The 57,671-nt window shown below is 57.7% G+C and carries 48 protein-coding genes, 5 tRNA genes and 2 rRNA genes (2 of these 55 running past the window's edge); 19 read left to right on the top strand and 36 right to left on the bottom strand.

The window, feature by feature from the left end:
- Positions 1–1,022: the final stretch of an ATP-binding protein gene (locus QCD60_RS13520; protein WP_279786124.1), read on the top strand. Its footprint begins 1,339 nt before the window's first position; 1,022 of the gene's 2,361 nt are visible here — the last part of the coding sequence; its start codon lies beyond the left edge, outside the window; its stop codon occupies positions 1,020–1,022.
- 112 nt (positions 1,023–1,134) lie between these two features.
- Positions 1,135–3,318 (top strand): DUF3365 domain-containing protein, encoded by a 2,184-nt coding sequence (locus QCD60_RS13515; RefSeq protein WP_279786122.1) that lies wholly within the window; start codon positions 1,135–1,137, stop codon positions 3,316–3,318.
- 58 nt (positions 3,319–3,376) lie between these two features.
- Here the strand turns inward: QCD60_RS13515 and ptsP are convergent, their stop codons facing one another.
- Positions 3,377–5,674, bottom strand: coding sequence for a phosphoenolpyruvate--protein phosphotransferase (gene ptsP / locus QCD60_RS13510; protein WP_279786120.1), 2,298 nt, complete (start codon positions 5,672–5,674; stop codon positions 3,377–3,379).
- Between the two features lie 65 nt (positions 5,675–5,739).
- Positions 5,740–6,237 carry an RNA pyrophosphohydrolase gene (locus QCD60_RS13505; protein WP_104153409.1) on the bottom strand — a complete coding sequence of 166 codons (498 nt, stop codon included), beginning with the start codon at positions 6,235–6,237 and terminating at the stop codon, positions 5,740–5,742.
- Positions 6,238–6,384: 147 nt separating this feature from the next.
- On the opposite strand from QCD60_RS13505, the gene QCD60_RS13500 reads away from it, so the two are divergent.
- Complete coding sequence (locus QCD60_RS13500; RefSeq protein WP_279786118.1) at positions 6,385–7,044, top strand: HAD-IB family hydrolase; 660 nt, start codon at positions 6,385–6,387, stop codon at positions 7,042–7,044.
- Between the two features lie 202 nt (positions 7,045–7,246).
- On the opposite strand, the gene QCD60_RS13495 is transcribed toward QCD60_RS13500, so the two are convergent.
- Both QCD60_RS13495 and QCD60_RS13490 read right to left on the bottom strand, forming a co-directional pair.
- Positions 7,247–7,519 carry an RNA-binding protein gene (locus tag QCD60_RS13495; RefSeq protein ID WP_279786116.1) on the bottom strand — a complete coding sequence of 91 codons (273 nt, stop codon included), beginning with the start codon at positions 7,517–7,519 and terminating at the stop codon, positions 7,247–7,249.
- A gap of 301 nt (positions 7,520–7,820) precedes the next feature.
- Positions 7,821–8,447, bottom strand: coding sequence for an HD domain-containing protein (locus QCD60_RS13490; RefSeq protein ID WP_279786114.1), 627 nt, complete (start codon positions 8,445–8,447; stop codon positions 7,821–7,823).
- A 101-nt stretch (positions 8,448–8,548) separates the two neighbouring features.
- Between QCD60_RS13490 and pcaQ the strand changes: the two genes are divergently transcribed.
- The 7 genes from pcaQ (at position 8,549) to pcaG (ending at position 13,030) form a co-directional block, all read left to right on the top strand.
- The gene (gene pcaQ / locus QCD60_RS13485; protein ID WP_279786111.1) at positions 8,549–9,472 is read left to right on the top strand and encodes a pca operon transcription factor PcaQ; all 924 of its coding nucleotides are present in this window, start codon (positions 8,549–8,551) and stop codon (positions 9,470–9,472) included.
- Positions 9,473–9,567: 95 nt separating this feature from the next.
- On the top strand, positions 9,568–9,726 hold the full coding sequence (locus QCD60_RS13480; protein WP_104153418.1) for a YqaE/Pmp3 family membrane protein: 159 nt from the start codon (positions 9,568–9,570) through the stop codon (positions 9,724–9,726).
- Positions 9,727–9,742: 16 nt separating this feature from the next.
- On the top strand, positions 9,743–10,138 hold the full coding sequence (locus QCD60_RS13475) for a T6SS amidase immunity protein Tai4 family protein (protein ID WP_279786108.1): 396 nt from the start codon (positions 9,743–9,745) through the stop codon (positions 10,136–10,138).
- Positions 10,139–10,456: 318 nt separating this feature from the next.
- Positions 10,457–11,269, top strand: a complete 813-nt coding sequence (pcaD, locus tag QCD60_RS13470) for a 3-oxoadipate enol-lactonase (RefSeq protein ID WP_279786105.1) — start codon at positions 10,457–10,459, stop codon at positions 11,267–11,269.
- Positions 11,262–11,648, top strand: a complete 387-nt coding sequence (gene pcaC, locus QCD60_RS13465; protein WP_279786103.1) for a 4-carboxymuconolactone decarboxylase — start codon at positions 11,262–11,264, stop codon at positions 11,646–11,648. Before pcaD ends, pcaC begins: the two co-directional genes overlap by 8 nt.
- 54 nt (positions 11,649–11,702) lie before the next feature.
- Positions 11,703–12,419, top strand: a complete 717-nt coding sequence (gene pcaH / locus QCD60_RS13460; RefSeq protein ID WP_279786101.1) for a protocatechuate 3,4-dioxygenase subunit beta — start codon at positions 11,703–11,705, stop codon at positions 12,417–12,419.
- Positions 12,420–12,421: 2 nt separating this feature from the next.
- Positions 12,422–13,030 carry a protocatechuate 3,4-dioxygenase subunit alpha gene (gene pcaG, locus QCD60_RS13455; RefSeq protein WP_279786099.1) on the top strand — a complete coding sequence of 203 codons (609 nt, stop codon included), beginning with the start codon at positions 12,422–12,424 and terminating at the stop codon, positions 13,028–13,030.
- Positions 13,031–13,229: 199 nt separating this feature from the next.
- On the opposite strand, the gene QCD60_RS13450 is transcribed toward pcaG, so the two are convergent.
- Positions 13,230–15,191 (bottom strand): alkaline phosphatase D family protein, encoded by a 1,962-nt coding sequence (locus QCD60_RS13450; protein WP_279786096.1) that lies wholly within the window; start codon positions 15,189–15,191, stop codon positions 13,230–13,232.
- Positions 15,192–15,364: 173 nt separating this feature from the next.
- Between QCD60_RS13450 and QCD60_RS13445 the strand changes: the two genes are divergently transcribed.
- Positions 15,365–18,370, top strand: a complete 3,006-nt coding sequence (locus QCD60_RS13445) for a hypothetical protein (protein WP_279786094.1) — start codon at positions 15,365–15,367, stop codon at positions 18,368–18,370.
- Positions 18,371–18,380: 10 nt separating this feature from the next.
- On the opposite strand, the gene fabI is transcribed toward QCD60_RS13445, so the two are convergent.
- The 13 genes from fabI to QCD60_RS13380 all read right to left on the bottom strand — a co-directional run bounded on the left by fabI (position 18,381) and on the right by QCD60_RS13380 (position 33,674).
- A complete protein-coding gene (gene fabI, locus QCD60_RS13440; protein ID WP_279786092.1) occupies positions 18,381–19,160 on the bottom strand; it encodes an enoyl-ACP reductase FabI in 780 nt (259 codons plus the stop codon).
- A gap of 249 nt (positions 19,161–19,409) precedes the next feature.
- Positions 19,410–20,453, bottom strand: a complete 1,044-nt coding sequence (locus tag QCD60_RS13435; RefSeq protein WP_279786090.1) for a TRAP transporter substrate-binding protein — start codon at positions 20,451–20,453, stop codon at positions 19,410–19,412.
- Positions 20,454–20,617: 164 nt separating this feature from the next.
- Positions 20,618–21,904, bottom strand: a complete 1,287-nt coding sequence (locus tag QCD60_RS13430) for a TRAP transporter large permease (RefSeq protein WP_104153441.1) — start codon at positions 21,902–21,904, stop codon at positions 20,618–20,620.
- The gene (locus QCD60_RS13425) at positions 21,894–22,421 is read right to left on the bottom strand and encodes a TRAP transporter small permease (RefSeq protein WP_279786088.1); all 528 of its coding nucleotides are present in this window, start codon (positions 22,419–22,421) and stop codon (positions 21,894–21,896) included. Before QCD60_RS13425 ends, QCD60_RS13430 begins: the two co-directional genes overlap by 11 nt.
- 135 nt (positions 22,422–22,556) lie before the next feature.
- On the bottom strand, positions 22,557–23,561 hold the full coding sequence (locus QCD60_RS13420) for a TRAP transporter substrate-binding protein (protein WP_279786086.1): 1,005 nt from the start codon (positions 23,559–23,561) through the stop codon (positions 22,557–22,559).
- Between the two features lie 255 nt (positions 23,562–23,816).
- Entirely contained in the window at positions 23,817–25,727 is a 1,911-nt protein-coding gene (locus tag QCD60_RS13415; RefSeq protein ID WP_279786084.1) for a sugar phosphate isomerase/epimerase and 4-hydroxyphenylpyruvate domain-containing protein, read from the bottom strand.
- Between the two features lie 26 nt (positions 25,728–25,753).
- Entirely contained in the window at positions 25,754–27,265 is a 1,512-nt protein-coding gene (locus tag QCD60_RS13410; protein WP_279786082.1) for a tripartite tricarboxylate transporter permease, read from the bottom strand.
- 14 nt (positions 27,266–27,279) lie between these two features.
- Complete coding sequence (locus QCD60_RS13405) at positions 27,280–27,759, bottom strand: tripartite tricarboxylate transporter TctB family protein (protein WP_279786080.1); 480 nt, start codon at positions 27,757–27,759, stop codon at positions 27,280–27,282.
- Positions 27,760–27,816: 57 nt separating this feature from the next.
- On the bottom strand, positions 27,817–28,845 hold the full coding sequence (locus QCD60_RS13400) for a tripartite tricarboxylate transporter substrate binding protein (protein ID WP_279786078.1): 1,029 nt from the start codon (positions 28,843–28,845) through the stop codon (positions 27,817–27,819).
- A 326-nt stretch (positions 28,846–29,171) separates the two neighbouring features.
- Positions 29,172–30,374, bottom strand: coding sequence for a 3-oxoadipyl-CoA thiolase (pcaF, locus tag QCD60_RS13395; protein ID WP_279787922.1), 1,203 nt, complete (start codon positions 30,372–30,374; stop codon positions 29,172–29,174).
- A 2-nt stretch (positions 30,375–30,376) separates the two neighbouring features.
- Positions 30,377–31,156 carry a CoA-transferase subunit beta gene (locus QCD60_RS13390; RefSeq protein WP_279786076.1) on the bottom strand — a complete coding sequence of 260 codons (780 nt, stop codon included), beginning with the start codon at positions 31,154–31,156 and terminating at the stop codon, positions 30,377–30,379.
- 10 nt (positions 31,157–31,166) lie between these two features.
- A complete protein-coding gene (locus QCD60_RS13385) occupies positions 31,167–31,979 on the bottom strand; it encodes a CoA-transferase (RefSeq protein WP_279786074.1) in 813 nt (270 codons plus the stop codon).
- A 363-nt stretch (positions 31,980–32,342) separates the two neighbouring features.
- Positions 32,343–33,674 (bottom strand): adenylosuccinate lyase family protein, encoded by a 1,332-nt coding sequence (locus QCD60_RS13380; RefSeq protein ID WP_279786072.1) that lies wholly within the window; start codon positions 33,672–33,674, stop codon positions 32,343–32,345.
- A 152-nt stretch (positions 33,675–33,826) separates the two neighbouring features.
- On the opposite strand from QCD60_RS13380, the gene QCD60_RS13375 reads away from it, so the two are divergent.
- Positions 33,827–34,636: an IclR family transcriptional regulator C-terminal domain-containing protein gene (locus tag QCD60_RS13375; RefSeq protein WP_279786069.1), complete on the top strand. Its 810-nt coding sequence runs from the start codon at positions 33,827–33,829 to the stop codon at positions 34,634–34,636.
- Between the two features lie 92 nt (positions 34,637–34,728).
- Here QCD60_RS13375 and QCD60_RS13370 read toward each other — a convergent pair whose 3' ends face one another.
- Entirely contained in the window at positions 34,729–35,673 is a 945-nt protein-coding gene (locus QCD60_RS13370; protein ID WP_279786067.1) for a helix-turn-helix domain-containing protein, read from the bottom strand.
- Between the two features lie 180 nt (positions 35,674–35,853).
- Here QCD60_RS13370 and pobA point away from each other — a divergent pair, with 180 nt between their 5' ends.
- Positions 35,854–37,059, top strand: a complete 1,206-nt coding sequence (gene pobA / locus QCD60_RS13365) for a 4-hydroxybenzoate 3-monooxygenase (RefSeq protein ID WP_279786064.1) — start codon at positions 35,854–35,856, stop codon at positions 37,057–37,059.
- 143 nt (positions 37,060–37,202) lie between these two features.
- On the opposite strand, the gene QCD60_RS13360 is transcribed toward pobA, so the two are convergent.
- From QCD60_RS13360 to QCD60_RS13350, 3 genes are read right to left on the bottom strand one after another with little or no spacing between them, the layout of a single operon-like run.
- A complete protein-coding gene (locus tag QCD60_RS13360; RefSeq protein ID WP_279786062.1) occupies positions 37,203–38,054 on the bottom strand; it encodes an ABC transporter ATP-binding protein in 852 nt (283 codons plus the stop codon).
- A 13-nt stretch (positions 38,055–38,067) separates the two neighbouring features.
- A complete protein-coding gene (locus QCD60_RS13355) occupies positions 38,068–39,051 on the bottom strand; it encodes an ABC transporter permease (protein ID WP_279786060.1) in 984 nt (327 codons plus the stop codon).
- Between the two features lie 49 nt (positions 39,052–39,100).
- Positions 39,101–40,477, bottom strand: coding sequence for a CmpA/NrtA family ABC transporter substrate-binding protein (locus QCD60_RS13350; protein ID WP_104153485.1), 1,377 nt, complete (start codon positions 40,475–40,477; stop codon positions 39,101–39,103).
- A gap of 370 nt (positions 40,478–40,847) precedes the next feature.
- Between QCD60_RS13350 and QCD60_RS13345 the strand changes: the two genes are divergently transcribed.
- Positions 40,848–41,795: a LysR family transcriptional regulator gene (locus QCD60_RS13345; protein WP_279786057.1), complete on the top strand. Its 948-nt coding sequence runs from the start codon at positions 40,848–40,850 to the stop codon at positions 41,793–41,795.
- 120 nt (positions 41,796–41,915) lie between these two features.
- Positions 41,916–42,539, top strand: a complete 624-nt coding sequence (locus tag QCD60_RS13340) for a LysE family translocator (RefSeq protein WP_347950205.1) — start codon at positions 41,916–41,918, stop codon at positions 42,537–42,539.
- Positions 42,540–42,671: 132 nt separating this feature from the next.
- Here QCD60_RS13340 and speA read toward each other — a convergent pair whose 3' ends face one another.
- The 10 genes from speA to QCD60_RS13290 all read right to left on the bottom strand — a co-directional run bounded on the left by speA (position 42,672) and on the right by QCD60_RS13290 (position 50,263).
- Positions 42,672–44,585, bottom strand: coding sequence for a biosynthetic arginine decarboxylase (gene speA, locus QCD60_RS13335; protein WP_279786054.1), 1,914 nt, complete (start codon positions 44,583–44,585; stop codon positions 42,672–42,674).
- A 145-nt stretch (positions 44,586–44,730) separates the two neighbouring features.
- Positions 44,731–45,591 carry a polyamine aminopropyltransferase gene (gene speE, locus QCD60_RS13330; protein ID WP_279786052.1) on the bottom strand — a complete coding sequence of 287 codons (861 nt, stop codon included), beginning with the start codon at positions 45,589–45,591 and terminating at the stop codon, positions 44,731–44,733.
- A gap of 442 nt (positions 45,592–46,033) precedes the next feature.
- Positions 46,034–46,120: transfer RNA gene (locus tag QCD60_RS13325), tRNA-Leu, on the bottom strand.
- Between the two features lie 40 nt (positions 46,121–46,160).
- Positions 46,161–46,247 (bottom strand) — tRNA-Leu (locus QCD60_RS13320).
- A 93-nt stretch (positions 46,248–46,340) separates the two neighbouring features.
- A tRNA-Phe gene (locus tag QCD60_RS13315) sits at positions 46,341–46,416 on the bottom strand.
- A 14-nt stretch (positions 46,417–46,430) separates the two neighbouring features.
- Positions 46,431–46,515 (bottom strand) — tRNA-Leu (locus QCD60_RS13310).
- Between the two features lie 2 nt (positions 46,516–46,517).
- Positions 46,518–46,593, bottom strand: a tRNA-Phe gene (locus QCD60_RS13305).
- A 128-nt stretch (positions 46,594–46,721) separates the two neighbouring features.
- Positions 46,722–46,997 (bottom strand): oxidative damage protection protein, encoded by a 276-nt coding sequence (locus QCD60_RS13300; protein WP_104153499.1) that lies wholly within the window; start codon positions 46,995–46,997, stop codon positions 46,722–46,724.
- A 24-nt stretch (positions 46,998–47,021) separates the two neighbouring features.
- The gene (gene mutY / locus QCD60_RS13295) at positions 47,022–48,071 is read right to left on the bottom strand and encodes an A/G-specific adenine glycosylase (RefSeq protein WP_279786050.1); all 1,050 of its coding nucleotides are present in this window, start codon (positions 48,069–48,071) and stop codon (positions 47,022–47,024) included.
- Positions 48,068–50,263 (bottom strand): AsmA family protein, encoded by a 2,196-nt coding sequence (locus QCD60_RS13290; protein WP_279786048.1) that lies wholly within the window; start codon positions 50,261–50,263, stop codon positions 48,068–48,070. Before QCD60_RS13290 ends, mutY begins: the two co-directional genes overlap by 4 nt.
- Before the next feature lie 206 nt (positions 50,264–50,469).
- On the opposite strand from QCD60_RS13290, the gene hisB reads away from it, so the two are divergent.
- The 3 genes from hisB to hisA all read left to right on the top strand — a co-directional run bounded on the left by hisB (position 50,470) and on the right by hisA (position 52,521).
- Positions 50,470–51,063, top strand: coding sequence for an imidazoleglycerol-phosphate dehydratase HisB (gene hisB / locus QCD60_RS13285; protein WP_104153507.1), 594 nt, complete (start codon positions 50,470–50,472; stop codon positions 51,061–51,063).
- 9 nt (positions 51,064–51,072) lie between these two features.
- Entirely contained in the window at positions 51,073–51,723 is a 651-nt protein-coding gene (gene hisH, locus QCD60_RS13280) for an imidazole glycerol phosphate synthase subunit HisH (protein WP_279786044.1), read from the top strand.
- 63 nt (positions 51,724–51,786) lie between these two features.
- Entirely contained in the window at positions 51,787–52,521 is a 735-nt protein-coding gene (hisA, locus tag QCD60_RS13275; protein WP_279786042.1) for a 1-(5-phosphoribosyl)-5-[(5-phosphoribosylamino)methylideneamino]imidazole-4-carboxamide isomerase, read from the top strand.
- 44 nt (positions 52,522–52,565) lie between these two features.
- Here hisA and pyrE read toward each other — a convergent pair whose 3' ends face one another.
- Positions 52,566–53,207: an orotate phosphoribosyltransferase gene (pyrE, locus tag QCD60_RS13270; protein ID WP_279786040.1), complete on the bottom strand. Its 642-nt coding sequence runs from the start codon at positions 53,205–53,207 to the stop codon at positions 52,566–52,568.
- A 442-nt stretch (positions 53,208–53,649) separates the two neighbouring features.
- On the opposite strand from pyrE, the gene QCD60_RS13265 reads away from it, so the two are divergent.
- Complete coding sequence (locus QCD60_RS13265; protein ID WP_104153518.1) at positions 53,650–54,423, top strand: exodeoxyribonuclease III; 774 nt, start codon at positions 53,650–53,652, stop codon at positions 54,421–54,423.
- An 89-nt stretch (positions 54,424–54,512) separates the two neighbouring features.
- On the opposite strand, the gene cysE is transcribed toward QCD60_RS13265, so the two are convergent.
- From cysE to QCD60_RS13250, 3 genes are all read right to left on the bottom strand, one after another.
- Positions 54,513–55,313, bottom strand: a complete 801-nt coding sequence (gene cysE, locus QCD60_RS13260) for a serine O-acetyltransferase (RefSeq protein WP_104153521.1) — start codon at positions 55,311–55,313, stop codon at positions 54,513–54,515.
- Positions 55,314–55,525: 212 nt separating this feature from the next.
- Positions 55,526–55,641, bottom strand: a 5S ribosomal RNA gene (rrf, locus tag QCD60_RS13255).
- A 178-nt stretch (positions 55,642–55,819) separates the two neighbouring features.
- A 23S ribosomal RNA gene (locus QCD60_RS13250) occupies positions 55,820–57,671 on the bottom strand (it continues 1,026 nt past the right edge of the window).

The raw sequence follows: 57,671 nt of genomic DNA, 5'->3' as shown, positions 1-57,671 counted from the left end.
AAACAGCTACCGGTTTGATTCAAATGGGCAAGGCACTGGGGCAATACACCCAGGCGCTGGAAGAAGCCAAGACCAATCTGGAAAGCCTCAATCAGGAGCTGGAGGCACGGGTGACCTCGCGGACGCAGGAGCTGCAGGATCTCAATCACCAGCTCAATCAGGAAAATACTGCCAAGGCGCAACTGATTGATGAGCTGAAGCAGACACAGGCGCAGCTGGTACAGTCAGAAAAAATGGCCTCCATTGGTCAGCTGGCGGCCGGTGTGGCCCATGAGATCAACAATCCGATGGCTTACATCTCTGCCAATATCGAAGCCATGGGAGATTACGTCGGCGACCTGCTCAGCCTCAATCAGGCCTATGAACGTGCACTGATGCCGACCAGCGACCCGGCCCGTCAGTCACTTGACGAACTCAAGATCCAGCTGGACTACGACTTCCTTATCAATGACCTGCAGGCTCTGGTGGAAGAGTCGCGCGAAGGCACACGACGGGTGAAGAAGATCATTGAAGATCTGCGTGAGTTCTCACACGGCGGCGACACTGACTGGGCCTGGGCCGACCTGCACAAAGGTCTGGAAAGCACCCTCAACATCGCCCACAACGAACTCAAGTACAAAGCCGAAGTCATCCGCGAGTACGGCAATCTGCCTGCCGTGGAGTGCATTCCTTCACAGATCAATCAGGTGCTGCTCAACCTGCTGGTCAATGCCGCCCAGGCCATCGAACAGTTTGGCAAGGTCACCGTGCGTACCGGCCAGAAAGATGATCAGGTCTACATTCAGGTGGAAGACACCGGTAGCGGCATCGATGAGAAGCATATGGGCCAGATCTTCAACCCCTTCTTCACCACCAAGCCGGTTGGCAAGGGCACGGGCTTGGGTCTGGCCATGAGTTACAATATTATGGAAAAACATCACGGGCGCATCGATGTGACCAGTGTCAAGGGCAAGGGAACCTGCTTTACGCTGTGGCTACCTATCAAGCAGCCGGTCAGTCTGGAGGTCGATCACCGCTCCTGATCGACAGTCGCTTGCCTCATCGAGCCCCATACTCATTTTTCGGGCAGCCCCTGATCTACAGTGAACTTTCACGACAGATCAGGGGCTGCCCCTTGCTATCGGGAACCAAGCAGTGACAACCAAGGAGTCAGGGGCACCGTCTGCCAGCCACTTTTCCAGTACCTGGTTCTCGGCCTTTATTGTGGTCCTGATCGTCGCCAGCCTGTCGATCAGCTGGTGGAGTTACGAACAGAACCGCAATCATCTGGAGCAGGAGGCCATTCAGCAGGCCGATGAATACCTGCAACTGATGATGCAGATTCGTGCGTTCTACTCGCGGGAGATTGTTCCCAAAGCGAAAGATGCCGGAATGCGGGTCGGCCATGACTATGCCTTCCACAATGACATGCTGCCGCTGCCCACCTCCTTCACCATGGACTTTGCCCGCAACCTTATGGCCGAAAATACCGGCCTGCGGATTCGTCTGTTCAGCGAGCTGCCTTTCCCGTGGAACAAGTCCGGCGGCCCTCAGGATACCTTCGAGAATGATGCGTTAAGGGCACTGCACTCCAACTCCTTTGAACCGTTCTATCAGTTTGACGACAAGAACGATCAGCTGACCCTGCGCTACGCCCGTGCCGACATTCTCTCCCCCAGCTGCGTGGCCTGCCATAACTCCTATCCCGGCACGCCCAAGCGCGACTGGAAAGCCGGCGATGTGCGCGGTGTGATGAGCGTGACCCGCAATATCAGCACCGGCACAGGGCCCAGCTTCTTCTGGTCACTGACCTTCGTGCAGACCCTGTTCAGCGTGCTGGCGCTGGGGCTGTTGTGGTACAGCATGTCACGGTTACATAAATCCCTGCGCCATGCGGAAGCACTGAACGACAAGACCCTCGACGTCAACAAGCGCCTGCAGAGCGAGATTCAGCAACGCAGCGAAGCCGAACAGGAACTGCGCCTGACCGCCGCCAAGAATCAGGCCATCGTCTACAGCGTGGCCGACAGCCTGATGCTGGTTGACCAGCAATGGCGCATCCAGCAAAGCAACCCGGCTGGCTGCCAACTGTTGCGCAGCAACTGGGAGCAGCTGCGGCAGCAACCGCTGACCCAGTACTTCAATGCCCTCAACACGCCGCCTGACCACTGGCTGCCCACCGGCAACGTTCCCAAGGAACTGCAGGGATTACGCCCTGATGGTTCCAGCTTCCCGGTCATGCTGCAGATCAACAAGGTGGCCAACTCGCAGCCCGCGCTCTACGTGGTGGTCATCCGTGATATCAGTGAACAGAAGACACTGGAAATGACGCTGGCGGAAGCCCGCGATCAGGCACTGGCCTCATCACAGATCAAATCCGAATTCCTGCGCAAGATGGAACAGCTCAATAGCGAGCTGGAGCTGCGCGTCAATGAACGGACCCAGGCGCTGCAGGATGCCAACCTGCAGCTGCAAAGCACTGCCGCGGCGCTGGAAGAAGAACGACGCAGCCAGCAGCAGCTGATTCAGCACTGGCAGCAGGCCCAGGCACAGCTGCTGCAACAGGAAAAACTGGTGGCGCTGGGGCAGGTCACCTCCGGCGTAATCAGCGAAATTCACGCACCGCTGGCCTTTGCCCTGTATCAATTGCAGCAGCTGCAAAGCAATGGTCAGCAGACCATGCAGAAGCTGGACAACATCTATCAGCGTATCAGCGTCGAGCAGCCTGATTCACCGCTACTGCCGGAACTCAGTCAGGTCTGTAATACCGAGATGAATATGCTGGATCAGCATCTGACTACGACGCTGGCAGGTCTCAATCAGGTAGAAAAAACCGTCAAGGAGCTGCAGCATCTGGCCGAAGCAGAACAGGGGGGGCATATCCCCATGGAGATCAATGGCCTGATCACCAGTGTGCTGGAAGTGCTGCGCACCGAGATCAGTGAGCGCATTCTGATTCAGCAGGATTTTGCCGAATTGCCGCCGTATCAGGGCAACGTTCTGCAGCTGAGCCAGCTGATGATCCATCTGCTGATTCAGGCGGAAGAGTCGCTGCAGGGCAACGGCCGGCTGCGCATACGCACACGCCAGGAGGAAGAAGATATCCAGATCGAGCTGGAAGATGCCGAAGGCGATGCAACCCACCAGTGGCAGAGCATGACTGCCGATAGCGGCAGCAATCCGATCCGCAGTCTGATGATCAATGAGCTGGTGCAGCAACTGCAGGCACAGCTGGTCTTTGGCGTATTTGGCCCGCAACAGAAGGGGTTCAGCCTGCGTCTGCGTCTGCCGCTGCAATCCCGCCCGCCCCAGAACGAAACCTCAGCCCCTGAGCAATAAACACGGAAGGCCGCATTAGCGGCCTTCAGAATCACATCAGTCTGTCACAGGATGAGGTTTAGCCCGCCTCAATGTTCCGGCGGTTACCCAGCCGGCCGACGCCAGCATCATACAACAGGGTATAGATAGCCTCCTCCACCGCTTTGGGATCGAGCAGCTGCATGACGTTATCTAGCATGGCGCAGGCTTCGGCATACTTCACCGCGCGGATTGCCGCCTTGACCTTGGGCAGATGGATCGGGCTCATGGACAGCACATCGTAGCCCATGGCCATCAATAGCACGGCACCGCCAGGGTCGCCTGCCATTTCGCCACAGATACTGACCTGCACGCCTTCCTTATGCCCATCCTCAACCACAGAGCGCAGCGCCTGCAGCACCGCCGGATGATAGCAATGGTAAAGTCCGGCAACCCGCGGATTATTGCGATCCACCGCCAGCAGATACTGCGTCAGGTCGTTACTGCCCACCGACAGAAAGTCGACATGACGGGCAATATCCCGCGCCTGATATACCGCGGCAGGCACTTCGATCATCACGCCGAGAGCAGGGCGCGCAATCGGCAGGCCTTCATCACGCAGCTCGTTGAGCGCATCGTTGATCAGGCGTTTGGCTTCGATGACTTCACCGACATAGGACACCATCGGCAGCATGATACGCAGGTTGTCGAGGCCGATACTGGCTTTCAGCATGGCGCGCACCTGCACCTTGAAAATCTCGGGATGATCCAGCGTCACCCGGATACCACGCCAGCCAAGGAAGGGGTTATCTTCCTCAATGGGGAAGTACGGAAGCGCCTTGTCCCCGCCGATATCCAGCGTACGCATCGTCACGGAGCGCGGCGCAAAGGACTCCAGCTGCACCCGGTAACTCTGTACCTGTTCGGCTTCAGTGGGGAAAGATTCGCGAATCATGAAAGGCACTTCGGTACGGTACAGACCGATACCTTCAGCACCCCGCTCCAGCGAGCGGTTAACATCTGCGCCCATGGCAGTATTCACCCACAGGGGAATGCTGCGCCCATCAAGCGTCTCCGCCGGCAGATCGCGGATCGCCTCCAGTCCCACTACCAATTGCCGCTCCTCAGCGATAATCAGCTCGTAGTAATGACGAAGGTCTCTGGATGCATTGACGAAGACCCGCCCCATGTAGCCATCCAGTACCAGATCCTGCCCCTCCAGCTGGGTCATCGGCAGATCGACGGCCCCCATCAGGGTGGGAATCCCCATGGAGCGCGCCAGAATGGCCGCATGGGAGTTGGATGAACCTAATACGGATACCAGCCCCACCAGCGATTCCGGTGGCACTTCCCCCAGCATGGCAGGGGTCACTTCTTCGGCGATCAGAATCGTGTGCGGCGGAAACTGTTTGGGCTCAGCACTGGCTTCTTCCTGCAGGTAGGACAACACCCGGCGGCCGAGGTCACGAATGTCCGTGGCCCGCTCACGCAAGTAAGGGTCATCCATCAGGGAAAACTGGCGAATATGTTCCATCGCCACGGCGCAAAGTGCGCCCTGCGCCCACTGCCCTTCTTCAATCAGGCTGATGACTTCACCGGGCAGGGCATTGTCATCGAGCATACGCAGATAGACGTCGAACAGCGCAGCTTCATCTTTGCGCAGGCGTTTCGACAGCGTCCGGCCTACCGCCCGGATATCACGCCGGACCTGCTTCAGGGCCGCCTGAAAGCGTTCGATTTCCAGTGCAATCCTGTCTTCACTGATCGTCTTCTGCGGCACCGTAGTGAGATCGGCCGGAGGCGCCATCACCACACCCACCCCGATAGCCACACCGGGAGAAGCGGCAATACCGTCGTACTTGCTTTCCGAACCGACGGTTTCCGTCTGATTGGTAGAGGAGTAGATACCAACGGTGGCTTCAGCGTGGGCAATGATGCCCGCCAGCTGGGCCGACATGGTTACCAGAAAGGCTTCATCGCCTTCATCGAACTTGCGTTGCTCACGCTGCTGGACGATCAGCACACCGAGTACCCGGCGCTGATGAATGATGGGTACACCGAGGAAGGACTTGAAGCGTTCTTCACCGGTTTCTTCGAAATAGCGGAATTGGGGATGCTGGGCGGCGTCATCCAGGTTGAGGGGCTCTGCCCGCTGGCCAACCAGACCCACCAGACCTTCATGCAGAGGGATGCTGACCTGTCCGACTGACTTCTGATGCAAGCCCTCGGTGGCCATCAGTACGAAGGCCTGCAGATCCTTGTCAAACAGGTAAACGGAGCAGACATGCGTGCTCATGGCACTGCGGATACGTTTCACAATAAGCACCAGAGCGTCGTCCAGCGTCTCGGCGCTGTCCACCTCCTGCACTATCTTGCGTAACGTCTCCAGTTTAGGCATGATGCCGCTCCCTCAAAGTTGGCCCGGCCAGCAGTGCTGCGAGCCATCTGTTTACCCTTATGTAACTACCCCATGTCGCGTCCATAGCAAAGACGCATATGGCGTGTGGATAACTCCCGCATGGCGCGGCGATAGACCTCACGCTTGAACGATACAACCTGGCCCAGCGGATACCAGTAACTTACCCAGCGCCAGTGGTCAAATTCCGGCGACGGACCCGCATCAATACACACCCGCTCGTCTTCAGCCAGCAGACGCAGCAAAAACCATTTCTGTTTCTGACCGATGCAGACAGGCTGGCTGTGGTAACGTACCATGCGCTTGGGCAAACGGTAACGTAACCAGCCACGGGTACAGGCAAGAATCTCGACGTGTTCCGGGTTTAACCCCACCTCTTCCTTGAGTTCACGAAATAGCGCCTGCTCAGGGGTTTCGCATTCTTTGATACCACCTTGAGGAAACTGCCACGCATCTTGTCCGATGCGCCTTGCCCAGAGTACCTGCCCTTGTCCATTCGCCAGGATGATGCCCACATTGGGCCGGAATCCGTCTTCGTCGATCACGGAATCACCCTGTCATAACTTTGAATTAGCCTTATTCTTCCACAACTGCCCAGATTCACCAAGGGCTGGTGCAAATACAAAACTTTTTGGAAACAGCAGCTTAGCCCCGCCTTGTAACGGGGTATGCAAAAACCGGGAGAAACGACCTTGAGACTGGCCATTTTTGACCTTGACCATACCCTGATTGGCGGTGACAGCGATCAGGTCTGGGCCGATTTTCTGGCAGAATCCGGCCTGGTGGACGGCGATGCCTACAAGGCCCAGGTCAGTGCTTTCTATCAGGATTACATGGCCGGCACGCTGGACATCCATGCCCACCTCAGCCACTCACTGGCACCATTGAGCCGCTTCAGCATGGCAGAGCTGGATTCACTGCATCGTGACTACTTTGCCCAGAAAGTGCTGCCACTGCTGCAACCCAAGGCCCATCAGTTATTGCAATGGCACCGTCAGCAGAATCACTACCTGCTGATCATCACCGCAACCAACCGCTTTATCACCGCCCCCATTGCTGAATATCTGGGCGTGGACGATCTGATCGCCTGTGAAGCCGAAATTATCGACAACCGTTATACCGGTCGTCCCATCGGCGTCCCCAGCTATCGCGAAGGCAAGGTGACGCGGCTGCAGGAGTGGCTCAGGCAACACCCCGAACTCAGTCTTGAAGGCAGCTACTTCTACAGTGACTCCCACAATGATCTGCCCTTGCTGGAGCTGGCTTCACAGCCCGTCGCCGTCGATCCGGACGACGTACTGAAACAGGTCGCCACCGAGCGCGGCTGGGACATCATCAGCCTGCGTGGCTGAGACGCTGTTGACACTCACCGGTCCGCTCCCAGCAGGCGAAGAGACCGCACTGACCAGCGGTGCACGACAGATCATCAATGCCGTCAGCACCCGCTAATGCCACAGACTCTCTGCTGCCTGGCATCTTCAGTGCACAGGCAACGCAAACAACAACGGGAAGCACTGCTTCCCGTTGTTGTTTACCTGTCTCACTACCGATTGATCAGTAGCGTGGACGACGCTGTGGACGATCACCACGTGGCTGCGCCTGATTGACCTTGATGTTACGGCCTTTCAACGGCTTTTCATTCAGTGCTTTGATCGCCTTGTCAGCTTCGGAGTTACTGGGCATTTCAACAAAGCCAAAGCCTTTAGACTCACCAGTAAACTTATCAGTTACCAGAGAAATGCTCTCGACCGTACCGAAAGCAGAAAATGCGTCGCGCAAATCGGCTTCAGTGACAGTGTAAGGAAGATTGCCGACATAGAGATTCATTGAGTATTACTCTTAGTGGATGCATGCGTTGTTCGCGAAGTCATCAATCAGGTTACCAAGCGCACAAATAACCTGTTCAAAGCTGCCAGAGGCAGAGGGGAAGGAAGGCTGACAGCCTGAAATGCCACAAACAAGGCAGCATCTGCCCGGCAATATCCACTGAGGAGCCAGGTACAAGACCGTTATTACTGCAACGAACCTGAAGAGTGACTAAAAAGTGTGCAATCCGGCCGACACAGTATGCCTCTTTCCCCGCAATTGCACCCTTTATTTGCCAGCGGCATAGGTCTGGTGCCTTTGTTTATACAATCTCCTGTTGTAACTGCGACAGATAGCACCACATAAACTGCGTTCGCTCTGCTGCTTCTGCGCGCCCGGCCGCCGTAATGAAAGACTGCTCCAGTCTGAGCAGCTTGGTATAGAAATGATCCAGACCAAAGTAAAGATCATCGGGCTCACGTTCAGTACAAAATGGGTCATCCAGGCTGTACAGCGTCCGCTGCAGCTGGCCACCCACGATAAATGTTCTGGCGATGCCGATAGCCCCCAGAGCATCCAGACGATCCGCGTCCTGCACTACTGCCGCTTCCAGCGTACGCGGCGTGATGGCCGCGCTGAAACTGTGAGCACAGATGGCGTGATGAATCGCCTCCAGCCAGCGGGCGGGGTAATCAATCTGCTCCAACAGCACTACCGCCTGATCAGCACTCAGGCGTGAACCCTGACTGCGCAGCGGTGAATCCTTGGCCACATTGACGCAGTCATGCAGCCAGGCGGCAGGCAATACGATCGCCAGCTCGGCCCCTTCCGTACTGGCCAGCCGGCGCGCATTGGCTACCACCCGTTCAATATGAGCCAGATCATGGGCCGCATCTTCGACCATGACCTGACGTAACAGCGGCAAAAACAGCTCACGGTCATTCATCATTATTCCTCTCAAACCCGCCGGCTCAAACTCAGCCTGCTACTTGTTCTGTCACCGACTGGCTCCTACACTCGCCCCCAAAGTCTTCCTGACCGGAGTCATCGATGTCAGCCCTGGATAACCGTATCAAGTTTCGCCATCTGCAGTGCTTCCTCGAAGTGGCACGTCAGGGCAGTGTCGGTAAAGCCGCGCAGGTGCTGGCCCTGACCCAGCCTGCCGTCTCCAAGAAGCTGGCAGAACTGGAAGACATGCTGGGTGTGCAGTTATTCGAGCGCAGTAAGAAAGGTGTCAGCCTGACCGCTTTCGGTGAAGTCTTCCTGCGTCATGCCGGCGCCAGTGTGGCGGCCCTGCGTGAAGGCGTCGACAGCATCCTGCAGGCCCGCCGTGGTGACACGCTGCTGCGCATCGGCGCCCTGCCCACGGTATCGGCGCGCATCATGCCCGACACGGTACGCAAGTTCAAAGCCAGCGGGGCTGATGCTACCGTCAGCGTCCAGACCGGTCCCAATGCCCTGCTGCTTGAGCAACTGCGCCTGGGTGAGCTGGATGTGGTCGTTGGCCGGCTGGCCGCCCCCGAGCAGATGACCGGCCTCAGCTTCAGTCATCTGTATTCCGAACGGGTGGCCCTGGTGACCCGCCCCGGCCATCCGCTGCAACAGGACCATATCACCCGTCTGGACCGTATCCAGGACTTCACCGTGCTACTGCCCTCGGATGACTCCATCATCCGCAGTACGGTAGACAAACTGCTGATCACCCATGGCATCGGCCATTTACCGGATCGCATTGAAACCATTTCCACCGAGTTTGGCCGCGACTATGTGCGCCACTCCGATGCTATCTGGATCATTTCCCACGGCGTGGTGGCCAAGGATATTGAAGAGGGCATCCTGATCGAACTGGATATGGATACCCGTGACACCATGGGGCCGGTGGGTATCACGACCCGTACCGACCTGCAGGCCAGTGCCTCGCTGGAAATGCTGATCGACTGTATCCGTCAGGTTGCAGAAGGTATCCAGGCCTGAACAGCCTGTTTCGATCCCGTCACTATGACTTGCCTGCGCACCTCATGGCAACCAAACACAGAGATACCCCCCTTCGCCGCTACAGGAGCTTTGTCATGGATCTGATTCGCATCATCTTCGCCATTCTGCTGCCACCGCTGGGTGTTTTTCTGCAAGTCGGTTTTGGCGGCGCGTTCTGGCTCAACATTCTGCTGACGCTGCTGGGCTATATCCCCGGTATCGTGCATGCTGTGTGGATCATTGCACGACGCTAATCTACGAGTGGAGCCCATGGGACGAACATCTGCCAGCCTTGCCCTCAGCCTGTCACTTTCCGCCTTCGCCCTGTCGGGCCTGTGGCTTTCGCAAGCTCAGGCCGACACCGGCACTCAGTACTCAGCGCAGGACAAGTTACGCAACTGGGCTTTGAGCCATTGTCTGGCCAAGGCCTACGGTACGGAAACCGCTGCCGGCCGCGATGCCTCCATCACCGCCAGCATTGCGCTGGAGCACAGCAAGGCCAGCGCGGAATCCATGCAGAAGCTCGACGCCATGGTGGACAAGTACCTGCGTCGCAGCTACAGCGGCCCGGTACAGGGCCAGTTCAAAACCAAAAAGTGTCTTGACCTGTACACCAGCGCCGAGCTGAAGACCCTGAGCAAAAATATCGTTGCCAGAGATCGCTGAACGGTACTGCCGGTGAGCCGCCTCCTGCGGCCCACCCCGCCTCTCCCTTTCTTTCCCTGTCGTACTCCCCCTGCAACCAGAGCCCTGCACCTGACGCCTGCGGCAACACTGCGTCTTGCCCCCTGATGGCTGCTCACTATTGCAGCAACTCAAACGTATTCATTCCGTTTTCGATATATAAAACAGCCAAAACCTCATTTTACATGCAGAAAATGGAGAGTATTTTTAAACCATTCGCTGATATAAGGATAAAGACAAACACCCACGGCGAAGCCTTCGTGCTTACGCCTGTCTTTATCCTGACAGGAGATCTGATTGATGAACGTGTTGAATATCGACGGTTGCCGCATCCACTACAGCCTGGAATCCACCAGCCAGGATGCCAGTGGCCCGATCATGGTATTTGCCAACTCCCTGGGAACTGACTTCCGCGTCTGGAATCCGCTGTTGCCTTACCTGAGCGCCGCCATCCCCGGTATTCGTTTCCTGCGCTACGACAAGCGCGGCCACGGCCTGTCTACGTCCACGCCAGCGCCCTACAGCATGCAGCGTCATATCGACGACCTCGTCATGCTGCTCGACAGCCTGCAACTGAAGCAGGTGCTGCTGTGCGGACTATCCGTCGGCGGCGTGATCGCTCAGGGTGTCGCCGCCCAGCGGTCTGATCTGGTCAAAGCGCTGGTACTGTGTGATACCGCGCACAAGATCGGCACCGAAGACGGCTGGAACACCCGCATCAGTCTGGTCAGGGAACAGGGCCTTGCCAGCATCGCCGACAACATCATGAAGGTGTGGTTCGCCCGGGATTACCACGCTAACCATCAGGATGAACTGCAGCTGTGGAAAAACATGCTGATCAACTCACCGGTCGAAGGTTACGTCGGCACCTGCGCGGCGCTGCGTGACAATGATCTGACCGCATCAACCAGTCAGCTGACCCTGCCTACCCTGTGCGTGGTCGGCGAGGAAGACGGTTCGACACCGCCTGCGCTGGTGGAATCCATGGCGCAACTGATCAAGGGATCCCGCTTTGTCACCCTGCCTGATGCCGCTCACATTCCCTGTGCGGAACAGCCTGAAGCGCTGGCAGGCCATATCGCCACCTTCTTCAAGGAGAACGGCCTTGTCTGATGAACGTTATGAAAGCGGCATGCAAGTGCGCCGCTCGGTATTGGGTGACAAGCACGTTGATCGTGCCAGCGCCAATATCACCGACTTTGATAAAGACTTTCAGCGCTTTATCACTGAAGCCGCTTGGGGCAGCGTCTGGAGCCGCGATGGCCTGAGCAAACGTGATCGCAGCCTGATCACCATCGCCCTGATGGCCGCTCTCGGCCATCACGATGAACTGGCGATGCACATCCGCGCCACCATGAACACCGGTGCCACCGTGGAAGAAGTGAAGGAAGTGTTACTGCAGGTCGGCCTGTACGCCGGCGTACCTGCCGCCAACACCGCGATCAAGATCGCCAAAGAGGCCTATGCCAGCCTGGCGAACAATCCTGTATAGGCAGCGAAGCGTTATTACTGCCTGACGACAAGAACAAGCATTCAGGAGATTCCTATGAGCGCCCGTGATTACAAGGCCGCCTACGGCCAGCGCGACTGGAGCAGCCATCCCGGCTACATCGATGAAGGTTACAAGTCCACCCGTCTGCGCGGCGTGGATCAGGCTCTGGTAGAAGTGAGCACCACACTGGCCGAAGATACCGGCCCGGTATTCGGTGCCGAACACGTTGGCCCGCTGGACAGCGATCTGACCAGGAACGGTCAGGTCAATGGCGAGCCGCTGGGCGAACGCATCATCGTTACCGGTCGCGTACTGGACGAACATGGCAATCCGGTCCCCAACACCCTGATCGAAGTCTGGCAGGCCAATGCTGCCGGTCGCTATGTCCACAAGCGTGATCAGCACGATGCACCGCTGGACCCCAACTTCCAGGGTTCAGGCCGCTGTGTCACCGACAGCGAAGGGCGTTACAAGTTCTACACCATCAAGCCCGGTGCTTATCCCTGGGGCAACCACCCCAATGCCTGGCGTCCGAACCATATTCACTTTTCACTGTTCGGGCCGACCATTCGCACCCGTCTGGTCACCCAGATGTATTTCCCCGGCGACCCCCTGCTCGACCTCGACCCGATTTACAAGGGCATTCCCGAGGCCGCACGCAGCCGTCTGGTAAGCACCTTCTCCATTGATGTCACCGAGGAAAACTTCGCTCTGGGTTACATCTTCGATATCGTCCTGCGTGGCCCCAACGCCACCCCGCTGGAGGGCTGATCATGGCTGACAAGAAGCTCAAGGAAACCCCAAGCCAGACCGTTGGCCCGTACTTCGCCTACGGCCTGACTCCGCGTCAGTACGGCTACCCTCTGCCCCCCATTACCTCCGGCAAGCTGGCCAGCGACAAGACGCAGGGCGCTGCCATTGAAATCGTGGGGCAGGTGTTTGACGGGGCCGGTAATACTGTTGATGACGCCATGATCGAAATCTGGCAGGCCAACAGCAGTGGTCGCTTCGCCCACCCGGCCGATCAGCGTGAAGAACGTGCCCTGGACCCAGAATTCAAGGGTTTCGGCCGCATGGGCACCGGCACCCTGCCCGGTAACCACTTCCAGTTTGAGACCATCAAACCCGGCAGCATCGAAGAAGGCCACGCGCCTTTTATCAACGTCATCGTACTGATGCGCGGCCTGCTGATTCACTCCTACACCCGTCTGTATTTCGAGGATGAAGCGGCGGCCAACGCCCAGGACCCGATCCTCAGTCAGGTGCCGGAAGGTCGTCGCCATACACTGGTGGCCAAACGTGTCGACAGCCCCTATGGCGTGCGTTATCGCTTTGATATCCGTATGCAGGGCGACAACGCCACGGTGTTCTTCGATTACTGAGTGACATCTGAAGGTCAGCCGCACAGCCTGCTGCTGGCCGCTACCGAGTTGTGCAACGTTACCCTTACGATGCCAACCGCTGCTCCTGCCCTGGCGCCTGTCTGACAGGCCCTGTCGTGTCTGGACGGGCAGGTGCAGCCCCTTTCAAGGACCTTTGCGGGTCCTTTTTTCTTTACGGCTCAGCACCAAACGACGCTGATCAGGCCCAGTGCTCCTCTTCCCCTTCGTGCACTTCAAAGGCCAGTTTGCGTCCGTCCACCATCAGCTGTACCACTTCCAGCGGCTCACCGGCCGGGTCCAGCCGCACATACCCCATCCCCGCCCCATTGATCAGCCGCTCCCCGCGTGAAGCCTGCTGTGGCCGACGGGGATGAACCCGCATCCGCCGCCGTTTGGTCAGCCAGTTCAGCGGCGACCAGGGGGCATACAGCCAGCGATTAAGTCGGTCGAAGCTATCCAGCAGACGGTGAGGGAACTCATTCTTCAGACCGCTGCTGGTGATTTGCCAGATTGTCGGCCCCTGCCGGCGAAAACGCAGATGAATGTCGTAGACAAAGGAGTAATGCACATCACCGGACAGGATGACGAAATGCTGCGGGGTGCGCGGATGACGGAAGATATTCAGCATCACGTTCGCCGCTCCCGGATGGGCCATCCAGTTCTCGGCGTCCACCATCAGCGGTTTGCCGAACCAGGTGAACAACCGCTGTATCGCCTCGATCAGCTTGACCCCGAATACCGGTGCCGGAGACACCAGCACGACCGCCTGACGGTCCATCAGCGTCTGTTGCAGCTCCACCAGCGCCTCCCAGTCCATCAGCCCTGACGGCCGGGCCAGACTGCGCTCGGAGCGCCAGCGCTGGGTGCGGGTATCCAGCACCACCAGTGCCGGTTCGGTGGCCAGCGCGTAGTGCCAGTAACGACTGCCGAGCACATGTGTGATCAGTTCATCATGACGTTGCGCGGCCTCACCCTGCTGCGCATGCAGCAGCCACTGCTGTAATTCCGGCATCACGGCGGCAAAACGTTCAGGCTGGTTACCCCAGCCCTGACACAGCAGATAACCCAGCAGGGCATTGCCAATGATGCGGCGGGAAAAGGCATTGCCATAAGCGGCTTCTTCCCACTCGGCATTCAGATTCCAGTCATCGGTGACATCGTGATCATCAAAGATCATATAGGTTGGCAGGTGAGCAAGGACTCGCCTCACTGCGGTCAGCCCACCAGCAAAGGCCTCGATATGCTCCCGCTCCCGCTCAAAGCACTGCCGGGCCTCAGTCGCCAGCCGCGCCGGGCACGTCAGCTGCACATGACGCCACAGCAGCGGTGACCAGACCAGACAGTACATGGCCACCACTTCAGCAAAGGTAATCAGGTGGTTGTGTGCCGAGTCGGAGGTAAAGATCGGTTTGCGCACACCGCGAAAGAAACGCCGTCTGACCTCTTCTGCCAGATCCGTGTCCGGCAGCAGGTGCTGACGGTCGTAGTAACAATGCTCGCTGTCCAGCAGTTCGGCGCTGGTGCTGACCCTGGCCCCCTGCAACTGTTCCGGCCACAGCCCCAGCAGCGCCATCACCTGATGAATGGCGACCAGCATCGGGCCAGCCACATCATCGGCATAAATCTGATCACCGGAGAGCATCATCAGGCTGGGCCAGTGATCACTCTGCTGACGATGTTCGGCCAGCCACTGGTCGGCCCGCACCAGACCATCGCCAGCGGGGAAGTGCGGTTTACGGCAGGAGCCATGCAACAGCTGGGTCAGCTGCTGACGCACCACAATGCGCGGCAGCGCTTCATTGTCATAACACAGCTCGGGCGCCCACTGGCCGATCCCCAGCCAGCCCACCCCAGGCTGATCAGGGTGCTGATACTGCAGGTCATAGCTGACCGGCTGATCATCAGGCAGTGGCTGCGCCAGTTGGAAATCCAGCAGGTGAATCCAGCAGCGCTGCCCCACCTGCAGGGCCTGAGAGGTTCCGGCCGGGCGCTGCCCGGCCTGCTCCGTGCCGCCACCGACGCTGAGTTTCAGCTGCCACTGCAGTGGGCGGGTGCTTACCAGCCAGAACACCAGCCGGCCCGCTTCAGCGCGCCGCAACAGCGGACCGGCAACAATGTCAGGCAAGCCGGAAGAGGCGCTGGCGAGGTCAGGGTGATCCATAACGGCATCCATACTGCTGTCCAAATTCGTCCATAGTGATGACATCACCGCGCCCTTGCCAGTCAGCAGCTGCTTCAGTCTGCTGCATGGAATGACATCACTGTCAGCGCGCTCTGCAACCAATCGCGCTGAAAAGCGACTCAGGTAGCATGCTTGAAGTCTCAGGAGGCGCCATGACACGGGTCACTCATGCCGGACTGCCGCAGACATCGCTGCCGGCGGCAGTGGACCAGCCATCCACCTTGCAGCGTTCGCAGTCGTTACCGGCATCCAGTGCGGAAACCACCGCTCAGCAGGCACGGCTGACCGACCGGCTGGCATCGCTGCAACGCAGCAGCCGCAGTGGCGTGCAGCAGGAGCTGCAGCACCTGCTGGCGCAATCCTGGCTGTATCAGCGTACCCAGCAGCAATCGACCCACGGGATCTCCTTTACCGATCTGCGCCGCCAGCAGCTGGCCAGTATGCGGGGCGGTGAACAGATCGCCAGCCAGTATGGTCTGCACTTCGCCAGGGAAGGAGAGCCACCGCGTACCGCCGACCTGCGCCAGAGCAGCAAGATAGCATTGCGCCACCCGCTGGATACCGACTATGTCAGGATCAAACCTTCCACCGCCCAGCTCGACCGCTGCCTGGCGCTGTATCATGCCGCAGGCGGTCAGGAGGATGACAACGTTCTCTTTATAAACAGCCGCCATGCGGCCAAGCAGATCCTCAAGCAGCTGTGCCGGGATGGTAAGACACCTGAGCATTTCACCACTACGGCAGCCTATCTGGACCAGCACCTCAAGCCCTTGCAGCCGGGGCTGTTTGCCCTGTATCTGGCAGACGGTCTGGCCATTGAGGATGGTAAGAGCTACTGCGAGCATTTTGGTGGTGCGCCCTCCCTGTACGCTACCAGCGGCCCGGAGACGGGGGCCGTCGCTCACGACCCCGCCGTTGATAATCTCAGTTTGCTGCAGCGGCTCCGGGGTGCCGATGCTGTCACGGCAAAGCTGCGTGCGATCCCGGACGGCCATGCCATGTCAGCGCTGGCCAACACCGCAGCCGACCTGATCGACTCGCTGGTGACGACGCTGCAGGAGAAAGGGCTGGACCAGCAGCACCGCCATAATCCAGTGCTGGCCAGCGGTCTGCAGGCGTTGCATGCGGTGGCTGACAGCATGCCCGCGGTCAGCCGCAACAGTGCCCAGTTTATCAATGCCTACAACATCCTGATGGAGGAGCTGCAGGTGTGCCTGAGCGCCAGCCGCCCTTATGAGCTGCATGATTTCCATCAGGCAGCTGCCAGCACCGCCGGCCATCAGTTATTGCCACCTTCGCTGCGTCAGGACAGCGAAGTGCGACTGTTCAGCTCGGGTATGGCGGCGCTGTCGACCGGCCTCAATCTGTGCCGCAAGCTGGTGGGCACCAGTAAGGTGGAAGATCTGCTGAAACCGTCAGGGGAGAAAATCCCCGACTACTATGAAACCACTACTCTCCGCGACTACCCGCAGCAGGCATCACTGCTGAGCCGTGCCAGAAGCAGTCTGAAAGCCGGACTGCATATGCCCAGAATGAGCGGCAGGGCCTTCAGTGCTGCACTGCACAACAGCGTGCCCAGCCAGACAGGCCATCGTGCCGAGGTCACGGTTGAATCGCTGGTCGGCGCCATCAACAGCAAACTGGCCGCGGCCTCGCGCTTTAGTAAGCCCATGGTGGTGATGCTGGACACCACACTGGAGCAACGCGGCGAAGTCGACCGCCTGCTCCATCAACTGGCCAGCCCCTTGCAACAGGGCAAGCTGCGGCTGGTCCTGTGTAAGAGCCTGCAAAAATACGCCAACCTCGGCTGCGGCAAGGCCATGGGCGGTACGGTGGCACTGGTATCGGTCAATGATCAGGCCGCCCAGCGGGCCAGGCAGAGCCTGCAGCTGGCCGAGCGCGATGTGAACTGGATGGCAGGCAACGAAGCCCAGCTGCTGACCCATATGCTCCGGCAGCGCGAGCATGAATTTGATCTGGTCGATCACGCCAGACAGAATCTGGATTTTGTCAGCCGCACCTGTTTCCACGGTCTCGCGGGTCACGCCCGGTTCGATGCTCATGATCCGGCACTGCCTTATGCCGTCATGCTGCATGACCAGCAGAACTACCACACCCTGCAGCTTACGGATCAGCACGGCACGGTCAAAATCGACATTGGGATGGCGGCCTATATTGATAACAACTACGTCAATCCGCGTGCCGGCTTTGGTTACGCCGACACCACCCTCTCTTCAGCCCCCCTGAACGGGCTCGGCGCCGACCGCCTGTTTATCGGTCAGGAAAGCCACGCCGAACTGACGGAAGCCTTCTATCTGGCGGGCAGGATGATGCAACAACCCCACTGCCAGTGGGGCTGGCCGCAAGCACGGCAGCTGATCGACGCGCTGGTCCGCGAGGGCCTGCGTCAGCACCCGATGGACGACCAGCGACCGACAACGCTGGCACAGACGCTGAACCATATCGGCCGGCAGGAGCTGCCTGCCAGTACCGCCGCCGCGACCGATATACAGGCACAACGCCAGCAGCAGGAGACAGATCAGCGGACAGGCTTCACCCTTAACAAGATCGTCTCGGTGATCAATCTGCTGGGTAACTTCACCCGCAAACTGGGCGGACCGGAAGGCTGGCAGCAGGGGCCGGACCGCCAGCTGCTGGATGAACTGCTGCCGCCGCTGATTCAGTCGGGGTTACCGGGAGTCTCCAGCCTCGGACGGAGCAATGTTATGGCGCTGCATACCTTTCTGTGCCGGGCCGACATGAGCAGTGATGACCCGGCCCAGCAGCAGGCCGGCCTGAAGCGGTTGCTGGATGCCAGCGGTCGGTTGCCCGGTCTGCCGCAGCAGGTTGATGGTCTGCTGACCATTCCCGAGCAGGTATTTACCGCGGCCGACAAGGCCACCAAAGAGCACGTGATCAACACCCTGCTGCTGCCTGCCGATATGCCGACACGCCTCAGTGTGATCGGTAATCTGCTGGCGCGGGGCAAGCAGCAGCTGGCTGAGCATTGCCTCACTGCTGCCGAACAGAGCCTCGACCGTGGCGCACTGAAGCCGGAGACCTTCAGCCAGATCAGCACCCCGGGGCAGATCACCACCCTTGGCCAGCAGGAGCGACTGGACTACTTACGCCAGCTGGCAGCCAGACGTCAGCCATAGGTTCACGACCTCAGGACATGATATTCAGCCCGGCATCGACAAACAGCGTGCTGCCGGTCAGGTGGGCGCCCAGATCACTGACCAGAAATGCAGCCAGATGACCCACATCTTCGGGCGTACCGAGCCGCTGCAGGGGGGAGCAGTGACGGCCTTTGTCCAGCAGCTGATCGAACTGCTCGATGCCGGAGGCGGCGCGGGTCGGCATCGGACCGGGAGACAGGGCATGGACACGAATGCCACTGCTGCCCAGCTCTGCAGCCAGATAGCGGCTGGCACTTTCCAGCGCGGCTTTGACCGGCCCCATCAGGTTGTAGTGCGCCACCACCTTGTCGGCGCCGTAATAGCTCATGGTCAGCAAGGTGCCGCCACCGGCCTGTTGCATCAGTGGCTCGGCCAGTCGGGCGGCGCGGACAAAGGAATGGCAGGACACATCCATGGCCTGAGCAAAGCCCTCGGCAGTGGAATCCAGCAGACGCCCATGGAGTTCATCCAGCGGCGACCAGGCAATGGAGTGCACCACAAAGTCGAGCTTGCCCCAGTGTTCGGCCATGGCGGCAAACACCGCCTCCAGCTGCCCCGGCTGACGCACATCGCAGGGCAGCAGCAGCTCCGCCTGCAGCTGCTGCGCCAGTGGTTCAACATGGGACCGGGCCTTGTCATTCAGATAGGTGACGCACAGCGCCGCACCGGCCTGCTGCAATGCCTGCGCACAGCCAAAGGCGATGCTCTGTTCGTTGGCGATGCCTAGTACCAGCCCGACCTTACCTTTCAAATCCACTGCCAATGCCATCCTGCCACTCCTGTGTCATGCGGGCGCAGCAGCACACTGCGCCCAGCCGCCAGCCACCCCGGGCACTCAACGCGGGTCAAGTACGACAGGCTGCTGGCCTGGTTCAATTCGGTTTGTGCAATGCAGTATAGAAGTATCCGAGGAAGGGCTGCCAGTGACGACGGACAACATCGCCACATTCATTAACGCGGTCAGCGAAAAGCAAAACGGCTCATCCAGTGAGCCGTTTTACTCACACAACACCCGCTATCAGATAGCGCATTCACCCTGCAGGCGTTTGGCTTCGTCGTAGACTTCGGTGGCGTTCTTGCCACTGGCATTGAGTTCATCCAGATAACCCTCGGTCGCCTTTTTCAGCGGCGCAGCCCAGGGGCCACTGGCCAGCGGATCCTTCACTTCGAGAATCGAGCCCCTGGCTTCGGCACGGCCTTCGGCATCCTGCGCGGCAAACACCGTTCCGGCCTTCATCGCCCACTTCATGCCGGAGTTGTCATCAATCACCTTCTTCAGGTTGTCCGGCAGACGGTCATAGGTTTTCTTGTTCATGGTGGTGACAAACACCAGCGAGTAAAACGGTACTTCGGTGTGCTCGTTGGACAGCTCGGAGACACGGAAGGTCTTCAGCCCTTCCCAGTTGATGGCCACCCCATCCAGCAGACCGCGCTGCATGGAGGAATAAATTTCCGGCGCGGGCAGACCGACAGGCTGTGCACCCATCTCGCTCAGCAGCTTGCCCACCACTGCGGTGGGACGACGGATACGCAGGCCCTGCAGGTCTTCCGGGGTTTTCACTACCTTGTCGCTGGTATGGATATAACCCGGGCCGGAAGCAAACAGGTAGAGCACGTGGCTGTCGGCGTATTCACTGGCGATCTTGCCTTCGTCATACAGCGACTGGGTGATGCAGCTGCCCTGCCTGGCACTCATCGACACCCCCGGCAGCTCCACCACCTGTGACAGCGGGAAGCGGCCGGCGGTATAGCCCTGCACAATGGCGGTGATATCGGCGATACCGTTGACCACTCCCTGATAGGCGGTGTCGGATTTGGTCAGGGTCTGGGCCGGGAAGATCTGCACCTTGAGTTCACCGTTGGACTCTTTCTCCACGGTGTCCGCCCAGGCCTGAAACACCTCTTTGTGAATGGCGGCGGTGGTTGGCCAGATATGGGCAAAGCGCAGGGTGGTGGTGGCACTGGCGGAGCCAGCGGCACAGGCCAGCGCCAGCCCGAGAGCCGCGCGTTTCCAGGCGCGGGCAGGACGTGATGCAACGACGGAGCGGGAATTCAATGACATAAGCACCTCTGATTGTTGTTGTTACTGCGGTTGCTTGACGGACGGTTAGTACAGCGGTTGGTGTTACCTGAACGCAGACTCCGGGTATTCGCCCCCGCCCGCTACGGACGGGAATGAACAGGTTGGTGGCGCAGGCTCACCACCTGTGAACCTGCGCCGGTCAGTTACAGAAAGGCCGTGGCCATGATCGGAAACGCCAGCAGCACACCCAGGCGCACAAAGTCCGAGATGATGAAGGGTGTCACCCCACGGAATATCTTGTTGATAGCAATGTGCGGCGCCATGGCCTGAATGACGAAGACGTTCATCCCCACCGGCGGCGTGATCAGCCCCAGCTCGACCGTCAGCACCGTCACCACCCCGAACCACACCGGATCAATGCCCATGCCGACCACGATGGGGAACACCACCGGTACGGTCAGCAGCAGCATGGCAATGGAGTCCATAAAGCAGCCCAGCACGAAGTACATCAGCAGGATGCAGGCCATCACGCCGAACGTGGTCATGTTCAGGCTGACCACATAGTCGACGATGGAGAAGGAAATCCGCGATGCCGAGATCAGGTAGCCGAACACCGTGGCACCCAGCAGCATGAAGAAGATCACGCTGGAAAGGATCAGGGTTTCCTTCACCGCCTGCATAAAACCCTGCCAGCCGATATTCTGGCTGATGGCATACAGCAGCGTGATAAAGGCGCCGACCGCGGCAGCCTCGGTCGGCGTGAAGATACCGCCGTAGATGCCGCCGATGATCATCAGGAACACCAGCGCAAAGGGCACCATGCCGAGTACTGCCCTGAACTTCTCCGCCCAGGTGGTGGATGCTGCTTCACCCGCCAGATGCGGCCAGAACTTGACCACCACCGCAACGGTGATGATGTAGAACAGCAGACCCGCCAGACCCGGCAGGATACCGGCCATGAACATGTCACCGACCGACTGCTCGGTGATGATGGCATACAGCAGCAAGGCAATACTGGGCGGGATCATGATCCCCAGCGTGCCACCGGCTGCCAGCGTGCCGGCCGCCAGACCGGGAGAATAACCGCTGCGCTCCATCTCCGGCAGCGCAACCCGGCTCATGGTACTGGCGGTGGCCAGAGAAGAGCCGGAAATCGCGGAAAACACACCACAGGCACTCACTGCTGCCAGCGCCATACCGCCACGCCAGCCGCCGAACATGCTGCGCGCCGCATTGAACAGCTGCTTGGCCATACCGGAGTGAGAAGCCAGCACGCCCATGAAGATAAACATCGGAATCGCGCTGTAGTCATAGTTGGCCAGCACTTCCTGCGGCACCGACTTGAGCATGGAAATCGCTGCATCCATGCTGGTCACCGCAGCAAAACCGAAAAAGCCCACCAGCAGCATGCTGAGGGCAATGGGTACACGCAACACCAGCAGGAGCAGCAGGATGCCCATGCTCATACCGCCGATCATCTCAGAGCTCATGCTGTTCCTCCTGCCCGGTCTCGACCCCTGCCAGTCCGGCCAGGGTATGAATCAGAGTACGAATGGCCATCACCGCAAACATGATGGCAGCGACGAAATACACCGGACCAATGGGCAGGGCCAGATCCTGCGTCACTTCGCCGTACTCCAGCGAATTGAAGCCTTCCTCCCAGGAGCCGTAGGCCAGCGCCGCACCGAGGATGGTAAAACCGATCAGATAGCAGCTGCCCATCAGCGCCTTGACCCGTGCCGGCAGCGCCTGAGTGAACAGCTCCACCACCACCTGCCCGCGCTCCACCGACGCGGCCATAGCCGACAGCAGGGCAAAATACAGCAGGTACTTCACCATCTCGACGCTGCCGACAAGGGTGAAACCAAAACCACCCGAGGTGAGCTTGTACAGCCAGCGGGTAATCACATCGACGACGGTAACCCCCATCAATCCAACCAGGGCAATTCCGGCAAAACCCAGACACAGCCACGACATCCCTTTCGCCAGCTGCAACAACTTGAACATAACCTCATCTCCCGCTTGACTACCCGGGCTCCGGGCTGACACCCACAACAACCGCCCCGGCAGAGTGCATCACCTGCGGGCAGGGCCAGGCGGCCCTGCCTGTCCGTCTGACAGTGTCAGAACGTATTCAGGTCGTTACATCGCGCACTGGCTGCGCAGTGCCAGCGCCTCGTCATACACCGCCTGACCGTTCTTCGCTTTCAGATCACCCAGATAGTCCTTGATGGCCGCGCTCAGCGGACCACCCCAGCTGGGATCGTTCAGCGGATCGTTGATCTCAACGATATTGCCCTTGGCTTCGGCGCGACCGGCCTTGTCTTCGGCATCAAACACTTCACCGGCTTTCTTCGACCAGGCCAGACCAGAATGCTCATCAATCACCTTTTTCAGGTTGTCGGGCAGACGGTCATAGGTCTTCTTGTTCATGGTGGCGACGAACACCAGCGAGTAGAAAGGCACCTGGGTGTGCTGATTGGACAGTTCATTGAGGCGGAAGGTTTTCATGCCTTCCCACGGCAGGCTGACGCCATCCAGCAGGCCACGCTGCATGGATGAATAGATTTCCGGTGCCGGCATACCGATGGGCTGTGCACCCAGCTCGGTCAGAATCTTGCCGACCACGGCGCTGGGACGACGGATACGCAGACCCTTGAGGTCATCCGGCACCTTCACTTCCTTATCGGTGGTATGGATGTAACCGGGACCGGTGGAGAACATGAACAGTACGTGGGAGTCTTTGTACTCGTCCGCCAGCATGCCCTTGTCATACAGCGACTGGGTGATACAACCACCCTGAGTGGCGCTGAGTGACACGCCGGGCAGCTCTACCACCTGAGTCAGCGGGAAACGACCGGCGGTGTAGCCCTGCGCGGTGGCAGCGATATCAGAGATACCGTTGACTGCGCCCTGATAGGCTGCATCCGCTTTGGTCAGGGTCTGGGAGGGGAACAGCTGCACCTTGAGTTCGCCATTGGAGGCTTTTTCCACATCATCGGCCCAGGCCTGGAAGACCTCCTTGTGAATGGCCGAGGTGGCCGGCCAGAAGTGCGAGAAGCGCAGGGTGGTGGTGGCACTGGCATAAGCGGTGGTCAGGGACAGGGCGGCCGCGAGGGCTGCCCTGGTCAGGAGCTTGTGATTCATATATACACCTGTGTTGTAGTTTTTAGTTGGTTTACGTCCCTGTTCATTCTCCCGTTACACCCCGCCCGGCCTGCTGTACCTGATCAGCGGGTGCAGGGTGTGGTAACACGCATGACCGGGGTGTTTTCCGGCTGCGCTTTTACAGTTGCCGCTGTATCGATGTGGCGCGCGACCGGTCTGACACCCTGTCAAAAGGTCACGTGCTCTGGCAGATACACCGGCCAAAACTGTCTTTTTATGTGCTGAAGCCCGTTTTCAATACAGGGCCAGCAGGCTTTCCAAGCGGCGCTGCTTGTCGCGGTACTCGCGCGACTGGCAGCCCATGCGCACATGGGAGTTCACTTCGCCATAACGGTCGTAGTCCCCTGCCCGTTGCAAAATTTCGAAGAACACCCCGTGTACCTCGCGGGTATAGAGGTGGAAAAACTCACCGTCATCATTGCGGTCATAGAGAATATTGAGCGCCTGCATGCGGCTGACCAGCGCCTCGTCGAGGTCGTACTTGATCGCCAGTTCGGTGTAATAGTTGGCCGGAATCGGCAGCACATAGCGGCGGTCGACGGCTTCGGCGGCGTGAAAAATGTCATCGCAGGCAAAAGCGATCTGCTGGATGCCCGAGCCCTTGGCCTGACGCAGGAAGCGCTGAGACGACGACTGCTGGTTGGCTGACATGTTGAGCGGAATACGCACCCGCTTGTCGGCATTGGTGATGGTGCGGCTGACGACGGTGCCGTAGAGGTCGAACAGATCCTGATTGGACTCCACCTCGAAACCAAACACGCTCTTATAGAGGAAGGAGGCCGAGAGAAAATCCCCCGGGTTGACGGTCTGGGCGATATGGTCAATGCGGGTCAGGCCGAGTGCTGCGGTGCTGGCCTGCTTCAGCGGGAAGAAGTCGACGTCATAGAACTTCAGCCGCTCACTGTGCTCGACAAAGTACACCACGCTGTCGCCCACGCCGCGCACCGCCGGAATGTTCAGCTCACCGGGGCCGATCTTGTTGCCCATGCGCGGACACAGGAAGTATTCGGCACGCCTGAGCATGGCGCCCAGATCACGGGTGGAGAAGCCCAGCGCACAGACCGACACCCCGTGCAGCAGAAAATGCGAGTGCGCCATGCTTTCCATTTCGTGGTTCAGCACCAGATTGATCTGCCCCTGCCGCCACAGGCTGACATCTTTGGAGCGATGGCGGTGGCTTTCCTCGAAGCCCAGCCCTGTCAGCAGCGCCGTCAGTTCGGCGGCTTCCTCACCGTCAATAGCAAACTCGATAAACTCCAGATCATCCACCGACGCCTGCGGTGGCAGCACACCCACTTCCTCCTGCTCGGACAGCACACTGGCCTGTTCGGACTGGCGGGCCAGCTGCTCATCCATCCATAGCATGGAGCGCATACCGTCCACCGCCTTGGGTTTGGGCGGTGCCGCGCGGAAGTCATCGTTGAAGATTTCATGGGAAATATAACCGCGGTAACCGCGCTGCTGCAGACAGGCCATCAGCTCCAGGACCGGCATGTCGCCCTGACCGGGAAAGCAGCGGAAATGCCGGCTCAGCTGCAGGGTTTCCATTTGCAGGCTGGGCGCATCGGCCAGCTGCACATAGCTCAGCTTGTTGAGCGGTAACTGCTGCAACAGAGCCAGATCACTGCCTGCCGCAAACAGATGGAAGGAATTCACTACCAGACCCAGATGGGAGTGATCCGCCATGCGGACGATCTCCCAGGCCTGTTCATAGCGGTTGACGTGGCGGCCCCAGGCCAGCGCGCTGTAGCCCACCGCAATGCCGTGGGCCTTGCCCATTTCCGCCAGACGGGCCAGATCAGCGGCCGCCTGTTCAGCATTGTCCTGCGCCTGCACCGAGGTATTACTGCAGACCAGCAGATGCTGCGCCCCCAGGCGCTGCATCAGCTCGAACTTGCGCGCCGCGCGCAGCAGGTTCTTCTTCATGGTCTCCTCAGGCAGCGCCTCGAAATCACGCAGGGGCTGCAAGGAGAGGATATCGAGGGAAAAGGAACGAGCCAGTTCCCGCACCTCTTCCGGCGTTCGGTCAAACAGCATCAGGTCGTTTTCAAAGATTTCCACGCCCTGATAGCCTGCTGCCGCACAGGCCTCGAACTTTTCATACAAGTCACCGGAGAGGGTGACGGTGGCCATTGCCTTTCTCATATCCAGACTCCTCGCGCCCCGGCCTGTTACGCCGTCCTGGCCTTAGCTAAACCCGCTTTCAGCTTAGTCCACAATGGTGTCTGGCCGATCAGCATGAACAGGATGGCCAGGGTCAGCACCAGGGAAATCGGGTTGGTCAGCAGGTCCATGAAGAAGGCATCAGGGGTGTTGTTCACCGACATCATGGCGCGCCGGTAAGACACATCCATCAGCGGCCCCAGAATCACGCCGAGAATCACCGGACCGATCTGGAAACCGTACATCTTCAGCAGATAACCGAAGATACCGAAGCCCAGCATCCAGTAGATGTCGACCACGTTGTTGTTGATGGCATAGGCACCCACCACCGACAGCAGCACGATCAAGGGAATCAGCACGCCCTTGGGAATCTCCACGATCTTGGCGAACAGGCGGATGCCCATCAGACCGAAGATCAGCATGAAGATATTGGCCAGCGTCAGGTTGCCGACACTGAACCAGAACAGATGGGGTGTTTCGATCATCAGCATCGGGCCGGGTTTGAGGCCGTGGATATAGAGCGCGCCGATCATCACGGCCGTCACCGCATCGCCCGGAATCCCAAGGGTTAGCATCGGAATATAGGCACCACCGACGGCGGCATTGTTGGCCGCTTCCGGCGCCACTAGCCCTTCATAGGCCCCCTGTCCGAATGGCCGTGAAGGCTTCTTCACCGAACGCTTGGCGTGGTCATAGGCAAACAGCGCGGCAATGTCACCGCCGGTTCCCGGCAGGGCACCGATGATCACACCGATAAAGGAGGTACGGATGGACAGCGGAATGTACTTCACCACCGTGCTCCATGACGGCAGGATCTTCGACACGTCCTGACGGATCACCACATCTTTCAGATGATGCAGCTGGCTGATGGCTTCGGAGATACCGAACATGCCGATCATCACCACCACATAGGGAATGCCGCCAAGCAGGGTCACACTGTCAAAGGTGAAACGGCCTTCGGCGGTCAGCGGGTCCATCCCCACCATGCCGATGGTGATCCCCAGCGCACCGGAGAACAGCCCCTTGGCCAGTGATTCACCCGACATGCTGCCGACCAGCAGCAGTCCCATCACCGCCAGCAGCAGGTAATCACGGGGGGCGAACATCAGGGCGAAATCCGCCACCATCGGGGCTGCCAGCGCCAGTACCACGATACCGACCATACCGCCGATAAAGGACACCACGGTGGTGACGCCAATGGCCTTGCCCGCCTCCCCCAGCCTGGCCAGCGGGAAGCCATCAAAGCTGGTGGCAATGGCCGACGGCGCACCGGGAATATTGAGCAGAATGGCCGTGCGCGAGCCGCCATAGACGCCGCCCATGTAGACCCCGACCATCAGCGCCAGCGCATCGTTAACCTCCCAGGAGAAGGTGAAGGAAATCAGGATGGAAACGGCCATGGTCACGGACAGGCCGGGAATGGCACCGATATAGATACCGGCAAAGGTGCCCAGCGCCGTCAGCATCATCAGCGACGGATCGAGCCAGGGCATCAGGAAGTAGGACAGATCAGTACTCATCACTCACCTCCCCCTTATGGCAGCACAACGCTGAACAGATACTGGAAAATCACGTACACCGCGCCAAGGCTGATGGCCGTGATACCGGCCGCTTTCACCACGCCCTGTTGCCACAACACCATAAAGGAGACAAACAGGAACAGCGCCGAGCTGTAGAAGAAGCCGATATAGGACAGCGCCAGCAGATACAGCACCAGCAGCACGCAGTAACTGAGCACCACCGGGCGGAACAGATGCGCCACAGCGGCTCCCAGATGGTGGGCCAGTGATACCGATGCCTCACGGCCTTCACCGCGCTGGGCGCCATTGAACACCAGGTAGATACCGGTCACGACCATGATACCGGTGGAAAACAGCGGCATGGCACCGGGCGAACTCCAGGAAGAGAGCGCAGCGATGCCATAGGCCTCAAACAGCAGAAAGGCGGAAACCGCCAGCAGCAGCAAGGTGAAGATCACCTCACCGGCACGCACATGAGTGGTTGCTTTCATCATTAGTCTCCTGACCCTTCCTGACGCCGACACGTCAGGAAGGTGAGCTGATACTCAGTTTCAGGGGCGAGGAATGCCCAGTTCTTCAGGAGAGACCTTGGCCGCACCGGCGTCCTGCAGCAGCCATGCGCTGACGGACTGGTTGTGCTTCAGGTATTGGATCGCTTCATCACCATGGATGTTCAGCGGTGTGGCACCGAAGTCCTTGATAAAGTCCTGGAACTGCGGCTCAGCAACGGCTTTCGCAAAGGCATCGGTCAGCGCCTTGACCGCTTCTTCAGGTGTACCCTGCTTGACGAAGATGCCGTAGAACGGTCCCCAGGGCAGGAATTTCTTGAACGCAGGGAAGTCTTCAGTGATCAGCGGCACGTTTTCCATGCCGGGCACGGCGGTGTCAGACACCACGGCCAGCGCCTTCAGGCGGCCGGCTTTCAGCTGTTCACGGGCAGCGGTCAGGCCGACGGCCATAAAGTCGATATGGCCCCCTTCCAGCGCCGTCATACCGGGGCCTTCACCGTCGAAGGGCACGGTCAGCACGGGCATATCCGTGGTGGTTTTCAGCATTGAGCTGACGACGAAGGGCAGTGAGCCGGGGCCGGCGGTACCCATCTTGATGGTATCGGGATGCGCCTTGACGTCATCGACGATGTCCTTGACGGTCTTCCATTCCTTGTCGGCACGGGTAACGATCACCGTGGTACCGCTGGCAATGATGTTGACCGGAATAAAGCTGCTGTAGTCCAGCTTGGACAGGCCCAGCACGCCATGAATCTGCGGGTTCTCGGCACCGTAAAGGACGGTGTAGCCATTGGCAGGGCGGCTGAAGACATAGTTGGTGGAGATCGCACCGGCACCGCCCGATTTGTTGGTCAGGACGATTTTCTTGCCGAGGTACTTCTCGACATGAGGCGTCAGCGCGCGGGCCACGTTATCCGTAGCGCCACCGGCACCCCACATGATCACACCCTGCAGATCCTTGTCGGGGAAATCCGCAGCAAAAGCAGAACTGAGGGACAGTGCGCCAGCCAGCAGCGTAGTGGCAGCACCTTTGAGTAAGGTCGAGAGCGAGGTCTTCTTGGTTGTACGCATTTATTCACACCTGTGTTTTGTATTTTTTAGAAGTGTCACATCTGCGGGCGTCATCCCTAACGCCTGCCCTTACATCGCTTGCCGCCATCCTCTGTGTGATCGCTAACCGGCGTTGGGCAGAACTGGCGGGCGGTGCAGTCACCGCCCAGCCACAGTGGCACTTCCGCGCACCACTGTAATGAAAAACCCCGTCAAGGCTAGCGCTAACATCAACGTGTGTTCGCATAGCCCGGTCAGGATGCTGGCACCGTAGCTCGTTACCGAGCCACCGGTGCCATGTCTTTTTCGCGCGGCGAGCCAGGCTCACCGCACGTTCACTGTCTTCATCAGACGCGCTCGATCACCATGGCAATCCCCTGGCCGACACCGATACACATGGTGCACAGGGCATAGCGTCCACCGATCAGCTGCAACTGATTAGAGGCGGTGGTGACCAGACGGGCGCCGGACATGCCCAGCGGGTGGCCAAGGGCAATGGCGCCCCCGTTGGGATTGACCCGGGCATCATCGTCCGCCAGACCCAGACCACGGGTGCAGGCCAGCGCCTGAGCGGCAAAGGCTTCGTTGAACTCCATCACATCCATCTGATCAAGGGTCATGCCCAGACGTTTCATCAGCTTCTGGGTGGCGGCAATCGGACCGATCCCCATGATGCGTGGCTCCACCCCGGCGGTCGCCATGCCGACGATGCGGGCAATGGGCTGCAGACCGTGTTGCTGCACGGCGGCTGCAGAGGCAATCAACATGGCGCAGGCGCCGTCGTTGACACCGCTGGCGTTACCGGCAGTGATGGAACCGCCTTTGCGGAAAGGCGTGGGCAGGGTTGCCAGCTTGTCCAGTGTGCTCTGTGGGCGCGGATGCTCATCGGTATCGAACACCAGCGGATCCTGCTTCTTGCGGGGGATCTCAATGGCGACGATTTCCTGTTTGAAGCGCCCTTCGGCCTGGGCACGAGCCGTTTTCTGCTGTGAACGATAGGCAAACAGATCCTGATCTTCGCGGCTGATGCTGAACTGCTCAGCAACGTTTTCGGCAGTCTCCGGCATGGTATCGACGCCGTACTGCGCCTTCATCAGCGGGTTGACGAAGCGCCAGCCGATGGTGGTGTCTTCGATCGCCTGATTACGGCTGAAGGCGCTGTCGGCCTTGCCCATGACGAAAGGCGCACGGGACATGGATTCCACGCCCCCGGCCAGTACCAGCTCCAGCTCACCGGCTGCCACCGCGCGTGCAGCGGTGCCGACAGCATCCAGACCCGAGCCGCACAGGCGGTTCATGGTGGTGCCGGGCACCGAGAACGGCAGTCCGGCCAGCAGTGAAGACATACGGGCGACGTTGCGGTTGTCTTCACCGGCCTGGTTGGCGCAGCCCATGATGACTTCTTCAATGGCAGCGGCATCAATACCTGAGCGGCTGACCACCGCCTTGATGACCTGCGCCAGCAGGTCGTCAGGACGCACGCTGGACAGGGTGCCGCCGTAGCTGCCGATGGCAGTACGCAGAGGCTGGGCAATGTATACGTTGTTCATCATCAGGCTCCGGAGGCAGCGTGGAAGGCAGCGGTGCGGGCTTTCAGCTCACGCAGGATGCTCAGCTCCTGCTCGCTGGGTTCAGCGGTTTCCGCCACGCTGTCGGCAAAGCGGATGGCCCAGCCGGTCGCTTCGATGATCTGCTCACGGCTGACGCCGGGATGAATGGAGGTGACGATCAGCTCATTGGTGCCTTCTTCCGGTGCCATGATGCACAGATCGGTGATGACACGGGTCGGACCCTTGCCGATGACCTTGTACTTTTCCCGCGCCTTGCCATCACGGCCGTATCCTACGGAGGTGACGAAGTCGGGGTTATCGACGAAGGTGCGCTTGGAATGCTTGAGGGTGATAAACACTTCTTTGGAGGAAGTGGCGATCTCCGGTGCACCGCCGCCGCCGGGCAGACGGGTTTTGGGCGCATCGTAAGGGCCGATCACGGTGGTATTGAGGTTACCGAAACGGTCAACCTGCGCCGCGCCGAGGAAGCCGACGTCCACTTTGCCGCCCTGCAGCCAGTAGCGGAACATTTCCGGTACTGACACGGTGGTCAGAGCGGTTTCACACAGCTCGCCGTCACCGATGGACAGCGGCAGCACATTGGGTTTGGTCTGGATGGTGCCTGATTCATAGATCAGCACCACGTCAGGGGCATGGGTCAGACGGGCCAGGTTAGCCGCTTCGCTGGGCAGACCGATGCCGACGAAGCAAACGGTGCCATTGGGCAGCGAACGGGCAGCGGTGACGGTCATCATTTCACTGGGAGTGTAGGTAGTAGTCATGGTCGTCACCTCAGCCTTGCACGTTCAGCACGTTGTCGTTGATCCAGGCCAGGAAGGCCTCGCGATCACGAGCGATCGCATCCCACTCCTTGTAGAAGCTGTTATCACGCTCGTAGTAGCCGTACGCATAGGAAGGATAGGCACCACGGGGAGCTTCCACCACCGCATCAATCACCCAGGCGGGCAGCACGGTCGCGTTGGGGTGGTTGTTCAGGTCGTCAACGATCTCTTCAACGGTGACGATGGCGTGCCTGGCACCCAGTACCACTTCTTTCTGTACCCCGACGATGCCTTCGATCAGCACGTTACCCTGACGGTCGGCTTTCTGCGCATGCACGATACCGACATCGACACGGATGGAAGGAATCGCCGCCAGCTCTTCACCGGTGAAGGGGCAGGTGATGGAACGGATGTAGGGGTTGATCTTCGGCAGCTCACTGCCCTGATAACCGCGCAGTACCGCCAGTGGCAGACCGGCTGCGCCCGCTTCATAGGCGTTGGCCATGGCGGCGTGGCTGTGTTCGATGGTTTCCAGTGAATGGGGCCAGTTGTGCTCCAGCGCATCACGCAGGCGGTGCAGTGAACCTACACCGGGGTTGCCGCCCCAGGAGAAGATCAGCTTTCTGGCGCAGCCCATACCGATCATCTGATCGTAGATCAGGTCGGGGGTCATACGGACCAGGGTCAGATCTTTCTTCTGCTGACGGATGATTTCGTGGCCAGCAGCGAAAGGAATCAGGTGGGTAAAACCTTCGAGGGCAACGGTGTCGCCATCCTTTACGTAGGTGCTGATGGCGTCATGGAGCGACATGAACTTGGCCATAGGGCATACCTTCAAGATTTATCATTTTTCTGGAAGTCAGCGCTGGTCGTGGCTCGGTCCTCAACAGCCGTCTGTTGATGAAACAGTCTGCTGATAAAACCGCGAGCAGTAGGCTGCAGCGCCTGCGAAAATGTTCGCTCTGCAAACATTAATTCGTATCGCGAACAAAAATAGACCTGCGTCGAGTGCCTGTCAACTCACCTTTGGGGGTAAAAAGCCCTCCTCACTGCGGCCAAAACCCGGCCTGTTTTCCGCTGCAACGCAGCAAAATCAAGCACTTCAACTAGTTATCTCAAAAACAAAAAGGGCGTGGTGTTGCCACCACGCCCTGCTCAGGACGGTATTGAAACAAAAAAGTGGGTGTCAGCTACCCTGTGCCAGTACCCGGTCAATAAATCCCTGCGTTGCTCCGAGATAACTTTCCGGGGCTGCCAGCTGCTCCAGCTCGTCACGACTCAGGGCGGCCTGAATCAGCTCATCGCGATACAGCGCCTCGGTGAAGCCGATCTGCTCTGCCAGCGCGACCCTGGTAGCCGTCTTCACGGCCGCCATGGCCAGATCACGCGGCATGCGCTGCGCCAGCTCAAGGCTGACCGGCTCAGCCATGATCACGCCCTGTGTGGTGTAGAGATTGGCGCGCATCCGTGCCGGGAACACTTCCAGCCCGGCCAGCAGGATTTCCGCCTGTTCCAGTGCCCCGCCGAGCAGCAGCATGGCTTCATAAAGGGTTGACCATTCGGTATGCCAGCCACCCAGCGCCCGTTCATGAGGGTGCGCCGCATTGGTCAGATGGGTGGTCACCAGCCCGTGAATCTGGCGGGTGGCACCGTGAATCAGCGCACAGCGAACCGGATTACGCTTGTGTGGCATGGAGGAGGACTCGCCCATGCCTTCACCGGCAGGCTCCGCCACTTCACCGACTTCGGTCTGTGCCATCAGCGCCACGTCACCGGCGATTTTCTCCAGACTGACGGCCACCGCATCCAGCGCGGTAAACAGCGCATGCATACTCTGCCGGTTGGTGTGCCAGGGCATTGCCGGAGCCGCCAGCTCCAGTGCCTGCGCCAGCTGGTCATGGGTAGTCAGGCCATCAGCCCCCAGTGCCGCCAGCGTGCCTGCTGCACCACCGAACTGCAGCTGCAGCAGCTCACTCTTCAGCCCCTGTAAGCGCTGGCTCGCCTGCCGCACTGACTGCAGCCAGCCCGCGGCCTTGAGACCAAAAGTAATAGGTAACGCCTGTTGCATCAGGGTACGGCCAATCATCAGCGTATGCCGGTGCTGTTCCACCAGCTGACGCAGATGCCCTTCCAGCGCTTCGCCCTTGCGTTCAAACCAGAGCAGTGCCTTGCGCAGCTCCAGCATCAGCGCGGTATCGACAATATCCTGACTGGTCGGGCCATAGTGCAGGCAGCGCTTCAGCCCGGCAGGCAGCAACTCGCGGATATGTTTGACGAAAGGAATGGCCACGTTGCCCCCCAAACCAATCCCCGCCAGTACTTCGTAATCCAGCAGTGGCGACTCTGCCAGCGCTTCGCGCAGCTGCTGTGCGGTACCCTGCGGCCACTGACCCTCTTCCTCCTGCACCCGGACCAGCTGCAGCTCCACTTCCAGCATGCTGCGCATATAGCTTTCGGCTGACAGCAGCTGCCGCAGGGCCGGAGAGGTGAAGGGATCCTGAAAGAGACGTGTGTACATAGACTGTCATCCATCTGAAGGTAAGCGGTGAGCAACAAGCAAAGGTCTATCGTCGGCGAATTTTATTTGTGTAGAATCCAGACCGTTTCAATCGGTAAAGTTCGGGTCACCACCGTGACTCAGCAGTCACTGCCGCAACGTGGAGAAACCCCATGAGCAAAACCCCAGGCACCTTTGACGATGGCTATGAGAGCACGCTGACCGAGGACAGCCGTGACTTTGTCAGCGCCCTGGCCAGTGGTCTTGAGGTCATCCTGGCGTTTGACCAGCACAACCGGCAGATGACCCTCAGTGAAGTCACCGCCCGCACCGGCATGAACCGCGCCAAGGCCCGGCGCTTTCTGCTGACACTGGAGGCACTGGGCTATGTGCGCAAGAACCAGCGCAATTTCGAGCTGACGCCAAAGATTCTGTCTTTGGGGTATGCCTACCTGTCCTCCAACAATTTCCACTCGGTGATCCAGCAGTATCTGGAAAACATTTCGCAGAGTCTGGGCGAATCCAGCTCGCTGGGCGTGCTGGACGGCGAAGACGTGGTCTACGTCGCCCGTGCCGCAGCCAAGCACCGGCTAATGTCCATCACCCTGTCGGTAGGCACCCATCTGCCTGCGCTGGTCACGTCCATGGGACGAGTGTTGCTGGCACAGAAAACAGATGAGCAGCTCGATGCCTTTCTCGCCCATGTTGAGCCGGTACGCTACACCGATAAAACCATTACCGACAAAGTCATTCTCAAACAGCTGATCCAGCAGGTACGCCAGCAGGGCTACTGTATCGTCGATCAGGAGCTGGATTCGGCCCTGCGTTCACTGGCCCTGCCAGTGTTCGACAACAAGGGCAAGCTGGTCGGCGCACTGAACGTCAGCACCAACGCCGCCCGCATCAGTATCGATACCCTGACCCGTGAGTTTCTGCCTAATTTGCAGGCGCGGATCAAAGAAATGTCGCAGTACCTCAACTGACCTGCCGCTATGTCGCAGCCGCTGTGAGCGGATACGGCACCCAGCCCTCGATAAAATTCGCATGGCGGACACTTATACGCCATGCGAACAATTCAGACAATATCCGCATTCCGCTGTAACGGTGTCGCCCGACCACTGACCAGCTGCTGCCGTGCCTGCTGACGGAACTCACTGGGTGTCGCACCACTGTGCCGGGTAAAGAACCGCGAAAAGTAGGCCTGATCAGCAAACCCCAGTGACTGCGCCACCTCGCTGATGCTCAGGTTGGCATACAGCAGATCACGCTTGCCTTCCAGCAACAGCCGCTGATGAATAACCGTCAGTGCAGTCTTCCCCAGCACCTGCTGGCAGACCCGGTTGAGCTGGGTCGGGGTGATCCCCAGTCGCTCGGCATAGAACTGCACCGGCCGGTGCTGGCGATAATGCCGGTCCACCAGTGCCAGATATTTGCGCACATGACGCCCGGCCCGATTGTCCTGCGTGACGGTCAGGGTGTCCTGCTGCTGCATCAGCGCCCGGCCCAGATGTACCAGCAGCAGTGACAGATTGGCATGCAGCGCCTGCAGCCGCCCCCAGGAGGAGTGTTTGTACTCCAGCAGAATGGCGGCCATCACCTGATGGAAATGCTGATACTCCGCCTCGTCGACAGCAAACAGCAGACGCTGCGGATAGGCCAGGGTGGACTGCAGCAGCGACTCGCCCAGCAGACTTGGCAGCAGGCCATCTTCAATGGTCAGCACGTAACCCCTGATGCCCTGACTGAACTGAAAACCATGGGTCAGCAACGGCGGAATCCACAGCGCACAGGGCCCCGTCAGATCAAACCGCTGCTGATCAACAAGAGCTACCCCCTGACCCTGCTCCACGTACAGAATTTGAAAAAAAACTTCATGACGGTGAGGGCGGATTTCCCACTCGTACAGCTCGCTGCGCTCGGCAATCGACTCGCAGTGCATGCGTTCGGGGATAATTTCATCAATTTCCTCGCCATATAGCGCATAAATGGGCACATTTCGCAGCCAGTCTTCCATCGACATAAAGTAGCTCCCGCTGTTGTTGTTATCGGGTCAGCGTGATTCGCAATGTTCGAAAAATACAAATACTGGTCAGCTCTGTCCATTTGAATCGGCATGGGTCATCGCTAGGGTAATGAGCAACCTCAGAACAACTCTAACAATGACCGGGCCACGCAGCCGGGTCAGCCGAGGATATGAATCATGAGTTTGCATACCCCCACTTCATCCACTACCCAGCGTACTCAGGTTGGCATCATCGGCTCTGGCCCTTCCGGCCTGCTGCTGGCGCAGCTGCTGCACTGGCAGGGCATTGACGCCATCATCATTGAACAGCGCAGCCGCGATTATGTGGAAGCCCGCATCCGCGCCGGTGTGCTGGAAAGCGGCACGGTTGAACTGCTGCGGGAAGCCCGTGTTGACCAGCGCATGAATCAGGAAGGCCTGCCGCACGATGGTTTCGAGCTGAGTCTGAATGGCGAACGCCATCGCATTGACCTGAAAGGGCTGACCGGCAAATCGGTGATGGTCTACGGCCAGACCGAAGTCACCCGTGATCTGATCAACGCCCGGCTGGAACTGGGCGCCAGTATCGTCTTTGAAGCAGATGACGTGGCGATACATGATTTCGACAGCGATACGCCGCGCATTACCTACCGCAAGGACGGTCAGCAATATGAAGTGCTGTGTGATTTTATTGCCGGCTGCGACGGCTTCCACGGCGTCTGCCGCAAGAGCGTGCCACAGCAGGCACTGACCACCTACGAACGGGTCTATCCCTTTGGCTGGCTGGGCATTCTCAGCCATGTGCCACCGGTATCCCACGAGCTGATCTACGCCAACCATGATCGTGGCTTTGCCCTGGCCAGCATGCGCTCGCACACCCTGAGCCGCTATTACATTCAGGCGCCGCTGGATGATCTGGATAACTGGAGCGATGAGCAGATCTGGGATGAGCTGGAAATCCGTCTCGGCGTCAAAGCCGGTGAAACCCTGCAGCGCGGGCCGCTGGTGGAAAAAAGTATCGCCCCGCTGCGTAGCTTTGTTGCCGAACCCATGCGTTTTGGCCGGCTGTTCCTCGCCGGGGATGCGGCCCACATCGTGCCGCCCACCGGTGCCAAGGGCCTGAATCTGGCGGCCTCCGACGTACGCTATCTGTATCGCGCCCTGACCGAATTCTATAAGGACCGCAGCAGCATCGGCATTGATCACTACTCTGCCAACTGTCTGCGCCGGGTCTGGAAGGCGGAGCGTTTCTCCTGGTGGATGTCATCACTGCTGCACACCTTCCCGCAGCACGATGCCTTCGACCGTCGCATCCAGCAGGCCGAACTGGATCTGGTGTTCAGCTCCGAATCTGCCCGCCGCTCGCTGGCAGAGAACTATGTCGGTCTGCCCTTCGAGGACTGAGCCTCTGCCATCGGCAGCCACCGCGTTTTGCACCTTTTTCACACCTTGGCCGGAGCAAACTCCGGCCTCTTTTTTACTGCTGACAGCCCGCTGCCTGCGTCTGTTCAACAGTCAGAAACAGGTGCATGACCTCTCTCTGTACTTCAGGCCTGCGCCTTGACCGCTGTCACATCCTTCTTGCTGCGGGCAGAGCGATGCTGGTCCATATCCTCCACCTTGCGCTGCTTCTCATAGAGGAAACTCAGCACCTGATGGCGGTAGTGGTTGTAGCGCGGGTCATCCGCCAGGGCGATGCGATTACGTGGCCGCTCCAGCTCTACCTGCAGAATCTCACCGACGGTCGCTGCCGGACCATTGGTCATCATGACAATCCGGTCAGACAGCAGTACCGCCTCGTCCACATCGTGGGTAATCATGATCACGGTGTTGTTGAGATCCTTCTGAATCTCCATCAGCGAGTCCTGCAGATGGGCACGGGTCAGGGCATCCAGCGCGCCAAACGGTTCATCCATCAGCAGTACCTTGGGCTCCATCGCCAGTGCCCGGGCAATCCCAACACGCTGCTTCATGCCACCAGAGATTTCATCCGGGCGCTTATGCATGGCGTGAGTCATGTGCACCAGCTCAAGGTTGTGCTCAATCCAGTCCTTCATTTCTGCCTTGCTTTTGCGCCCCTTGAAGACCTGGCGCACCGCCAGCTCGACATTTTGAAACGCGGTCAGCCACGGCAGCAGTGAGTGGTTCTGGAAGACCACGGCGCGCTCCGGCCCCGGCTCATTGACTTCCCGTCCGTCCAGCACTACCCCGCCGGTGGTCGCCTGATGCAACCCGGCGACGATGTTGAGTACGGTGGACTTGCCACAGCCGGAATGGCCGATCAGCGAGACAAACTCTCCCTGAGCAATTTTCAGATTGACGTTGTCCAGTGCCTTAAAAGTGCCCCTGGCGGTGGGGAACTCGATGGAGACGCCGGTCAGTTCAAGATGTGCAGCCATGATGTTGCCTCCCTCAGCGAGTAATGGCGTTTTTGTCCCAGGAAACCGCGCGCTGGATCAGCAGCATGACGCGGTCGAGCATAAAGCCGATCAGGCCGATCACCAGCACCGCCACCATGATGCGCCCGAGCGAGTCGGAACTGCCGTTCTGGAACTCATCCCAGACGAACTTGCCGAGGCCAGGGTTCTGCGCCAGCATTTCGGCGGCAATCAGCACCATCCAGGCAATCCCCAGTGACAGGCGCAGCCCGGTGAAGATCATCGGTACTGATGAGGGCAGCACGATCTTGCAGACATGGGTCAGCCAGCCCAGCCGCAGCACCTTACTGACGTTCTGCAGATCACTGCTGATGCTCGATACGCCCACCGCGGTGTTGATCAGTGTCGGCCACAGGCAGCACAGCGACACGGTAAACAGGGAGGTCAGGAAGGACTTGGCGAACAGCGGGTCTGCCGAGGTATACACCGCACTGACCACCATGGTGACCAGCGGCAACCAGGCCAGCGGCGACACCGGTTTGAACAGCTGGATCAGCGGATTGAGTGCGGCATACAGCGATGCATTGAGGCCAATGCAGATGCCCAGCGGAATGGCGATCAGCGCTGCAATGATAAAGCCCGACAGCACCGTCACCAGACTGGTGCCGATCTGATCAAAGAACGTCGGCTTGCCGGTGTACTCGCGTATCTTCACTTCCGCCTGTGGGTCCTGGGCCAGTTTTTCCGCATTGCGCTTTTCCTGACGGGCATAGAAATCCGCTTCCTTGTCCCGCTCACGCTGATGTTCCGCCAGCAGTGACTGAGCCTGGGTGTATACCTGTGCAGGCCCGGGAAACTTGCCCAGCGAGGTATCGATATGCTGGGCGCCGGTCTGCCAGATGAACAGAAACACCACCAGCCCCAGTAGCGGCATGCCCAGCGCCTGAGTCAGACGCTTCAGCCAGCTGTTCACGGAGCCGCGGGCACGGCTGTTGAAGAGTGTAGAGACGCTGTTCATGAGATAACCCTCCTGACCGTGCCCCGCCGGGAGCACGGCCTGCTGCAGATCAGATCTTGTCGTCGCCTTTCAGGCCGATCTTGAACTTGTTGAGATAGTCGTTGGGTTTGTGGCCATCGTAGGTCACGCCGTCGATAAACTGGGTCTGTGGCGCCTTGAAGCCGTCTTCCTTGCTGAAGTCAGGGAAATCGGAAGCCTGCATCAGCCCCTGGTCGATCAGCTCTTTGGCGGCGATAGCGTAGATATCCGGGCGGTAGACCTTTTTCGCGGTGTCCATGTACCAGCTGTCAGGCTTGGCCTCGGGGATCTGTCCCCAGCGGCGCATCTGCGTCAGATACCAGATGGCATCGGAGTAGTAGGGATAGGTAGCGTTATGGCGGAAGAACACGTTGAAGTCGGGAATCTCACGCTTGTCGCCCTTTTCGTACTCGAAGGTACCGGTCATGGAGTTGGCGATGACATTGCGGTCAGCGCCGACGTACTCAGGGCGGGACAGCATATCCACCGCTTCATTGCGGTTGGCGTTGTTGTTCTCATCCAGCCATTTGGCCGCCCGGATCAGGGCCTTGATGACATGGATGTGGGTGTTGGGGTACTTCTCCGCCCAGTCGCTGGAGACACCGAAGACTTTCTCCGGGTTGTTCTGCCAGATTTCATAGTCAGTGATGACGGGGACGCCGATCCCCTTGAACACCGCCTGCTGGTTCCATGGCTCACCGACGCAGTAGCCATAAATGGTGCCCGCTTCCAGCGTGGCAGGCATCTGCGGCGGCGGAGTGACAGACAGCAGCGCATCCGCATTGATCTGGCCACTGCTGTCGCCTTTCAGCGGCGCATAGTAACCGGGGTTGATCCCCCCCGCGGCGAGCCAGTAGCGCAGCTCGTAGTTATGGGTCGAAACCGGGAACACCATGCCCATGTTGAAGGGTTTGCCTTCGGCGCGGTACTTGTCGATGACCGGTTTGAGGGCATCGGCCTTGATCGGGTGGACCGGCTTGCCATCAGCACCGACGGGAATGTTGGCTTTCATCTGCTGCCAGATATCGTTGGCAACGGTGATGCCGTTGCCGTTCAGGTCCATGCTGAACGCTGTGATGATATGCGCCTGGGTACCAAAACCGATGGTCGCCCCCAGCGGCTGCCCGGCCAGCATGTGGGCACCGTCCAGCTCGCCATCGATGACCCGGTCAAGCAGCACTTTCCAGTTGGCCTGCGCTTCCAGCGTGACATACAGGCCTTCGTCCTCGAAGTAGCCTTTTTCATAGGCAACTGCCAGCGGTGCCATGTCGGTCAGCTTGATGAAACCGAACTTCAGCTCCTCCTTTTCCGGTGCGCCCACTTCGGCCTGCACCAGTGCACTGAAAGAGAAAGAGGCGATGGCCACCGCCAGCAGGGCTTTGTTACACAAGGAACGTCTGGTCAGCATTTTTGCTCCCTCGGAAATAAAAAAAGGCGCCGCTCCCTTCGAAATCTTTCCGAAGTGGAACGGCGCCTTTACCGTGCTCTCAGATTGTCGAAACGCTGCCGTGCAGACGTTTCGGGTTCTTCACTTTGCTCTGCCGACGATCACTGTCAGCTCAGTCTGTGATGAACCCTAAAGCACTTCCCATGCCATAAATAATAAAACCCCATTTAACATAGGGTTAGCCCTGACCAGCAGACATACGCCCGCGTACGGCGCACCAACCCGGTACGTCGCCCCCCTTCAGTGCCTGTTTTTTGCACATGTACCATGACGGCAGCGAGCACGACCGCTACACTGCCGATTGCTCCCACCCGCCGTCACAGGACTGCCCATGCTCCCTGCCAATCTCAATCTGTTGCGCACGCTGGCCGTACTGCTGGAAGAACAGCATGTCACCCGCGCGGCAGAGCGGCTCTGCCTGACCCAGTCGGCCGTCAGCCGCCAGCTGCTGCAGTTGCGTCAGGCGCTTGCAGACCCGTTGCTGGTACGTGATGGCAACCGCCTGCTACCGACACCCCGTGCTCTGGCTGTACAGGCACAACTGCGTCCGTTGCTGCAGCAGTGCGATGCGCTGTTCAGTCCCCAGCAGTTTGATCCGCAGCTGTGGCAGGGCCACGTCCGAATGGCGTCATCAGACTATGCTGCCCATTACATCCTGCCCGATATTGTCAGCACGCTGGCCGGTGCGGCACCGCAGCTGCAACTGACTTATCAGCTGTGGTTACCCCAGCAGCTGTCACAACTGGCCGACCTGCCACTGGAGCTGGTGGCGACCATGCTGGAGGCCATTCCGCCGGGGCTAGAAGGGCTGGCACTGGGGGAAGACGGGCCGGTGTGTGTGATGCGGCAGGATCACCCACTGGCGCAGCAACAGCGGTTGACGGTCGATGATCTGCTGGCCTGTGAGCATCTGTCCCTGAGTGGGGGTGGCGACAAGGACAGCTTTGTCGATCTGGCTCTGGCAGAGCTGGGCCGGCCACGCCGTATCCGGCTGCATGTTCCCTTCTTCACCTCGGCACTGCGTATCATCAGCCGCAGTGAGCTGTTGCTGATCATCCCTGAGCACATCGCCCGCAATATGCAGGCAGACTATGCCATTACCTATCGCCCATTCGATCTGCCCTGCCCCACCCATCGCTACTGGCTACTGTGGCACCCCAAGTACCACGATGATGTCAGCCATACCTGGCTGCGTAAGGTGGTATTCCAGTGTTTTGAAGCCTCGCTGTACTCGATGGCGTCAAAGTCCATAGCACACAAAGTCAGTCATGATTCCTGATCATCAGCTGTATTCCGAATTATGATTTCACCTTATCAGCCAGGTCTCGTAGGCTAACCGGCTCATACCCCTGGAACATGCTCACGATCTCGCGTGAACACGTTCTTACCTGTGAGGAACATGATGAGCTGGAGTACCTGGAGCGGTTTGCTGCTGATTTGCTTGCTGGGTGCCATGTCACCCGGCCCGAGTCTCGCGATGGTGACCCGACATGCACTGGCAGGCGGTAAGCGGAATGGTTTTGCCATTGCCTGGGCTCACGCCGCCGGGGTCGGTATGTATGCACTGTTGACGATGTTTGGGCTGGCCGTGCTGCTGCATCAGTCGCCCCGTCTGTTCACGGTGCTGACCTTGCTGGGCGCAGCCTATCTGGCCTATCTCGGAGTCCGTGCGCTGACATCACAGGGCGGCATTGCCCAGACGCTGGAAGCCGGCAATAGGGTGAGCGCAGCGCAGGCCGCACGGGACGGGCTGATGATCTCGCTGCTGAATCCCAAGCTGGCGCTGTTTTTTATCGCGCTATTCAGTCAGTTTGTGCAGCCGGGCAGTGATACCCTGGCCCACTTCACACTGGTCGCCACTCCCTTCGTGATCGACGGGTTGTGGTACACCCTGGTTACCCTGCTACTGGTACACCCCGCCGTGCTGGAGAAACTGCGCGCCCGCTCCCGACTGATTGACCGCCTTAGCGGTGTGGTGCTGATCCTGCTGGCGGTCAGGGTGTTTATCACCGCGCTGGCCTGAAAGCCTGAACATGCCGCAACGGTGTGGCAGAGGCTGAAAACAGATAAAAAAATCCGGCTCTTTTCAGGGAGCCGGATTTTTTAACATCTGAGCTTATCGCTGGTCAGCCTCTGAGCTGATCGCGGGTGGCGATTACTCTTCCAGATAGGTGTAACCCGCCAGACCCTCTTCGAGGAAGGCCAGACATTCCGCCTGCGTTTCGCTGCTGAGGCTGGACTTGGTCAGCTGACGACGGTAGGCCTCAACAAAGGTGCGGGAGTCGAAGTTCACGTAGGCCAGAATCTGATCCACGGTATCGCCCATCAGCACCTTGCTGACTTCCCACTCGCCCGCTTCATCGACTGATACGTCAACCGAATGGGTGTCGCCGAACAGGTTGTGCATGTCGCCCAGAATTTCCTGATAGGCACCCACCAGGAAGAAGCCCATCACATAGGGATTGGCCGGATCAAATTCCGGTACTGGCAGGGTGGTCTCGATACCCTGACCATCCACATACTGGTCGATAGTGCCGTCTGAATCACAGGTGATGTCCTGCACTACCGCGCGGAAGGTCGGCTCCTTGTCCAGGCCGCTGATAGGCAGCACCGGAAAGACCTGATCGATACCCCAGACATCGGGCAGTGACTGGAACACCGAGAAGTTGACGAACAGCTTGTCCGCCAGCTTGGCGTGCAGCTCATCGATGATTTCACGGTGAGCACGGTTCTTGTGGCTCAGCAGTGGCCGGATCTGCATACAGATGGCCTGATAGATCTGCTCAGCCTTGGCGCGTTCAGTCAGCGACAGCAGGCCGTGGGTATACAGCGACTGCACCTCAGCCACGTCATAAATAGTGTCGTGATAGATTTCCACCACGTTACGTTCATCGGCACTGTGCAGAGCTTCCTGATAGGACTCCCACAGGGCGTGCAGAATCTTCGGATCCGCCGCGCCGGGGCGTGGTGGCTGCAGCTCCTTGGGCGACTCCACATCAATCACGTTGGCCAGCAGCACCGCATGGTGTGCAGTCAGTGCACGACCCGACTCGCTGACAATATTGGGATGCGGCAGGTTACGCTCAGCACAGACTTCCGCCATGGCGTACACTACATTGCTGGCGTATTCCGACATGGAGTAGTTGATGGAGCAGGTGCTCTGAGAACGGGTACCTTCGTAGTCGACACCCAGACCGCCACCGACGTCCACCACGCTGATGGGCGCACCCAGCTGACGCAGTTCGGCGTAGAAACGGGCGCACTCCCGCAGGCCGGTCTGAATGTCGCGAATGTTGGCGACCTGTGACCCCAGATGGAAATGCAGCAACTGCAGGGAGTCCAGCGCTTCTTCCTTACGCAGACGCTCGACCACCTGCAGAATCTGGTGGGCAGACAGGCCAAACTTGGACTTCTCACCACCGGAGGTTTGCCATTTGCCTTTGCTCTGCGAGGCCAGACGAGCACGCAAACCCAGTCTTGGCGTTACCTGCAGACGGCGTGCTTCTTCCAGTACCACATCCAGCTCGGATACCTTCTCAATGACGATATAGACCTGATGGCCCAGCGCCTCGCCAATCAGAGCCAGACGGATATATTCTCGATCCTTGTAGCCGTTGCAGATGATGACGGAGGAGTTGGTGTTCTCTGACAGCGCCAGTACGGCCATCAGTTCAGGCTTGGAGCCCGCCTCAAGACCCACACGGGTTACGCTGGGATCTTTCTTCTGTCCGGCCAGAATGCCTTCAACCACCTGTTGCTGCTGGTTGACCTTGATCGGATAGACGGCCGTGTACTGCGCGCGATACTTGTAATACTGAATGGCTTCCTGAAAAGCCTGACACAACGAGGACACCCGATCATGCAATATGTCGGTAAAACGCACCAGAGTAGGCAACGCTACTCCTTGCTCGCTTAAATGCTTGCATAGCTCCGGCAGATTTATCGTAGCTGCCTTGTCGCGACGAGGTTTGACGAACACCTCACCGCTTTCATTCACGTCAAAGTATCCATTGCCCCAGTAGGGGATGTTGTAAAGTTTCAGTGCATCGCGGCTGTTCCACGCGCTCATTGCATTCGTTGCCTTTCTCTAGATGGCGGCCAGCACCTGGCTGGAGCAACCGGCTCAGGGAGCCGGAATGTTCGGATAACTCGGATCAATCAAAGAGTGACAGGGAAAGCACAGACCGGCTCTCCCCAAGGGGTAACACCCGCTATCAACACCCCGCCAGGGCATCCACTACATACTGGGGCAAAGCAAACGCGCCCACATGGATACTTGGGGTGTAATAACGGGTTTTAAAACCTGCCTGAGCGACGCGCTCGGCGATGACCTCCACGGGAAGCTGGCGCAGAGCGGCATCATCACTGCCCCAGGCCAGGGTCATGATGCCACCGACATAAGTGGGTACCGGAGCGGCATAGAACTGCTGATCAGCGAAATCCAGCCCCATACGCTTGCGGGTGGTCGAAACTTCCCCCAGCTGCATGAAGCACACGCCGTTCTGGGCCACCATGACGCCACCTTCATTCAGGCAGCGCTTGCAGCCATTGTAGAAACGCGAGGAGAACAGCACTTCACCCGGGCCCATCGGGTCGGTGGAGTCAGAGATAATGACGTCGTAGCGCTCATCGGTTGTGTTGACGAACTCAACCCCATCGTTGATGACAATAGTCGCACGAGGATCATCAAAAGCACCGTCAGAGTGGCCCGGCAGGTAGGTTCTGCACATCTCGATGACCTGCGCATCGATCTCTACCATGGTCACCTGCTCCACTTCAGGATGACGCAGCACTTCACGCAGAATACCACCGTCACCACCACCAATGATCAGCACTCGTCGGGCTTTGCCATGAGCAAACAACGGTACGTGCGTCAGCATTTCGTGGTAGATGAACTCGTCACGCTCAGTGGTCTGAATCACTCCGTCCAGCGCCATGACACGACCAAAATCGCAATTTTCGAAGATGATCAGGTGCTGATGCTCGGTTTTACTCTCGAACAGAACCTTATCAATAGTGAAAGACTGACCGTAGCCTGCGTAGAGGGTCTCGATATAGCGTTGCGGCTGAGTCACGTGTTCCTTCCTCGCTCACAATAAAAATCAGATGACATGCTGTTATGACATCGACAATGGATGACAGCACAATGACAGTTCGACGAGGGAAAGTAAGATAGTGCGGGAGAACGGATGGGGATAACCCTGTCAGTTCCACTAACCTGTCTTCCTTCCACGGAATACACAACAGGCAGCGTACTTACTGAAAGGGCCTGTTGTACATCTAAAGTCGAATTTGCATAAAAACCTGTCGCTGCTTCTGCAAGAAGTTGCGTTTTATACGCTTTTTTCACACAAACGCAAGGAAGACTAACAGGTCCAAACCAGAGGAAGAGACAAGGGGATCAGATACAGTGGTGCCGCTACAGAACACAGCCGACACAGGGAATATGAGAGGAGAAGAAACAAAAAAAGCCGCTTTCGCGACTTCCTTTTATACTTCACTGGCACCTTTATCAGGTGGTGCAGATGGAGAGACTCGAACTCTCACGTCCTTACGAACACTAGCACCTGAAGCTAGCGCGTCTACCAATTCCGCCACATCTGCAATGTGAAGCTGCCTGATTGTAATCACTTAACGAGAGCATTGGTGCAGATGGAGAGACTCGAACTCTCACGTCCTTACGAACACTAGCACCTGAAGCTAGCGCGTCTACCAATTCCGCCACATCTGCATGCAGCTCGAAAAGTGGTGCGTATCATACTTAAACTTTTTAACTTGTCAAGCACACTACGCTGATGTCTTACCACTTTCAGATGACTTCAAGTGGTGCCCAGAGGCGGAATCGAACCACCGACACGGGGATTTTCAATCCCCTGCTCTACCGACTGAGCTATCTGGGCTACATCTGTTCACTTGGTGCGGGAGGAGAGACTCGAACTCTCACGCCTTACGGCGCTGGAACCTAAATCCAGTGTGTCTACCAATTCCACCACTCCCGCGGTGGTGCCCAGAGGCGGAATCGAACCACCGACACGGGGATTTTCAATCCCCTGCTCTACCGACTGAGCTATCTGGGCAACGAGGCGCGTATTATAAGGACAAACCACAGAGTGTCAATCCCTAAGCGCATCAAGCGAACGCCGCGCAATTTACGCGTCTCTGTAAAAGTTGTCAAGCAATTCAATAATTTATTCCGCATCAGCGGTTATTTCTCACTCGGTGGTACGTAGCCTTCAATCTTGGTCACGTCTTCACCGGCAAAGAACTTTTCCATTTCTTCCTGCAGTAACTTTCGTGACTGCATGTCCATCATGTTCAGACGCTTCTCATTGATCAGCATGGTCTGATGCGCCAGCCAGTCCTGCCAGGCTTGTCTGGAAATATGCTCATACAGATCCTGCCCTTTGGGGCCAGGAAAAGGCGGGCGCTCCATGCCGTCCATGTCCTTTTGATATTTACGGCAGAATACGGTTCTAGTCATATCAGTCTCTTTTACAGATAAAGTTCAACGCTGTGCATCCAGTTGCTCCAGCAGACGTTTGACTGGCGCAGCCAAACCTACCGACTCTGGGGCGTCGAGGTTATACCAAAGCCAGCGCTCAGGTTCCATGAGCTTACTGTCAGAGCCACCCTGTGCCAGCAAAGGTGTGATGTGCAGATGGAAGTGGCTGAAGGTATGCTTCACAGCAGGTAACGACTGCTGATGCAGCTCCGCCTGCCAGCACGCGCAAAACTGCTCCGCCTGCTCTGTGGACGCCATCTCGGGCAGACTCCACAAACCTCCCCAGATCCCGCTGGCCGGGCGTTTTTCCAGCAACACCTTGTGCTGCTGGCGATCATGTACCAGCAACATGTAAGTGTGCTTTTCCGGTATCGTTTTTCGCGGTTTGGCATGGGGAAAGGCTGTAGGAGTGCCCATGCTATAAGCTTTGCAGTGGTCTTTTAAGGGGCATAGCAAACAGGCAGGTTTGCTACGGGTACAGAGCGTCGCCCCCAGATCCATCATCACCTGGGTATAGTCCGGCAGACGCCGGTCAGGCGTGTAGTAATCAGCCAGCCGCCAGAGCAAATCCTCTACCGGCTTGCTGCCGGGCCAGCCTTCGACACCGTGCAGACGGGTAAGCACACGCTTGACGTTGCCATCGAGAATCGGTGCACGAATACCACGACTGATCGACAGAATCGCTCCTGCAGTCGAACGACCAATACCCGGCAACGCCTGTACAGCGTCTACCGTTGCCGGAAATTCACCATGGTGCTGCCGCCAGAGAATCTGAGCGGCTTTATGCAGGTTACGGGCACGGCTGTAGTAACCGAGACCAGTCCAGAAATGCAGCACTTCGTCCTGTTCAGCCTCAGCCAGATCCTGCAAGGCGGGAAAACGCTCCATGAAGCGTTGGTAGTAAGGGATAACGGTCGCTACCTGCGTCTGCTGCAGCATGATCTCCGATACCCACACCCGATAGGGCGTCTTGTCCTGCTGCCACGGCAGACTGGTGCGACCATGCTGATCGAACCAGTCAAATACAGCGCGCTGAAATACCTCTGGGGTCACTTCTTGAATAATCCTTGGAGTAAACCTTTCACTGCTTCGGCGTTGTCTCCACCGAGCTTTTCGCTCAGTTTATCGGATTGTTTATCCAGCGCACGGCTCAATTCTTTCTGCGCCTTGCGTTTAGCTTCATTGCTGGCAAGGGAAGTGACCGTCTTGGCAAAGCCTTCCTTATCGGGACGGCACCATTTGGCAGGATCACCATCCAGGCTACCCTGGCAACGCAGGGGCCATTCCAACCCCTGAAATTTAGGATTGATGGTGCAGGCTTCACGGCTGGTGTCACCCTCAATCACGACACCCACCCCCATATCCAGCTGTCGCTGTGGAAGATTGATCTGTCCTGAGCCTTTGGCACTGGCCCCCACCAGCTGTCCCTGCGCCGAGTCAATATGGGCGACACCATTGTTGAACTGCGCCTGCAGACTGGCGTTGGTCAGTCTGGTGTGCTCACTGTCTGCTGCGGCCGTCAGCGTTTCCTGATTGGCAAAGGCAATGCCCTCACAGATTTGCTGAGTAAGGTTGATATTGTTCAGTCGTCCATCCGTGACATTGGCCTTGGCCGAGCCGTTGAGACTGTTAACCCAGTCAAAAACCGAGTTCCCGCTCATGCTCAGGCTGCCATTCATGGAGCCGATGCCGTTGACCGCAGGCTGGGTGCTGCCCAGCAGTGTCTGCACCTGCTCCAGCGCCAGATGATCGACATTGAACTGCAGTTGACTGCGTAGCGGCACCTTCTGCGCATCGACCTGTGCTTTAAGCGCAACCTTGCCTTCGGCAATCTGCGCACTGGCCTGATCAACCACCAGCTTTCCAGCTGCTGCTGCCACATTGAACTTGACCTGCGACATCGCAACTTGCTGATAGGTCAGCTTACCCAGCTGCACCGAGCCACGCAGATTCAGCCTTTGCAATACCTCAACGGGCAGCATCGGTGCCTTTGAATAGCCTGTGTCACTTGTGGTCTTGGCGGTAGCTGCTGCTGTGGTAGAGCTCGATGCCTCGGGTTGGGTGGCTGGCGATGCTGAGCTGGCGAGATAGCGATCCAGATTGAGCTGATCAATGCCCAGCTTGAACTCGGTTTGCCCCTTGTTTAAGGGCTGCTGGAAGCTGCCACTGATTTTGCTCTCATCCAGCCGGGCCGTCAGATTAGTCAGTGACAACTGTTGGCGGTCCACCATCAGCGCAGTCGTCATAGAAGCCGCCGTCAACGCTTTCTCATCAGGCAGAGAAACAGACATACCGATATCTGACAGCCATTTGCGCAGATTCAGCTCAGCGAGCTGCAGCGAACCCTGCAGGGCTGGCGCCTTCTGCAAGTCCTTGACCGTGGCATCAAGCTGACCCTGCATGCCGTTCAGTGCCAGTTTTAGGTTGGGTAGGCGCACCTGCTGTTGCTGCAGATCGGCATCCACATCACCCTTGATCTCCAGTAGCAGTGACTGTCTGGTCACACCGTCTATGGTGCTGAGCAGATCCATATCATGCAGTTGATACAGTTGTCGCTCAGGGTCCAGCAGCATCGAAGCCTGCAGTTTGTTGCCGAGCTGGACGGCCTGCTTGCCATCCGCCTGCACAGACAGCGGCAAGGTAAGCGTTAAAGGAAAGGCCTGCCCCAGGCGGATCTCGCTGGCACGCAGGTTGACGGGGCCCAACGCAATATTCTGGTTGGCTTGCAGGTCGTGATAGTTGACCTGCACATTCTGCAGATCAATATCATCAATGGCCAAAGCCATGGAGCGGCTGGCGGAGGATGCCGGTTGACTGCCCGGCTCAGCGGTGGAACGGGCAGCAGGTGAAGATGCTGCAGAAGGCCGGTCCCAGTTATTTGCACCTGTCTTGTCGCGATTCAGATCCAGCACCAGACCATCTACCATCAGGCCGGACAGGCTCAAACGCCCGCTGATGAGTGCAGGCACATCCATAGAGACACTGGCATGCTGCAAGGTAGCCACGGTAGGACGATCAGGATAGCCTGCCTGTACATCCTCCAGCGTAATGGCAAACTGCGGAAACAAGCTCCAGCTCATCGGACCTTTAATTTCGAGCTGCAGTCCCGTTTTATCCTGCACCATCTCACCGATGCGCTGGCGGTAATCGTTCGGATCAAAAGCGACCAGCAGATAGATCACCACCAGTGCCAGCAAGCCAAACAGCGCCCCAAGCAACCACAGGATTATTTTTGTTGCCTTCATGTTCCCTCACTCAATTGCATCGACAGCCACACTTGTCGCAACGCCAAAGCATCTACCAAGCCGTATAGCTTTTGTTAGTAACGGTTCTAACCCGAAGCACAAGGCTTTATACTTTCATCCTCGCAAAATCAGCGGTAATTCCAGACGGACGATGTTGTTTTTGCTTATTTGACCTCGACTCACGATCAATACTAGGGGAGCCTGGCATGGCAGAGCGTACCGCCAGTGTGACGCGCAATACGCTGGAAACCCAGATCACCGTAACGGTGAACCTGGATGGCAGCGGACAGTTTAAATCAGTTACCGGCATTCCTTTTCTTGACCACATGCTTGAGCAGGTGGCACGACACGGACTGATTGACCTGGACATCCATGCCAATGGCGACCTGCATATTGATGCCCATCACACCGTCGAAGATCTGGGCATCACCATGGGCCAGGCCATCAGCAAAGCGCTTGGTGACAAGAAAGGCATCACCCGCTACGGCCATTCCTATGTTCCGCTGGATGAAGCCCTGTCGCGTGTCGTTATTGATTTCTCTGGCCGTCCAGGCCTGCACTTTGCTGTGCCCTTTACCCGGGCAAGCATCAATGGTCTGGATACCGAGCTGTTCTTTGAGTTCTTCCAGGGGTTCGTCAACCACGCTCTGATGACCCTCCATATCGATAACCTCAAGGGCCACAACAGCCATCATCAGGCAGAAACAGTATTCAAAGCCTTTGGCCGCGCCTTGCGCATGGCTCTGACTGCCGACGAGCGCATGCAGGGCATCATGCCTTCCACCAAAGGCTGTCTTTAAGGAGCCATCATGAGTTCGGTTGCAGTTATTGACTATGGCATGGGCAACCTTCACTCGGTTGCCAAAGCGCTAGAGCACGTCAAGCCCGGTGAGCAAGTGCTGGTATCCAGCGACAAAGCAGTGATCGAGAGTGCTGACCGGGTGATTCTGCCCGGCGTCGGTGCCATTCGTGACTGCATGGGCGAACTGACCCGTCTTGGACTGGACCAGGTGGTACACCAGGTTGCAGCATCAGGCAAGCCGTTGCTGGGTATCTGCGTGGGTGTGCAGCTGTTGATGGAGTTCAGCGAAGAGAATGGTGGCCATGACTGTCTGGGCATATTCCCCGGCAAGGCTCACTTCTTTGGTGACCATCTGCAGGATGAGGGCGGTGAAAAGCTGAAGGTGCCTCACATGGGCTGGAACGAAGTCAAACAGACCGTCGACCATCCTCTGTGGCAGGGTATTGAGCAAAACAGCCGGTTCTACTTTGTCCACAGCTACCATATTCAGGCTCAGCAGCCTGAGCAGGTTGCCGGACGCTGCCACTATGGCCTGGATTTCGACGTCGCGCTGTTCCGCGATAATGTATTCGCGGTGCAGTTTCACCCCGAGAAGAGCCACAGTGCAGGGTTGCAATTGCTGAAAAACTTCCTGCACTGGAATGGCCAACCCGCATAACCTGAAGGTATACGGCAACCGGCCGCTTACCTGTGAAGATAGCAAGTTTGTGAAGAGAACATCATGCTGGTAATTCCCGCAATAGATCTTAAAGATGGCCAGTGCGTACGTTTACGTCAGGGCCGCATGGATGACTCCACCGTGTTCTCCAGTGACCCCGTCGACATGGCTGGACGCTGGGTAGAACAGGGCGCACGTCGCCTGCATCTGGTCGACCTGAATGGCGCCTTTGCCGGTAAACCAGTGAATGGTGATATCGTCCAGCGCATTGCCAAGGCGTTCCCCAACCTGCCGATCCAGATTGGTGGCGGCATCCGCAGCCAGGAGATTATTGAGGCCTATCTTGCTGCTGGCGTGCAGTACGTCATTATCGGCACCAAGGCAGTGAAGGAGCCCGAATTCGTGACTGAGATGTGCAAGCGTTTCCCGGGTCACATCATCGTGGGTCTGGATGCGAAGGATGGCATGGTTGCCATTGATGGCTGGGCGGAAGTGACCAGCGTTACCGCGGTAGAGCTGGCCAAACGTTTCCGCGATGACGGCGTCGACAGCATTGTTTACACCGACATCAGTCGTGACGGCATGATGCAGGGTGTGAATGTGGAAGCGACAGTCGCCCTGGCACAGCAGTCAGGATTACCGGTTATCGCCTCTGGTGGTGTTACTGACATGCGTGATATCGAGGCACTGGCGAAAGTGGCCGATCAGGGTATCGCTGGCGCCATCACCGGCCGTGCTATCTACGAAGGCACGCTGGACCTTCGCACAGCGCAAGCCCTGTGTGACCAGAGTAAATAAGTAGTAATGCGGAGCCAGATTCCTTCTGGCTCCTGTACCTCACGTTATACGCCATAGCTTTGGCGATACTGGCGAATGGCAGCAAGCTCTGCTTCCTTGTCACCCTGCTCAGCCAGAAACTCGACGATCTGCTCCAGACTGATAATGCTGGCAACAGGCATGCTGTAGTCACGCTCAACTTCCTGAATGGCTGACAGCTCACCCTTGCCTTTCTCCTGACGGTTCAGGGCAATGACGACACCTGCCGGTGTTGCACCATGCTGCTCGATCAGTGCCATCACCTCACGAATAGCCGTACCCGCAGTGATTACGTCATCAATAATGAGCACACGACCCTGTAAAGGCGCTCCTACCAGGTTGCCACCTTCACCATGATCCTTGGCTTCCTTACGATTAAACACATAGGGCACGTCACGACCATGATGCTCAGCCAGCGCGACGGCAGTGGCAGCAGCCAGAGGAATGCCTTTGTAAGCAGGCCCAAGAATGACATCAAACTCGATGCCACTTTGCAGGATAGCTTCGGCATAGCACTTTCCTAATCTGGCCAGCGCCAAACCACTATTGAACAGACCCGCATTGAAGAAGTAAGGGCTGGTTCTGCCCGACTTCAGGGTAAACTCGCCAAAACGCAGTACCTGTTGCTGAATAGCGAACTCAATAAACTCGCGTTGATAGGCATGCATGTTTTGTCCTCTGCGTGATGGGTTGAAACAATGCGCGCATTTTAACTCACCACTCCCAGTGCAGCATCCGCTTTGCATGGATTTGATTAATACACGCAATATCAAGCAAATTCGCCACACAACCATGGCATTAATAGCCAAAAGTGCTATAGACGCTAGCCTCGACAGGGAGTGTGCAGTTACACTATGCCGGGCTGAACACACTTGACATCCGCATGAACCCCCAAAAGGTGTTATAATTCGCGGACTTAGAGGCAGCTAATAAGTAAGTAGCTTTTAGGCAGCACGCCGTCGTAGTAGCCGATTAAAATTTCTATACTTGCTACTCCCAGATTTTTGCATGCCCAGTCAATGCGGTGCCGCCTACTTACAGAATCTGCCCCAAGAATGTATGTGTTTCTTCACAGACCTGTTAGCAAGACTCTAAAGGACTCCATTACTGATGCGTGTCATCACCCTCAACGTGCAAGGCATCCAGCAAGCAGCTGAGCGCGGACTGTTTGACTGGATGGTCCAGCAAGACGCTGATCTGTATTGCCTGCAGGATCTGCGTGCCAAAGCCTACCAGCTGGACGATGCTATCTATCATCCTGCCGGCTACCAGGCCCACTTCTTCGATGCACCAGAAGACAATTACAGTGGCGTCGCCATTTATTGCAAACACCAACCAAAGGCCATCATGTCTGGCCTTGGCTTTGAACTGTGTGATTTCCACGGCCGCTATATTCAGGCCGATTATGACAAAATCAGCATTGGCTCGATTCTGCTTCCCTCTGGGGAGAATGACTTGCAAAAGCAGGCCGTTAAGAATGAATTCATGGAGCACATGCATGCGTTCTTCAAAAAGACCCTGCGCAAACGCCGTCAGTTTATCTTCTGTGGTACCTGGAACATTGCTCGAGAGCCACGAGATGTAAGTAACTGGTATGTAAACCAAAAGAACTCCGGCTTTCTGCCAGAAGAGCGTGCGTTTTTCCGTGATGTGTTTGACGAGATGGGTTTTGTCGACACGTTCCGTCAAGTGAACCAGGCTGATCGTCAGTTCACCTGGTGGCCCAGTTACAATCGCGCCTTTGAGCTGAATGAAGGTGCGCGTCTGGACTACCAGATTGCAACTGCAGATTTTGGCAAAAAAGTGCGTGCAGCAAAGATTATCAAAGAGCCTCGCTTCTCTAATCACGCGGCACTGATGATTGAATACGATCATGATCTGTAATCGGGCTTTCTGTCCCGCTTATAAAAAAGAAGCCTGCTATCAAGCAGGCTTCTTTTTGGGTGAAGAAATCAACTACAGAATACGCGCTCTCAACCTTCCTCCACCTCAGGCTCGAATACCTGATTCATGTCCAGCGCTGGCATAGTACATTCCGGACGCCCAACGATCTTGGCGGGCACTCCTGCTACCGTGGTATGAGGTGGAACAGGTCTCAACACGACACTCCCTGCGCCAACCTTCGCCCCCTCTCCAACTTCGATATTACCTAGCACCTTTGCACCTGCCGCAATCAGAACGCCATCACGTATTTTGGGATGCCGGTCTCCACTCTCCTTACCAGTCCCTCCCAAAGTGACTGACTGCAGAATGGAAACGTTGTCGCCAACAACAGAGGTTTCTCCAATGACAATACCTGTTGCGTGGTCGAGCATTATTCCCTTACCTATCCGTGCCGCTGGATGAATATCGACACCGAACACAACAGAAATCTGATTCTGCATAAAGATCGCCAGAGTACGCCGTCCCTGACGCCACAGCCAATTGGCTACGCGATATGCCTGTAGAGCATGAAAACCTTTGAGATAAAGCAGAGGAGTGAGGTACTCGCATACCGCAGGATCACGCTCGACAGTGGCTTTAATATCTGCACAGGCGGACTCAAGCAAAGCAGGTTCACCCCGGAACGCCTGCTGGATGATTTCCCGAATAGTAATCGCCGGAACAGTAGGACAGTCGAGTTTATTTGCCAAATGAAAGCTCAGTGCACATCCGATGTTATCGTGATTCAAAATGGTCGAATGAAAAAAGCTGGCAAGCATAGGCTCCTGGACAGACTGCGCGAGAGCTTCCTCGCGAACAATATGCCATACCTGTTGGGTAAACTCTGACATCGATAGATCTCGGCTGGTACTTATACTGAGAGGATTACAGACTGGGGATGGACGGCAGCTTTTTCAAGTGTCCAAGTGCTGGCTAACAAAACCACAAAGCACTTATTCAGTGTAAACAGCGCACCGAGCTGTAATCACTATCCACATATTATTTTTATGACCTAAAAGCAAAACCCCTGACCGTTGCCGATCAGGGGTTGCTGTGTTTCAATGCCTGGCGATGACCTACTCTCACATGGGGAAACCCCACACTACCATCGGCGCTGACGCGTTTCACTTCTGAGTTCGGGATGGAATCAGGTGGTTCCACGTCGCTATGGTCGCCAGGCAATTCTGGCTGAGTCTCTCGGACTTACTTCCTCTGCTCGCTCACTCTTCGCTCGCTCACAGCCGCCGGTTTACTCAAATAAGGGTGGCTCTAATTTGATTATTCGCATCTTCATGCGCTTGCGACGATCACAAAATCTCTTCGTCTATCCAGTGCTTAACCAAGTCTCTTAGCTTATATGGCCAAGCCGCACGGGCAATTAGTATGGGTTAGCTCAATGCCTCACAGCACTTACACACCCCACCTATCAACCTTGTGGTCTTCAAGGGCCCTTCAGAGGATTCAAGATCCAGGGAGATCTCATCTTGAGGGGGGCTTCCCGCTTAGATGCTTTCAGCGGTTATCCCGTCCGAACATAGCTACCGGGCAATGCGATTGGCATCACAACCCGAACACCAGCGGTTCGTCCATTCCGGTCCTCTCGTACTAGGAACAGCTCCTCTCAAATCTCCAACGTCCACGGCAGATAGGGACCGAACTGTCTCACGACGTTCTAAACCCAGCTCGCGTACCACTTTAAATGGCGAACAGCCATACCCTTGGGACCGGCTTCAGCCCCAGGATGTGATGAGCCGACATCGAGGTGCCAAACACCGCCGTCGATGTGAACTCTTGGGCGGTATCAGCCTGTTATCCCCGGAGTACCTTTTATCCGTTGAGCGATGGCCCTTCCATTCAGAACCACCGGATCACTAGCACCTACTTTCGTACCTGCTCGACCTGTCCGTCTCGCAGTTAAGCACCCTTCTACGCTTGCACTCATTGGCTGATTTCCGACCAGCCTGAGGGTACCTTCGCGCTCCTCCGTTACTCTTTGGGAGGAGACCGCCCCAGTCAAACTGCCCACCACACACTGTCCTCGACCCGGATCACGGGCCTGAGTTAGAACCTCAATGGTGTCAGGGTGGTATTTCAAGGTTGGCTCCACAGAAACTGGCGTCTCTGCTTCTAAGCCTCCCACCTATCCTACACAAACAACATCAAAGTCCAGTGTGAAGCTACAGTAAAGGTTCACGGGGTCTTTCCGTCTAGCCGCGGATACGCTGCATCTTCACAGCGAGTTCAATTTCACTGAGTCTCGGGTGGAGACAGTGCCGCCATCATTACGCCATTCGTGCAGGTCGGAACTTACCCGACAAGGAATTTCGCTACCTTAGGACCGTTATAGTTACGGCCGCCGTTTACCGGGGCTTCGATCAAGAGCTTCGCTTGCGCTAACCCCATCAATTAACCTTCCGGCACCGGGCAGGCGTCACACCCTATACGTCCACTTTCGTGTTTGCAGAGTGCTGTGTTTTTAATAAACAGTTGCAGCGGCCTGGTATCTTCGACTGCCAGCAGCTTACGGAGCGAGTCCTTCACCACCGGCAGCGCACCTTCTCCCGAAGTTACGGTGCCATTTTGCCTAGTTCCTTCACCCGAGTTCTCTCAAGCGCCTTGGTATTCTCTACCTGATCACCTGTGTCGGTTTGGGGTACGGTCCTGTTTACCTGAAGCTTAGAGGCTTTTCTTGGAAGCATGGCATCAACCACTTCGCTCATGCGAGCTCGTCATCAGTCCTCAGCATTGGCCGTGCGGATTTGCCTACACGTCCTGCCTACAACCTTAAACACGGATAACCATCACCGTGCTGGCCTAGCCTTCTCCGTCCCCCCATCGCAGTAAACAGCGGTACAGGAATATTAACCTGTTTCCCATCGACTACGCCTTTCGGCCTCGCCTTAGGAGCCGACTCACCCTGCCTCGATTAACGTTGGACAGGAACCCTTGATCTTCCGGCGAGGAGGCTTTTCACCTCCTTTATCGTTACTTATGTCAGCATTCGCACTTCTGATATCTCCAGCATGCCTTACAGCACACCTTCGCAGACTTACAGAACGCTCCCCTACCACTCCTCAATGAGGAATCCGCAGCTTCGGTGCCTGGTTTGAGCCCCGTTATATCTTCCGCGCAGGCCGACTCGACTAGTGAGCTATTACGCTTTCTTTAAAGGGTGGCTGCTTCTAAGCCAACCTCCTAGCTGTCTGAGC

This window comes from Pokkaliibacter sp. MBI-7, from assembly GCF_029846635.1.
In the GTDB taxonomy this organism is placed as follows: Bacteria; Pseudomonadota; Gammaproteobacteria; order Pseudomonadales; family Balneatricaceae; genus Pokkaliibacter.
The sequence above is the reverse complement of the archived record's forward strand: the minus strand, read 5'-3'. Positions and strand labels throughout refer to the sequence as shown.

What these genes read in the sequence shown, in the direction of transcription:
- QCD60_RS13445 (WP_279786094.1), top strand. Translation starts at nt 15,365, where the DNA reads ATGACACGGGTCACTCATGCCGGACTGCCGCAGACATCGCTGCCGGCG.
- QCD60_RS13350 (WP_104153485.1), bottom strand. Translation starts at nt 40,477, where the DNA reads ATGCTGACCAGACGTTCCTTGTGTAACAAAGCCCTGCTGGCGGTGGCC.
- pyrE (WP_279786040.1), bottom strand. Translation starts at nt 53,207, where the DNA reads ATGCATGCCTATCAACGCGAGTTTATTGAGTTCGCTATTCAGCAACAG.
- QCD60_RS13430 (WP_104153441.1), bottom strand. Translation starts at nt 21,904, where the DNA reads ATGAGCTCTGAGATGATCGGCGGTATGAGCATGGGCATCCTGCTGCTC.
- QCD60_RS13405 (WP_279786080.1), bottom strand. Translation starts at nt 27,759, where the DNA reads ATGATGAAAGCAACCACTCATGTGCGTGCCGGTGAGGTGATCTTCACC.
- QCD60_RS13490 (WP_279786114.1), bottom strand. Translation starts at nt 8,447, where the DNA reads ATGATGAATGACCGTGAGCTGTTTTTGCCGCTGTTACGTCAGGTCATG.
- QCD60_RS13475 (WP_279786108.1), top strand. Translation starts at nt 9,743, where the DNA reads ATGGGACGAACATCTGCCAGCCTTGCCCTCAGCCTGTCACTTTCCGCC.
- QCD60_RS13355 (WP_279786060.1), bottom strand. Translation starts at nt 39,051, where the DNA reads ATGAACAGCGTCTCTACACTCTTCAACAGCCGTGCCCGCGGCTCCGTG.
- hisH (WP_279786044.1), top strand. Translation starts at nt 51,073, where the DNA reads ATGAGTTCGGTTGCAGTTATTGACTATGGCATGGGCAACCTTCACTCG.
- QCD60_RS13360 (WP_279786062.1), bottom strand. Translation starts at nt 38,054, where the DNA reads ATGGCTGCACATCTTGAACTGACCGGCGTCTCCATCGAGTTCCCCACC.
- QCD60_RS13375 (WP_279786069.1), top strand. Translation starts at nt 33,827, where the DNA reads ATGAGCAAAACCCCAGGCACCTTTGACGATGGCTATGAGAGCACGCTG.
- QCD60_RS13415 (WP_279786084.1), bottom strand. Translation starts at nt 25,727, where the DNA reads ATGAGAAAGGCAATGGCCACCGTCACCCTCTCCGGTGACTTGTATGAA.
- pcaD (WP_279786105.1), top strand. Translation starts at nt 10,457, where the DNA reads ATGAACGTGTTGAATATCGACGGTTGCCGCATCCACTACAGCCTGGAA.
- pcaH (WP_279786101.1), top strand. Translation starts at nt 11,703, where the DNA reads ATGAGCGCCCGTGATTACAAGGCCGCCTACGGCCAGCGCGACTGGAGC.
- QCD60_RS13290 (WP_279786048.1), bottom strand. Translation starts at nt 50,263, where the DNA reads ATGAAGGCAACAAAAATAATCCTGTGGTTGCTTGGGGCGCTGTTTGGC.
- pobA (WP_279786064.1), top strand. Translation starts at nt 35,854, where the DNA reads ATGAGTTTGCATACCCCCACTTCATCCACTACCCAGCGTACTCAGGTT.
- pcaG (WP_279786099.1), top strand. Translation starts at nt 12,422, where the DNA reads ATGGCTGACAAGAAGCTCAAGGAAACCCCAAGCCAGACCGTTGGCCCG.
- QCD60_RS13425 (WP_279786088.1), bottom strand. Translation starts at nt 22,421, where the DNA reads ATGTTCAAGTTGTTGCAGCTGGCGAAAGGGATGTCGTGGCTGTGTCTG.
- pcaQ (WP_279786111.1), top strand. Translation starts at nt 8,549, where the DNA reads ATGTCAGCCCTGGATAACCGTATCAAGTTTCGCCATCTGCAGTGCTTC.
- pcaF (WP_279787922.1), bottom strand. Translation starts at nt 30,374, where the DNA reads ATGAACAACGTATACATTGCCCAGCCTCTGCGTACTGCCATCGGCAGC.
- QCD60_RS13345 (WP_279786057.1), top strand. Translation starts at nt 40,848, where the DNA reads ATGCTCCCTGCCAATCTCAATCTGTTGCGCACGCTGGCCGTACTGCTG.
- QCD60_RS13420 (WP_279786086.1), bottom strand. Translation starts at nt 23,561, where the DNA reads ATGAATCACAAGCTCCTGACCAGGGCAGCCCTCGCGGCCGCCCTGTCC.
- QCD60_RS13480 (WP_104153418.1), top strand. Translation starts at nt 9,568, where the DNA reads ATGGATCTGATTCGCATCATCTTCGCCATTCTGCTGCCACCGCTGGGT.
- fabI (WP_279786092.1), bottom strand. Translation starts at nt 19,160, where the DNA reads ATGGCATTGGCAGTGGATTTGAAAGGTAAGGTCGGGCTGGTACTAGGC.
- speA (WP_279786054.1), bottom strand. Translation starts at nt 44,585, where the DNA reads ATGAGCGCGTGGAACAGCCGCGATGCACTGAAACTTTACAACATCCCC.
- hisA (WP_279786042.1), top strand. Translation starts at nt 51,787, where the DNA reads ATGCTGGTAATTCCCGCAATAGATCTTAAAGATGGCCAGTGCGTACGT.
- cysE (WP_104153521.1), bottom strand. Translation starts at nt 55,313, where the DNA reads ATGTCAGAGTTTACCCAACAGGTATGGCATATTGTTCGCGAGGAAGCT.
- QCD60_RS13300 (WP_104153499.1), bottom strand. Translation starts at nt 46,997, where the DNA reads ATGACTAGAACCGTATTCTGCCGTAAATATCAAAAGGACATGGACGGC.
- QCD60_RS13450 (WP_279786096.1), bottom strand. Translation starts at nt 15,191, where the DNA reads ATGGATCACCCTGACCTCGCCAGCGCCTCTTCCGGCTTGCCTGACATT.
- QCD60_RS13385 (WP_279786074.1), bottom strand. Translation starts at nt 31,979, where the DNA reads ATGGCCAAGTTCATGTCGCTCCATGACGCCATCAGCACCTACGTAAAG.
- QCD60_RS13340 (WP_347950205.1), top strand. Translation starts at nt 41,916, where the DNA reads ATGATGAGCTGGAGTACCTGGAGCGGTTTGCTGCTGATTTGCTTGCTG.
- QCD60_RS13400 (WP_279786078.1), bottom strand. Translation starts at nt 28,845, where the DNA reads ATGCGTACAACCAAGAAGACCTCGCTCTCGACCTTACTCAAAGGTGCT.
- QCD60_RS13265 (WP_104153518.1), top strand. Translation starts at nt 53,650, where the DNA reads ATGCGTGTCATCACCCTCAACGTGCAAGGCATCCAGCAAGCAGCTGAG.
- ptsP (WP_279786120.1), bottom strand. Translation starts at nt 5,674, where the DNA reads ATGCCTAAACTGGAGACGTTACGCAAGATAGTGCAGGAGGTGGACAGC.
- QCD60_RS13495 (WP_279786116.1), bottom strand. Translation starts at nt 7,519, where the DNA reads ATGAATCTCTATGTCGGCAATCTTCCTTACACTGTCACTGAAGCCGAT.
- QCD60_RS13390 (WP_279786076.1), bottom strand. Translation starts at nt 31,156, where the DNA reads ATGACTACTACCTACACTCCCAGTGAAATGATGACCGTCACCGCTGCC.
- QCD60_RS13435 (WP_279786090.1), bottom strand. Translation starts at nt 20,453, where the DNA reads ATGTCATTGAATTCCCGCTCCGTCGTTGCATCACGTCCTGCCCGCGCC.
- QCD60_RS13370 (WP_279786067.1), bottom strand. Translation starts at nt 35,673, where the DNA reads ATGTCGATGGAAGACTGGCTGCGAAATGTGCCCATTTATGCGCTATAT.
- hisB (WP_104153507.1), top strand. Translation starts at nt 50,470, where the DNA reads ATGGCAGAGCGTACCGCCAGTGTGACGCGCAATACGCTGGAAACCCAG.
- QCD60_RS13410 (WP_279786082.1), bottom strand. Translation starts at nt 27,265, where the DNA reads ATGAGTACTGATCTGTCCTACTTCCTGATGCCCTGGCTCGATCCGTCG.
- QCD60_RS13380 (WP_279786072.1), bottom strand. Translation starts at nt 33,674, where the DNA reads ATGTACACACGTCTCTTTCAGGATCCCTTCACCTCTCCGGCCCTGCGG.